At 57.7% G+C, this 57,671-nt stretch carries 45 protein-coding genes and 1 tRNA gene (2 of these 46 running past the window's edge); 26 read left to right on the top strand and 20 right to left on the bottom strand.

All coding sequences use genetic code 11. From position 1 onward, the window contains the following. The 5 genes from Pan97_RS02590 to Pan97_RS02570 form a co-directional block, all read left to right on the top strand. On the top strand, window positions 1–22 hold the end of the coding sequence (locus Pan97_RS02590; protein ID WP_144970483.1) for an NHL repeat-containing protein. It extends 1,331 nt beyond the left edge of the window; the window shows 22 of its 1,353 coding nt (coding positions 1,332–1,353); its start codon lies off the left edge, out of view; it ends in the stop codon at window positions 20–22. A gap of 39 nt (window positions 23–61) precedes the next feature. Continuing rightward, entirely contained in the window at window positions 62–1,723 is a 1,662-nt protein-coding gene (locus Pan97_RS02585; RefSeq protein ID WP_144970481.1) for a CRTAC1 family protein, read from the top strand. A gap of 86 nt (window positions 1,724–1,809) precedes the next feature. Next, entirely contained in the window at window positions 1,810–4,248 is a 2,439-nt protein-coding gene (locus Pan97_RS02580; RefSeq protein WP_144970479.1) for a hypothetical protein, read from the top strand. 17 nt (window positions 4,249–4,265) lie between these two features. Beyond that, the gene (locus Pan97_RS02575; RefSeq protein ID WP_144970477.1) at window positions 4,266–4,823 is read left to right on the top strand and encodes a hypothetical protein; all 558 of its coding nucleotides are present in this window, start codon (window positions 4,266–4,268) and stop codon (window positions 4,821–4,823) included. A gap of 217 nt (window positions 4,824–5,040) precedes the next feature. After that, window positions 5,041–5,310, top strand: coding sequence for a hypothetical protein (locus Pan97_RS02570; RefSeq protein ID WP_144970474.1), 270 nt, complete (start codon window positions 5,041–5,043; stop codon window positions 5,308–5,310). 42 nt (window positions 5,311–5,352) lie between these two features. Here Pan97_RS02570 and Pan97_RS02565 read toward each other — a convergent pair whose 3' ends face one another. Next, window positions 5,353–6,087 (bottom strand): family 16 glycoside hydrolase, encoded by a 735-nt coding sequence (locus tag Pan97_RS02565; RefSeq protein WP_206668917.1) that lies wholly within the window; start codon window positions 6,085–6,087, stop codon window positions 5,353–5,355. 318 nt (window positions 6,088–6,405) lie between these two features. Then, the gene (locus tag Pan97_RS02560; RefSeq protein WP_144970472.1) at window positions 6,406–7,056 is read right to left on the bottom strand and encodes a CDP-alcohol phosphatidyltransferase family protein; all 651 of its coding nucleotides are present in this window, start codon (window positions 7,054–7,056) and stop codon (window positions 6,406–6,408) included. Between the two features lie 523 nt (window positions 7,057–7,579). On the opposite strand from Pan97_RS02560, the gene Pan97_RS02555 reads away from it, so the two are divergent. After that, window positions 7,580–9,541: a hypothetical protein gene (locus tag Pan97_RS02555; protein ID WP_144970470.1), complete on the top strand. Its 1,962-nt coding sequence runs from the start codon at window positions 7,580–7,582 to the stop codon at window positions 9,539–9,541. 166 nt (window positions 9,542–9,707) lie between these two features. Here Pan97_RS02555 and Pan97_RS02550 read toward each other — a convergent pair. From Pan97_RS02550 to Pan97_RS02530, 5 genes are all read right to left on the bottom strand, one after another. Then, window positions 9,708–9,780, bottom strand: a tRNA-Lys gene (locus Pan97_RS02550). A gap of 198 nt (window positions 9,781–9,978) precedes the next feature. Further along, window positions 9,979–11,967 carry a sigma-54-dependent Fis family transcriptional regulator gene (locus tag Pan97_RS02545; RefSeq protein WP_144970468.1) on the bottom strand — a complete coding sequence of 663 codons (1,989 nt, stop codon included), beginning with the start codon at window positions 11,965–11,967 and terminating at the stop codon, window positions 9,979–9,981. A gap of 94 nt (window positions 11,968–12,061) precedes the next feature. Further along, a complete protein-coding gene (locus Pan97_RS02540; RefSeq protein WP_144970467.1) occupies window positions 12,062–13,021 on the bottom strand; it encodes a S1C family serine protease in 960 nt (319 codons plus the stop codon). 85 nt (window positions 13,022–13,106) lie between these two features. Continuing rightward, window positions 13,107–13,811 (bottom strand): hypothetical protein, encoded by a 705-nt coding sequence (locus Pan97_RS02535; protein ID WP_144970465.1) that lies wholly within the window; start codon window positions 13,809–13,811, stop codon window positions 13,107–13,109. Window positions 13,812–13,829: 18 nt separating this feature from the next. Then, complete coding sequence (locus Pan97_RS02530) at window positions 13,830–14,384, bottom strand: RNA polymerase sigma factor (RefSeq protein ID WP_196782261.1); 555 nt, start codon at window positions 14,382–14,384, stop codon at window positions 13,830–13,832. A gap of 378 nt (window positions 14,385–14,762) precedes the next feature. Here Pan97_RS02530 and Pan97_RS02525 point away from each other — a divergent pair, with 378 nt between their 5' ends. Further along, window positions 14,763–15,806 (top strand): aldose epimerase family protein, encoded by a 1,044-nt coding sequence (locus Pan97_RS02525; protein ID WP_196782260.1) that lies wholly within the window; start codon window positions 14,763–14,765, stop codon window positions 15,804–15,806. Between the two features lie 217 nt (window positions 15,807–16,023). Continuing rightward, window positions 16,024–18,462: a serine/threonine protein kinase gene (locus Pan97_RS02520; RefSeq protein WP_144970461.1), complete on the top strand. Its 2,439-nt coding sequence runs from the start codon at window positions 16,024–16,026 to the stop codon at window positions 18,460–18,462. 50 nt (window positions 18,463–18,512) lie between these two features. Here the strand turns inward: Pan97_RS02520 and Pan97_RS02515 are convergent, their stop codons facing one another. Continuing rightward, the gene (locus Pan97_RS02515) at window positions 18,513–18,947 is read right to left on the bottom strand and encodes a SufE family protein (protein WP_196782259.1); all 435 of its coding nucleotides are present in this window, start codon (window positions 18,945–18,947) and stop codon (window positions 18,513–18,515) included. A 214-nt stretch (window positions 18,948–19,161) separates the two neighbouring features. Further along, window positions 19,162–19,743: a thioredoxin family protein gene (locus Pan97_RS02510; RefSeq protein ID WP_144970457.1), complete on the bottom strand. Its 582-nt coding sequence runs from the start codon at window positions 19,741–19,743 to the stop codon at window positions 19,162–19,164. Between the two features lie 1,008 nt (window positions 19,744–20,751). Here Pan97_RS02510 and Pan97_RS02505 point away from each other — a divergent pair. Continuing rightward, complete coding sequence (locus Pan97_RS02505) at window positions 20,752–21,090, top strand: P-II family nitrogen regulator (RefSeq protein WP_105349883.1); 339 nt, start codon at window positions 20,752–20,754, stop codon at window positions 21,088–21,090. Window positions 21,091–21,215: 125 nt separating this feature from the next. On the opposite strand, the gene Pan97_RS02500 is transcribed toward Pan97_RS02505, so the two are convergent. Next, on the bottom strand, window positions 21,216–21,608 hold the full coding sequence (locus Pan97_RS02500; RefSeq protein WP_196782258.1) for a GlsB/YeaQ/YmgE family stress response membrane protein: 393 nt from the start codon (window positions 21,606–21,608) through the stop codon (window positions 21,216–21,218). Window positions 21,609–21,895: 287 nt separating this feature from the next. Between Pan97_RS02500 and Pan97_RS02495 the strand changes: the two genes are divergently transcribed. The 3 genes from Pan97_RS02495 (at window position 21,896) to ilvA (ending at window position 25,285) form a co-directional block, all read left to right on the top strand. After that, complete coding sequence (locus tag Pan97_RS02495) at window positions 21,896–22,504, top strand: hypothetical protein (protein WP_144970455.1); 609 nt, start codon at window positions 21,896–21,898, stop codon at window positions 22,502–22,504. 74 nt (window positions 22,505–22,578) lie between these two features. Continuing rightward, entirely contained in the window at window positions 22,579–23,652 is a 1,074-nt protein-coding gene (locus Pan97_RS02490) for a bifunctional transcriptional activator/DNA repair enzyme AdaA (protein ID WP_144970453.1), read from the top strand. 43 nt (window positions 23,653–23,695) lie between these two features. After that, window positions 23,696–25,285 carry a threonine ammonia-lyase, biosynthetic gene (ilvA, locus tag Pan97_RS02485; protein WP_144970451.1) on the top strand — a complete coding sequence of 530 codons (1,590 nt, stop codon included), beginning with the start codon at window positions 23,696–23,698 and terminating at the stop codon, window positions 25,283–25,285. Here ilvA and Pan97_RS02480 read toward each other — a convergent pair. Then, window positions 25,282–26,064: a c-type cytochrome gene (locus Pan97_RS02480; RefSeq protein ID WP_241676397.1), complete on the bottom strand. Its 783-nt coding sequence runs from the start codon at window positions 26,062–26,064 to the stop codon at window positions 25,282–25,284. The two genes, ilvA and Pan97_RS02480, sit on opposite strands and share 4 nt — an antisense overlap. Before the next feature lie 359 nt (window positions 26,065–26,423). Here Pan97_RS02480 and Pan97_RS02475 point away from each other — a divergent pair, with 359 nt between their 5' ends. Further along, entirely contained in the window at window positions 26,424–27,377 is a 954-nt protein-coding gene (locus Pan97_RS02475; protein ID WP_144970447.1) for a DUF1559 domain-containing protein, read from the top strand. A gap of 2 nt (window positions 27,378–27,379) precedes the next feature. Next, complete coding sequence (locus Pan97_RS02470) at window positions 27,380–27,787, top strand: hypothetical protein (protein ID WP_144970445.1); 408 nt, start codon at window positions 27,380–27,382, stop codon at window positions 27,785–27,787. Between the two features lie 167 nt (window positions 27,788–27,954). Here the strand turns inward: Pan97_RS02470 and Pan97_RS02465 are convergent, their stop codons facing one another. Both Pan97_RS02465 and Pan97_RS02460 read right to left on the bottom strand, forming a co-directional pair. After that, window positions 27,955–28,800, bottom strand: a complete 846-nt coding sequence (locus tag Pan97_RS02465) for a hypothetical protein (protein ID WP_144970443.1) — start codon at window positions 28,798–28,800, stop codon at window positions 27,955–27,957. Window positions 28,801–29,277: 477 nt separating this feature from the next. After that, window positions 29,278–29,781, bottom strand: coding sequence for a hypothetical protein (locus Pan97_RS02460; protein WP_144970441.1), 504 nt, complete (start codon window positions 29,779–29,781; stop codon window positions 29,278–29,280). Window positions 29,782–29,990: 209 nt separating this feature from the next. On the opposite strand from Pan97_RS02460, the gene Pan97_RS02455 reads away from it, so the two are divergent. The 7 genes from Pan97_RS02455 (at window position 29,991) to Pan97_RS02425 (ending at window position 42,848) form a co-directional block, all read left to right on the top strand. After that, on the top strand, window positions 29,991–31,928 hold the full coding sequence (locus Pan97_RS02455; protein ID WP_144970439.1) for a chloride channel protein: 1,938 nt from the start codon (window positions 29,991–29,993) through the stop codon (window positions 31,926–31,928). Window positions 31,929–32,165: 237 nt separating this feature from the next. Continuing rightward, complete coding sequence (locus tag Pan97_RS02450) at window positions 32,166–34,148, top strand: PAS domain-containing hybrid sensor histidine kinase/response regulator (protein ID WP_144970437.1); 1,983 nt, start codon at window positions 32,166–32,168, stop codon at window positions 34,146–34,148. Window positions 34,149–34,228: 80 nt separating this feature from the next. After that, complete coding sequence (locus Pan97_RS02445) at window positions 34,229–34,882, top strand: 3-keto-disaccharide hydrolase (RefSeq protein WP_144970435.1); 654 nt, start codon at window positions 34,229–34,231, stop codon at window positions 34,880–34,882. 81 nt (window positions 34,883–34,963) lie between these two features. After that, window positions 34,964–39,373 carry a DEAD/DEAH box helicase gene (locus Pan97_RS02440; RefSeq protein WP_144970433.1) on the top strand — a complete coding sequence of 1,470 codons (4,410 nt, stop codon included), beginning with the start codon at window positions 34,964–34,966 and terminating at the stop codon, window positions 39,371–39,373. A gap of 101 nt (window positions 39,374–39,474) precedes the next feature. After that, window positions 39,475–40,470, top strand: coding sequence for a 3-keto-disaccharide hydrolase (locus Pan97_RS02435; RefSeq protein ID WP_144970431.1), 996 nt, complete (start codon window positions 39,475–39,477; stop codon window positions 40,468–40,470). A 31-nt stretch (window positions 40,471–40,501) separates the two neighbouring features. Then, window positions 40,502–40,870 (top strand): DUF1801 domain-containing protein, encoded by a 369-nt coding sequence (locus Pan97_RS02430; protein WP_144970429.1) that lies wholly within the window; start codon window positions 40,502–40,504, stop codon window positions 40,868–40,870. Window positions 40,871–40,898: 28 nt separating this feature from the next. Continuing rightward, window positions 40,899–42,848 carry a carboxylesterase family protein gene (locus tag Pan97_RS02425; RefSeq protein WP_144970427.1) on the top strand — a complete coding sequence of 650 codons (1,950 nt, stop codon included), beginning with the start codon at window positions 40,899–40,901 and terminating at the stop codon, window positions 42,846–42,848. Here Pan97_RS02425 and Pan97_RS02420 read toward each other — a convergent pair whose 3' ends face one another. The 4 genes from Pan97_RS02420 to Pan97_RS02405 all read right to left on the bottom strand — a co-directional run bounded on the left by Pan97_RS02420 (window position 42,849) and on the right by Pan97_RS02405 (window position 46,988). Further along, on the bottom strand, window positions 42,849–43,436 hold the full coding sequence (locus Pan97_RS02420; RefSeq protein ID WP_196782257.1) for a phosphonate degradation HD-domain oxygenase: 588 nt from the start codon (window positions 43,434–43,436) through the stop codon (window positions 42,849–42,851). Window positions 43,437–43,566: 130 nt separating this feature from the next. Then, a complete protein-coding gene (locus Pan97_RS02415; protein ID WP_144970423.1) occupies window positions 43,567–44,046 on the bottom strand; it encodes a PilZ domain-containing protein in 480 nt (159 codons plus the stop codon). After that, the gene (locus Pan97_RS02410; protein WP_144970421.1) at window positions 44,016–44,993 is read right to left on the bottom strand and encodes an HD-GYP domain-containing protein; all 978 of its coding nucleotides are present in this window, start codon (window positions 44,991–44,993) and stop codon (window positions 44,016–44,018) included. The genes Pan97_RS02415 and Pan97_RS02410 overlap by 31 nt, the downstream gene beginning before the upstream one ends. Before the next feature lie 270 nt (window positions 44,994–45,263). Further along, on the bottom strand, window positions 45,264–46,988 hold the full coding sequence (locus Pan97_RS02405) for a pentapeptide repeat-containing protein (protein ID WP_144970419.1): 1,725 nt from the start codon (window positions 46,986–46,988) through the stop codon (window positions 45,264–45,266). Window positions 46,989–47,146: 158 nt separating this feature from the next. On the opposite strand from Pan97_RS02405, the gene Pan97_RS02400 reads away from it, so the two are divergent. Next, window positions 47,147–48,943 (top strand): ABC-F family ATP-binding cassette domain-containing protein, encoded by a 1,797-nt coding sequence (locus tag Pan97_RS02400; RefSeq protein WP_144970417.1) that lies wholly within the window; start codon window positions 47,147–47,149, stop codon window positions 48,941–48,943. A gap of 12 nt (window positions 48,944–48,955) precedes the next feature. On the opposite strand, the gene Pan97_RS02395 is transcribed toward Pan97_RS02400, so the two are convergent. The 3 genes from Pan97_RS02395 to Pan97_RS02385 all read right to left on the bottom strand — a co-directional run bounded on the left by Pan97_RS02395 (window position 48,956) and on the right by Pan97_RS02385 (window position 53,380). Beyond that, the gene (locus tag Pan97_RS02395) at window positions 48,956–50,779 is read right to left on the bottom strand and encodes a hypothetical protein (protein ID WP_144970415.1); all 1,824 of its coding nucleotides are present in this window, start codon (window positions 50,777–50,779) and stop codon (window positions 48,956–48,958) included. 291 nt (window positions 50,780–51,070) lie between these two features. After that, window positions 51,071–51,727: an SDR family oxidoreductase gene (locus Pan97_RS02390; RefSeq protein WP_144970413.1), complete on the bottom strand. Its 657-nt coding sequence runs from the start codon at window positions 51,725–51,727 to the stop codon at window positions 51,071–51,073. Window positions 51,728–51,898: 171 nt separating this feature from the next. Continuing rightward, the gene (locus Pan97_RS02385; RefSeq protein WP_144970411.1) at window positions 51,899–53,380 is read right to left on the bottom strand and encodes a Gfo/Idh/MocA family protein; all 1,482 of its coding nucleotides are present in this window, start codon (window positions 53,378–53,380) and stop codon (window positions 51,899–51,901) included. Between the two features lie 315 nt (window positions 53,381–53,695). Here Pan97_RS02385 and Pan97_RS02380 point away from each other — a divergent pair, with 315 nt between their 5' ends. The 4 genes from Pan97_RS02380 to Pan97_RS02365 all read left to right on the top strand — a co-directional run. Beyond that, window positions 53,696–54,370 (top strand): hypothetical protein, encoded by a 675-nt coding sequence (locus tag Pan97_RS02380; RefSeq protein WP_144970410.1) that lies wholly within the window; start codon window positions 53,696–53,698, stop codon window positions 54,368–54,370. Between the two features lie 188 nt (window positions 54,371–54,558). After that, entirely contained in the window at window positions 54,559–56,127 is a 1,569-nt protein-coding gene (locus Pan97_RS02375) for a DUF1549 and DUF1553 domain-containing protein (RefSeq protein WP_165698578.1), read from the top strand. A gap of 11 nt (window positions 56,128–56,138) precedes the next feature. After that, window positions 56,139–57,458, top strand: coding sequence for a DUF1501 domain-containing protein (locus Pan97_RS02370; RefSeq protein ID WP_144970406.1), 1,320 nt, complete (start codon window positions 56,139–56,141; stop codon window positions 57,456–57,458). A 1-nt stretch (window position 57,459) separates the two neighbouring features. Further along, window positions 57,460–57,671 carry the start of an EF-hand domain-containing protein gene (locus Pan97_RS02365; protein WP_144978087.1) on the top strand. 1,543 nt of this gene lie beyond the right edge of the window, so 212 of the gene's 1,755 nt are visible here — the first part of the coding sequence; the start codon lies at window positions 57,460–57,462; the stop codon falls past the right edge of the window.

Raw genomic sequence — 57,671 nt, 5'->3', positions numbered from 1 at the left:
AATCCCTGCATCCGAGCGATAAATATTAACGCTGCGAAAGAGCGCGGCGGGAGTCTTACCGATGAGAATCAACCTACCTTGCGGCATGGCTTCGCTAATGCTGGTCTGCCTGCTGACGTCCTTCACCTTCGCTCAAGACTCGCCGTTCGTCTTCCGCGACGTTGGCAGCGAGAGCGGCGTACTGCCAACGGTCGCCGGCATTCGAGGGCACGCGGCTGCCTGGGGTGATGTCGACAATAACGGCTACCCTGATCTTTTCGTCGGCACGTTTCACGACTCCGGCTCGAAACCGAGCATGCTGCTAAGGAACGATCAGGGCAAGTTCACGCTCGATCCGCAGCAAGTCGTGCAAACCTCCGGCAGCGGCAGTGGCGCGCTGATGGCCGATTTCACCGGCGACGGCAATCTCGATCTGTTCGTCGCCAACTGTGTGAATCGCAAGGATGGAGTCCGGGCCAATCCGAGTCGCCTGTTTCGGGGCGACGGCGGAGGCAAGTTCACCGACGTCTCCGAGCAAAGCGGCACCTGTCCCCTTGGCTATGCCGGAAGAGGCGCCGCATCGCTCGATTACGACGGCGACGGTCTCTTGGATCTGTTGACCTGCGAGCAGTACTATTCATCCAACGTCCAGCGCGGCCCGGTCCTATACCGCAACCTGGGAGACATGCGATTCAAGGATGTCTCGAAACAAGCAGGCCTACCGATTGGCCTGGGTGGGCTAGGCGTCTGCGCAGCCGATGTGAATGGCGACACGATCCCCGATATCTTTCTGACGCACGGCCAGGGGGAACATCGCCTGCTTCTCGGCTCGAAAGAAGGGATCTTCCGCGAAGCACCTGGCGCACGGGAAGTCTTTCGTTGGACGATGGACAATCCGGAAGACGTCCCGGCCGGCGTCGCCATTGCCGATATCAATCGCGACCAACTTCCTGACATCGTCATCGGCCATCACTTCAGTTCCCCTTGGAAGTCTCCGGCACCGATTCGGCTGTACCTGAACCGTGGCGTCACTGATGGCGTGCCCAAGTTCGAAGAGATCACCGCTGCCGCAGGCCTCAAGCCGCTGCACATGAAAGCCCCGCACGTCGAAATCCAAGACTTCGATAACGACGGCTGGCCTGACATCTACGTCAGCATCGTCAAGTTTCAAGACGACCGCCCCTGCCCGATCATCTATCGAAACCTGGGTAAGCCAAGCGGCACACCCCAATTCGAAGTCACCGGCTGGAACGTCAACGACTTCCCCACCCAGGAAGATCTGGCCGTCAAACGAACCGGAGCATTCTTCGACAAACTGATCGCCGATCACCAGATCATCTACATGGCACCCGGTCCCACCGCCGACTTCGACCGCGACGGCAAGCTCGACATGTTCCTGCCCAACTGGTGGATCGAGTCCCCTTCGCTCCTTCTGAAAAACGAAACCCCCGGCGGCAACTGGCTACAGGTCACCGTTCAAGGCAGCGACCAAGTCAATCGCATGGGCGTCGGTACCCGCGTGAACGTCTACCCCGCCGGCAAGCTCGGCCAGCCAGACCATTTAATCGGCTCGCGCGAGATCGCCATCGGCTACGGGTATTGCTCGGGGCAGGAAGCCGTGGTGCACTTCGGCCTAGGTGAAATCGAAAAAGTCGACCTGGAGTTCATCTACCCGCACGATCAGGGACGAACCACGGGAACCGAACTGCCTGTCAATCGACGAGTCGACGTGAAAATGCCTTAAACACTTCTCATCCATTCCCTCACTGGGCATTTTTTGCCGCAAGCCAGCATCACTACTGCAGACGCTTCGACATCGGAATCCTGAACATGAACAACGATCAGCGGTGGCAAGAGCTCAAGCAGCTCAATCACGGTCCACCCAGCGAACTTGCCTTTCGCGCGTTGCTGGCACTGCTCGATACGTGGCCACCGGATGACCAGGCCGAGCCCCTCGCTTATGCCGATAAGTTCCTGAGCCAGTGGCCGGATGCCGTGCGTGCCGCGCCGTGGTCGTTGTGCAAGGCAGCTTCTCGCGGCACCGTGCTACCGACCTGGCAACTCGTCCGGACACTAAGACTCAGCAGCAATCATCTCACCAAGGGAACCGTCGACCTGGCACAACTGGCACACCACGCGAGCCTAGAACACATCACGGAGCTTAATCTGCCGAGATATTCGAGCTTCCACGAACTTTCGTTTCTCTACCATCGCGCGGAACGGTTCCCCAAACTGAAACGTCTTTGCGCGGCAGACAAGTACAACGACGCCGATGTGCGAGCCATCGCGGAATCGCCCCTCTGGCAGACGCTGGAACGGTTCGATACCGAATCAGCGATCGAGTCCTTTGCCCATGGTGAACCGAGTCGCATTGTTCCGCGGCTCGATAGCACTAGCCCTATTTCGCATCTGTCCTTAAGGGCAATCGACCTGATGGCTGCATGGGACGCCAGCGAACTACCGAAGCTTCAGTCGGTATGTGTTTTCATTCGCTCGATTGACGAAGCCAAGGCGCTCGGTGCTCGCCGGGAGTTGTCTCAGCTCCAATCTCTATCGATTGCTTTTCGCTGCGGGTTTTCAGGAAACTCACCGTTCGAACCCTTTCTCGGAACGATCATCGAAGCCGACGAGGCAGCCGCAGACGCATTCTTCAGCCAAGCCCAACTAGACCAGCTGGAAAAACTCACTATCTCCGGTTATTCGATGGGCTATTGGGGACGCGAAGGGTTAGGCGAACTCGGACTGGAGAGATTGATCCAATCGGGCCTGCTCAAGCGGCTGACCCATTTGCGACTCGAGCGTCTTCCACTGGGAGATCGCGGCGTCATGACTCTCGCGCCGGCACTTGGGACGCAGCTCGAGTCACTCGAACTGATCGATATCTACTGCAAAGGGGAAGGTGCCGCGGCGCTGGCGGGCTCGCCTGGTATGGCCTCGCTGCGGAAGCTTGATTTGTCGGGCAATCGAATCGACGCCGACCAGATCGCAAGGCTGGCCACCGTGGACATGCCGTATCTGGAGTCGCTCGATTTGAGCGGACCCGACATCAATCCCTACTACTGGAATGTGGGCGTCCAACCGATCTTGGATACCGGAGCAACGGCCTGGGCCAACAGTAAGAGCGTCCAAAACTTGAAGCGGCTTCGGCTGAGCAATTGCCATCTGACCGATACGTCGCTGGCGGCAATTTTCGATTCGTCGCAGCTACGGCAACTCACCGAACTCGACTTATCGCACAACTCGTTTACCGCAGATGGGTTCTCTCAGCTGGCTAGCTCCCCGATCTGGCAGACGCTCCATCGACTAAGCCTCAACAATTGCCGGCTCGAAAACGACGCGATCGAATCGTTGGCCCGTGTGCCGGAAGCACCGGCTCTGCGGGCGATTCAACTGGCCTACAACAGCATTGGCCCGCGTGGAGCGGCAGCGCTGGCGAGTTGGCGACTTTTGGAAAGCGTCTGGGAACTCGATCTCCACGACAATCTTATCGGAGACGAAGGTCTGATTGCTCTGGCGCAGTCGCACAATCTCACGCGCCTGCTCGAACTGGACCTCGAACAGGACTGCTGGAACAGTCGAACATTCACGTTTAGCGACCAGGCAGCCCAGGCGCTCGCCGATTCCACCTCGCTTGCACGGCTTGAAGCGATCTTCAGCGGTTGCGTCGACGAGTATCACGGTGCAGCCTATTCTCCGGGATTCAGTAAGGACGCTCTCGAGAGATTACGCCGGTCGGAATGGATGCGTCCGTCCCTTAAGGCCTCGCTCAGCGATTACTCGGAGATCGATGAATATTACGAGCAAGGCGAATTTGACGAAAACCGTAAACTGGACGAACATGACTTTCGAGGCCATCCGTTTACGTTGAACGAGCGAGAAGCGGATCATGCCGATGGTCGCATGCGGCAACTCAACGCGCCACGTCAACCCGACCGTCCCATCGACAAACTCGGCTCCCCCAAGATTAGTCCCTTGCCTCAGATCGCGGAGGACGACGAGGAGATCGAAGGGTTGGGTCTTCGTGATCCGATTCCCGTCACAGATCACTTCGCCATGATGAGGCTTTCGCTGGAAGACGAAGACCGTCCCCTTCCCAACGAGGTTGGCAAAGTTCTCTCAGTGATACGCTGGGAAGCATCTTCCGTGCGTCTTCACTGGGCAAATTTGAGTCAGGTGGCGGCAGTTCTCGACAAGCGGAAGACGGGAGCTACGTTCCCTTCGACATATCGTTCCATGTCAGCATCAAGGGAGATCTCGCCGCGCCGCTAAAGTTGATTCGCGAGGCGATGTGGTGGATCGGCGCGCCTGGCGAGCGGTGGACCGTCATGTCCGGCGACACCGAGCGGGAAGACTGGTCTCTCACGATGGCAGATCCGCAGGTAGCCACCCCGACTCGCTTTCTTCAGCTCGCCGCCCCCAAGATCTTTCGCTGGAAAGATGGCCATCGCATCGACCGAGTTGCGTTTACCAAGTCGCAGCGCGAGACGGTTCAAACGATCCTCGACGAAGCCAGTGCGGCGGAAGCGAACCCTGGCTGGCAGATGATCGCCACACCGGATGGAGGAAAAGTCTCGGTCTTCACCAAGTACCTGTCCGAAGCGGATGACTTCGACTCGCTGAACTTCCTAGTCGACGCATTGACGCCGGAAGTTACCCGGCTGGTCTATCAAGTGATGGACAAGTGCGACTTCCTCTTGTTTCCCATGGCGATCGCAACCAATACCGAAGTCGCTCAGAAGCTTGATGCCGACTGGCCAGAGGTCACGCTCGCCACCTCCGACCAGTCGCTTCACGCGATACTGGCCCAGGGACCCCAAAGCTGGTGGCAAAGCCGCGGCGAGTGACCGTTTATCCCTCGCTGAAATTGGAATCCCGAGTAATCCGATGCAGCTTGCATAACAGCAACGCTGGCATCGCCGGCCGATACGGTTTCACGGCGATTTCTCGTTCGCCCTCCCCTCGACCTACCGAATTCCTCTTGCACCGTTTCAGGGACTCCGGGATTATCACCGGGCTCCCGTGAACTGGCGAACCCCATTGTAAGAACAGGGCCACTTATCCATGCAAACTTTACCGGTGCCGTCGCGCCTGATCCTGGCAGCTTGCTCCCTTCTGATCATGCCAGGCTGCTTCAGTTTGAGCCTGGGTAGCAAGACCTGCACAGGCGATCATCCAGAAACCAAAGCACGGATCATGTCGCTCGAACAGCGCGTCAGCGAACTGGAACAGATCATCTCCCCACCAACCCCTGGCCCGACCGCGACTCTTTCCCAACCGGCAGGCGCAATAGACCAACCGCAGGGCCAACAAGGGTTCTACGGCAAGACCTAGACGAAGATCATGCGCGCCGTTGGCAAGCAGGCACCGCGTTAGCTACTTCGCCTTCCAGATCTTCACATCGTCCACCCAGGCTTCTTTTTCAACAGCCAGCGAGATGTGGCGTTTGGTGGGATGGGCGATGCCTTCGGACTTCAGCTGGCCGACCTCCTTGCCATCGATGGAAACCGTCAGCACGTCTCCTTGAACTTGAATCAACAGCGTATACCACTTGTCAGGCGTAAGGTTGAGAGGGGCGGTGAACTTCTTCGCGTCCAGCAACTTCCTCAACTCCGGCGACTTATCGCCTGAAGCAATGCGTTTGCGGTTTTCCAAATTCATACGGCCTGTTTTGGAATCTTGGAGAGTCAGATTGGCCAGCGTCACTCTGACAATGAAAAGATGCCCCGCATGGACCGTCTTCAATTCCTTGTCGGCGAAGTCGACTCCCAGTTGATCTCTTTTACGCAGGTGGAATCGGAGCTGGACTGCTCCATCCTCGAAATCAACCGGATGAAAAACGGCCACGCCATGGTCGGCAGTTGGATACCGCGTAATATGAATCGCTCCGTCCACCAAGTCGACCTGCTGGTTGCCATGGGCACGCCAGGGACTATTGGTCGTCCAGCCTTCGCCCACCTCTTCCTTGCCAGGAACCGATTCGTCTCGCTCGAACTGATCGGAGAACTGTAGCTCACCCAGTGGAGAGGAATCCTTGTCGTTTGCGAAAGCCGCGGCGAAAGAAAACGCGGTGATCAAGAACAACGAGAGAGACAGCAGAGGGCGCAGCATGGTGGGTTACTCGATATCGTGACAGGCAAAGATAACTCGTGAGACCCTTTCAGGTTCGCATGTTTCCCAGCGCAGGAAAAGCATTAAATCCTCCTTCATCACGGGAGAAGTCTCTTTTCCTGCTGGGATCTGGACTGTTTGCTACCCTGTCGCGATCTGTTGTTGTTAGCCGCGTCAAAGCCTGACTCTTGTTACTGCGGAGTGGGACGTCAGCAGTACGGATCCGCGCGGTCCGCAGATTATCAACGCAAAAGAAAACCTCGCAAGTGTTGACACCCACGAGGCTTTGAGGTTCCCCATTGAAATCGAACCAACCATCTACTGATTGGGAGTTGTCTTATTCGATTCTGATGCCGTATCGGGCGTGTTTGACGCGACATTCAATTGCCTCCGGCGGGCATGCCAAATCGAGGGTATGTCCACTTGTTGCTCAGAAATCACAAGCGTAATTAAAAGTGATTCGAGGTTGGCAAGGACAACGCAAAACATCGCCGCGCGAAATGGCCAACTACTCCAATCGGCCACGAGCGACACAATGCCGATACCCACGACCAGCCAGGCTCCCTTCGCCATCCAGGTGTGGTAGCTCGGAAGAGTGCGGAACTTGATCAGTGCGACGAGCCAGCTAATCGCGTAGCTGACGATCGCCGCGGTTGTCCACCACGCCTCGCGGATCGTCGCCTCAGGAAACATCAGCCCCAGGGCAATTAAAAGAGACGTGTAGAACGCTGCGTCTGCGATCGTATCCAGGCGAGCCCCAAGTTCCGACTGCTGGTGAAGAGTACGGGCCACCACTCCGTCAAGCCACTCGGTAAAGACCAGAAACGCAACCCAGGCGGCAACGGCCATCGGGTACTGATGGTAGGCCAGAACGATCATCGCGGGTGAACCGATAATGCGAAGGCTCGTGATCAAGTTGGGAGCCGTCAGCCAGCGGTCCTGGTATCGTCTTGTTGGGCTACTATCCAAGGCACTTCCTCCTAGCCCACTATAACAGGCTTCGAGTAGCCCCAAGTCCGCTTTTCTCTCCCCAAAGCTTGATTCGATCGGATATTAATATCTCGGCGCGGGATGGCGTCGTTGAGGTCGCCAGACCGCTGGCATCGTGGTGAACGTCGACAGACGCACCGAAAAGGAGAAATTCGCAAGTATCCACGACGTACGTCGGGCATTCGGGGAACGCTGGTCAAGAAGGCTACTCCCACAGCAGTTGCGGGAACTGATGCGACATGAATCTATTGAGACGACGCTGAAGTTCTACGTCGGTCAGGATGCTGAGCGCACAGCGGAATTGCTATGGCAAACTAGCAAGAACTCAATACAAGTATAGAGGATCAAATCAAGGAAACACGGCAAGATCATTTCTCGAATGTGGTATAAGCAAAGAAACTACGGGTACACTTCTCCAATAGGGGATATTACGATGTGTCGTGCAACACACCGGCCCCTACCACCTTGGAACTAATTCATCTGTGCGACACGTGAGTGATTTATGGCCTCTGATGGACGTCAGCCTCAAAGAGTTCCTTTCGCGTTTCTTGTTGAGTTGCCGTTTTGGCTTGCGACGCCATCGGGACGGCATACGGCAGAATTCCGTGGCATAACGTTGCCCGTGACATTGCACAACGATCTAACTGCTGTATTTCGGACAACATCGAGTGAACGCGATTGGCAAAATCTTGCCATGATCGTTGCCCACCCTTATTTTATTGGGTGGAACGCACGGCAGGACAGCAAACGGAACTATCACCATCGGCAACTTCGTACCGTATTGGAATTCGGAATACCGCTTCCAATGGATGTGGCCATTGCTCTAAAGGAAGATGGGCCAACGAGGAATCATGCGGTCCAGTTACTAAGATGCTTTGCGGCCGATCTAATCCCACTCGCGAATAGATTAATTCTCACATATCAAGCGGAAGCAGATGACCCGTTTGTATACGCGATATCAGAATGGGACTGCCCACTTTGGATAGCACGAACTCCCGACGGGTTGTATCACGAAGTTGAGCTTCAGCATTACTTGCTACAAGATCAACTGCCTAGACTAGGTGCAACGGGCTCGATGGCCGTCCCAAACTATACGTGCAAACACCTGGAATTTGACGGAAGTGCTCCAGAGATTGCGCCTGAACGAAGGACACTTTCCAACGCATGGGGGTCATACTACAGAGGACAATATGACCAAATGCTCGTAAATTTCGTTACGGCAATTGAGGTTATTCTCGATCGCCGCCTGGAGAAAGAGCTTCACCTAGCGGGCTATGATAGACCAGAAATTGAAAGGCGAATCGGCACGGACAGCTTCCACTCAAAATTGAAGGCCTATCAGTTACTCTCAAAAGAACGTATTCCAGGCCCGATTATTGATCCTCAATCACCTGAGGTGAACCGCGTTCGTCTTGCTGATGAATTAAACAAGATTCGGAATCTGAGAAACAAGCTCTTACATGAGGCGAAGCCACCGGTTGTTCACGAAGGGTACGCATTGAAGATTGCGGAGACTATGTCATGGCTTGCCAGGTGCATTTCAAGAGATCCGCGACTCGACAACACCCTCAATCGACAATACATATTGATGCAGGCGTACAGAATGAAAATGTACTTCCCTACGTTTCCAGAAGTTCCCGACGAAGAACGAGAGGAGTTTGAGAAACAAGAAGAGATTGCACTTAAGTTGAGGGAAAGTAATGTAGGCCCATTTCGTGACCAGATTCTACAGAACATCCTTGCAAAAATGCTGAAAGTCGCATGCGATGAAAATGATTTTGAGTATGCGTCTTTTGCGGCTCTTGCCTGGATGGGATTCGACGTAGAAGAGGCTCCCATAGACCTGCTTGGTGTCGGGCAAGCTCGTGAACGATACGAATTCAGACATAGTGGTAACAAATGGTATGTCTTCATTTTAACGAACTTAGACCCGTCCGCTGTCGGCGAGATCAGTGCAAGGACACGAACATTACGTGAACAAGATTCTTCAAGTAAAGCTCTGGTCCTTTATAAAACACAGGCCGGCAACCGGCCTGGCAAACTCTCCAATATCGTAGCTCGATCAATCGACGATCTTGTGATTCGAGGTATGACCGCGTGCTTCTTGGACTCTCAGACCATAAAAGATCGAGAGTCCTTTTTATCTATAGACACCGATGAAGCCTGGTGCTCCCCGGAGGTCGAAGTCGTGGGACACGTATACCGAGTCTTGACTGATAAATCTGTCGTATGCATTGAAATCACCAAAGGTGCAACAATCGAGAAAGGAGATCTTCTACTCCTTCGATCGAAGAAGGGATATCTAGAAACACACGAAGTTCAAAGCATTGAAATTGGGCGGATGGAATATTCCGTTGCTCTAGGTCCAGCAAAATGCGGTATTTTGACAGACAGGAAGGCTGATCGACGACTTAACAATTCATCCGTACTGAAAGCGAAACCGCTTCGACTTACAAAAGGATGAAGCAATAGGGCTACTTGAAAACATAGAAACCTTATGTGGCGCCGTTGGTGAAGAAGAGAAAACACCCTTGTTTGAAGTGACAATTCCGGTGATAATCCCCGAAGTTCACCGATTTTCAGCGCAAAAGAAAACCTCGCAAGTGCTGACACCTACGAGGTTTAAGAAGTGCTCCCTGTTGGAATCGAACCAACAACCTACTGATTAAGAGTCAGTTGCTCTGCCAATTGAGCTAAGGGAGCTTTGATCTGTTGGAAGGAGACGTTTGCGGGCTTTAGGTTCGCTTGGTCTTCTTGGTTTCGCCATGCCGGCCAAGGGGGCCGTGGGCGAAACGCATACTTTACCGCTTTTCTCGGCTGGGGTGAAGGGGACGCTTGAAGAAAATCGCGGGGGCTGGCATCGCGGCGGCGAAAACTGGGGGAATTGGCAGCGATCGCTCGTTATTCTTTTTCGTCTAACAGCCCTAGCTGCTTCATTTTGCGGTGCAGGTTCGAGCGGTGGACTCCCATGTTTTTGGCGGCTTGAGCCATGTTGCCGCCGGTTCGTTCAAGGTGATAGCTGATGAAGTCGGCCTGGAAGCGGTCGGTCGCGGCGGCCAGGTCCAACTGGGCGGAAACCTGGTGAACCTGCGGGCCGGTGCTGGTTTCCAGCGGCAGCAGTTCCGAGGTGATGATTTCGCGATCGCAGAGAAACGCGATGCGTTCCATCGTGTTTCGCAGTTCGCGGATGTTGCCGGGCCAAGGGTGTGCCAACAGGCGATCTTTGGCGTCGGTCGACAGCATGGGGATCTCGCGGTGAGCCTTGCGGGAAAACTGCTCGAGAAACTGCTGGGCGAGAATCAAAATGTCGTTTCCGCGGTCTCGCAGCGGAGGCAGGTTCACCGAGACGACATCCAACCGGTAGAACAGGTCTTGGCGAAACTTCTTCTCGTTGACCAGCTTGGGCAGATCCTGGTTGGTGGCCGCGATCACGCGGACGTCGATCTCGATATCGGTCTGGCCGCCCAGCCGCGTGACGACGTGGTTTTCGAGTACCCGCAGCAGCTTGGCCTGGCCTGGCAGGCTCATATCGCCGATCTCGTCGAGGAACAGCGTTCCGCCGGAGGCCAGTTCGAACTTGCCGGCCTTCGTTTCGTGAGCTCCGGTGAACGCTCCTTTCTCGTGACCAAACAGTTCGCTCTCCAGTAGCGTGTCCGGCAGCGCCGCGCAGTTCACGGCGACCAGCGGTTGGTTGCGGCGATCGCTTTGATAATGAATCAAGCGGCTGACCACTTCCTTGCCGCTGCCGTTCTCCCCCAACACCAGCACCGGCAGTTTGGTGGCGGCGATGCGGTCGATGTTCTTGCGCAGCTGCATCATCGCCGGCGACTCGCCGATCAGCTGGATCTCGGCGGCCTGGGCCTGGGCGATACGGTCGCGGCTTTCGACCAGCTGGGCAATCTGCTGCGAGCTTTCCAACACGGCGGCCGCGTGTACGGCGACTTCCATGAGCCCTTGTTCGTCTTTGGTGGTGAAGTTGCCGTCGAGCTTGTTGATCAGCTCGAACGCGCCGAACACTTTTCCTTTGCGATCCAACAGCGGCACGCACAACAAGCTGCGGGTATGGAACTCGAGCTTCTTGTCGATGTCGCGATTGACTTCGTGCCCCAGCATATCGTCGACGCGCCGCGGCTGCCCGGTTTGCACGACCGCCCCGACGACTCCTTTATCGTCCGGCACGACCAGCTTGCCCCCTTCTACGCCCAGTGCCGGCCGGCCGATCAGTTGGTGCTTGGGCTTGTCCCACAAAAAGATACTGGCCCGCTCGGCACCGAAGAACTCGGTCGACGACTCGGCCATTTCGTTGAGCAGCGAAACCAGATCGTCGCTCTGCTGCCAGCGCTGCACCATGGTGAGCATGGCCTTCAGCCGCCGCGATCGATCGTTCTTGTTCTGATTCTCAATAAAGCGTTTGACGGCGAAGCGGGTTACCTGGGCGATCGCCTGGAGCGAGCGCGTCGGCAAACCTTGCACGCCTGCGAGAACCAGCAGGCGATGCGGTTCGTTTTCCAACGCGATAGAGAAAGCGGCTGGATCGCCGGGAGTGATGTCGGCCTGCATCCATGCTTGCGTCTGATTGGACGAGACAGGGGCCGCCTTACCGGCCGAGGCGACCTGCTTCCAGTCGCCGGTCGATTGCTGCCGCAGAAGCTGCGCCGCGGAACTTGGGAACGACTTGGCTAGTGCCTGGCAGATGCCGTCGAACAACTGCGTCAGATCCTGAGCCGTGTCGAGCTGTCGCCAGAGCTGCGTCAGCATGGTGGCCAGTCGGGGGTTCTCTTGGATGGCCTCGCCGAGCAGTTGAAACGGATCGTGATCGGTAGGGTTCATAACTAGCAGCGGCAGCTCGACGAATGAGAACGTAGTACGGACTTCGCCTTCGTTATACAAAAAAAGCCGCCAGTCCACGATTGTGGGCCGGCGGCTCCGTCGTCTCCTGGCTAAAAAGGCAGGGCCAGGATCATCAGCAGTTCTACGTGCGGAACTAAACTTCGTTCTCGGCAGGCTTCTCAGCGGCAGGTGGGGCGACTTGAATGCGTTCCATCCGCTCGTGCATCTTGCGGATCATCTCGTGCATCTGCTTCATTTCTTCCTGCATCCGCTGCTGGAAGTCGGCGTTGCCAGGCAGTCCTTGCGGGCCCATGTCCTTCAACATTTCCTGTAGTTCGATGAATGGAACATCTTGACCACCAATGATGATGTTGCCGGTGTTGCCGAACGTCAGGTACTTCTTGGCAACTGGCTGCAGATCTTCGGGTAGTTGATCGATTTGATCTTCGGTCACGCTCCACTTCTGGCCGTCACGTTCGATGTGCAGCGTGGTGGGGGCATCGCCCTTCTTTTCAACTCGGATCATCATGTTCTGCGGCATGTCTTTATCGAGGGCCTGCAGACGCACTTGAGGGGGCACCATTTGACCCGGGCCAAAGAAACGCAGACGGGCACCTGGGTGAGCTGGTTGCATTTCGATTCCAGGAACGGCGCCGAACTGCGGACTGGCTGACCACATGTTCTCAGGGGCTTCTTCCGGCTGCACGGTCACCGACTCGATCTCTAAGCCGCGGAGAACACGCACGGTCATCGCCTTGCCATCGCTATCGCGAACGACGTCCACCATCTGTTCTGGCGAAGTGATCGTCACGTCATTCACCTTCAAAACGTGATCGCCTGCTTTCAGGCCGGCCTTTTCGGCAGGGCTCTCGGGGGCGACTCCCGCGACCATCGCGCCGCCATCCTTCAGACGTTCGACGTGCTTCTTCAAGATCTCAGGCGTCGGTGCCAATTGAACGCCAAGCCAATACTTTTTGGCGGCTGGTTCTTCCTGCTTGGCTTCGACCTTCGTTTCTTCCTTGGCCGCTTCGTCGGCGGTGACGACCTGCATCATCGGAATGGCGACGACGCCGGTCGCCAGTATGGCGGCCATGAACCAATGTCTGACCTTCATGCTTTCACTCCTTTTACTGTGTGGGGATCAAGTGTGATAGAGTTCGGGAATAACGTGTGCTGGTGCCCATGGGGCTGTCAGTGATTTAGTGGTACGGCAGATCCGGCTTTTCGTAGACGATCACGTCTTGCACCGGAACCACGACGCGGTCGCCGTTTTCCAGCGAAACCGGGATCAAGCGGTTCTGGGTTTGAAACGGTTGCCCGGAATCTTTCAGCTTCTGGAGCTGCTCGGGGCTCATGCCCCAAGAGGTATCCCACTTGGCGTTGGGATCGTATTGTTTGTTCGGATCGATGGCGATCGGCATGCCGCCTCCTTGCTGGCCGTCCCATTGGTTGACGTACACGAACTGCGGCTTCTGCACGGTGTGTACCGGTGCATCAGGCGGCAACTGCGGATCGGTCACGTTAGTCGCCAGGCCAGGGACAGGTCCGTCGACCGTGGTACTATCGATCCCGGAGACGTACCATCCCAGGCCAAACGCAACCATTACCGAAGCCGCCATCGCCGCCAATGTTTCCATACGACGAAACGAGGCATTGCCCGAAGTGGACGACTTCTCTGCCGCTGGTGCCAACTCAGTCTGGGGGCATGACGGAGTGGTCTGCATCACCAACGGCAGAGATTGCCCCAGCGCCTGTGACTCGAGGAACGCATGGGCACATCGTCGCCAACCATTTGGCATTTGATCTAACTGGGAAAGAACCTCGCGATATTCTTCCGGCGAAAGCTCTCCATCGACCAGGCGATCGAGCTGACGGTCGTCAATATTGTTCGATGAATCGTTCATGGCATGTTTCACTTAAGTTCAGGTCGCCGTCGAGAAGATCTCGCGGGCCACCAATCGCTCTCGTAATCGTTGACGAGCACGATGAAGTCTGGCTTCCACGGCGCTGGTGCTTACGCCCAGTCGCTCGCTGATTTCGCGATAGCTCCACTGCTCGGTGTACTTGAGCAAGAGGATCTCGGCATCGCGTCTTGGTAGTTCGTTCAAGGCCTGACGAACGAGTTCGTTGCGTTCTTCGGCCAACAGCCAATCCAACGGGTTGGATTCGGCATTTGTTTTGGGTGGCAAGTTCTGCTCGACGGCATCGTGCAGCTTGCGAATCCGTCCTTGCTTGCGGCGATACAAGAGCGCCTTACGAATGGCTATCTTGTAGAGCCACGGTCCCACAGCGCTGGGGTCCCTTATCTGCTGCCAATTTTCCAGCGCTGCGGTAACCGTTTCCTGCATCACATCGTCCACCTCCACCGGGCTGCGAAGCCGTGCGTACAGCGCAGTTCTCAGCCATCGCTCATGCTGCTGCAGCAGTTGTGCGGGCTCGGGCTTCACGTTGTCTCCTGGCAGCTCGATGGGGTTCATCCTGTATTCAGAGGGTTAGTTACCGGCCAGCGGAAAACCTTGCGGCGCGACTCGAATATTTTCGCAAAAAATCTCAGATGCCTGTGCAAGTAAACTCAAACTCTTGTTCTACGCACGAAAATGTGGGTTGGTTTGCTTCGTAAATTACGGAGAACGCTAGACTTCCGGAATTTTCAGCTTGATAATGTTTCTCAATGCACGTCCCTTTTTCTTTTCCTGGTGCGGCCCCTTCGGCCGTCAGTCTACTAGCCCCAATCGCTTGGAGTTCCGATGATGAAACGCTGCTTAGCCCCTGCCGCACTATGCCTTGCGGCGATTGTAATGAGTGCTTCTGGCCTGACGGCCGCAGAGCCTGCAGCAAAAGGAAATGACACCCCCATGAATGTGACCGCGAGCGAGTTCGGCCAACTGCCCGATGGAACCGTGATTGCCAAGTACACGGTCGACAACGGCAACGGCATCGTGATGGAACTGATCAACTACGGCGCGATCATGACCAGCCTTTCCACGCCTGATAAAGACGGCAAGTCGACCAACATCAACGTTGGTTTCGACAACCTGGAAAGCTACCTGGGCGGCACGCCTTACTTCGGTGCGACCGTGGGGCGCTATGCCAATCGTATCGCCAAGGGGAAGTTCACCCTCGGCGGCAAACAGTACACCCTGGCCACCAACAACGGCCCCAATACGCTGCACGGCGGTGAAAAGGGATTCGATAAGGTCGTCTGGGACTCCAAGAAAATCGAAACCGAAGACGCCGTCGGCGTGCAGTTCGATTACTCCAGCAAGGATGGCGAAGAAGGCTATCCCGGTAACTTGAAGGTCACCGTGAAGTACACCCTGACCCCAGATAACAAGCTGGTGATGGATTACACGGCGACGACCGACGCCGAAACCGTGCTGAACCTGACCAACCACAACTACTGGAACCTGGCCGGTGCCACCAGTGGCAAGAACTACGATCACCAACTGAAGTTGGAAGCCGACAAGTACCTGCCGGTGGACGAAACGCTGATTCCTACCGGCGACATGGCGTCGGTCAAGGGAACCCCGATGGACTTCACCCAGTTCAAGGCGATCGGCAAAGACATCCAACAGACCGGCGGCGATCCAATCGGCTACGACCACTGCTACGTGCTCAACGATCAATCGGGCAATCTGTCGCTAGCCGCCACCGTCAAAGAACCGACCTCCGGCCGTGTGATGCAAGTTTGGACCACCCAACCCGGTATCCAGTTCTACAGTGGCAACTTCCTGGATGGCAGCAAAGGAAACGCCGGGCTCAACCAGCACGAAGCGTTCTGTCTGGAAACGCAGCACTACCCCGACACCCCGAACCAGCCCAGCTTCCCTACGGCAACGCTAAAGCCAGGCGAAACGTACCATGAGACGACTGTCCACAAGTTCTCCGTCGAGAAATAGTCAATAAACGACAATTCGTGAATAACGAGAAGCGGCCTCATTCGTGGGGTCGCTTTTTCTATGGGTATGGCCCATCCTGGCAGAGCACCCATCTGGCAACCCATGCACAAATTGTGTCGCCGACTTCGTTTTTTTCGCTCGGGCTTGTTCCTTAACCCCTGCTTGCTTGTAACATATTGGCAGCCATCACACCTGCCAACCGTTACGCGATGGACGTATGAATCAGCCGGATAACGAAGTCGTTTTGAAAATAGCCGCCGAAGCTCGGCGACGCCAAGGTGCCGCTCGGGAGGCGTTTCTCGATGATACGTGCGGCACGGATCAGGTCCTTCGCAAGTTGGTTGAAGAAAAGATCCGCCCCAAGCCGGCCGGCACCCTGGTTCCCGCTCAAGTCGATCTCGACGCGACGTTCGCCGCCCCACCGGCGTCGAAGCATTCGCTTCACCCACGACAGGGACTGACTACTCGCTATCTTCCAGGCACCAGTTTGCTGGTCCAGGTTTGGGCATCCCGGTTGTATCGCACCATCGCCATCGTCAGCTTCGTCGTGCTGATCATCCTGCTGGGCATCGGGGCTCGATACTTGGTCTGGAACGAACTCAGCAAAGTCCGCCAGCAAGAGTTCACCGCTTTGCTGGCCGCCGACGTCCAGGCCCTGACCTCTTGGATCGAAACGCGTAAGGAACATGTTTCGGTCGTGGCCAAAGATCAAGACGTTCGTGAAGCGATCCTCAGCCTGGTCCAAGAAAAGCGAACGCTTGGAGACGACTACTCCGCCAGCGCCGTGCAGGAAGAACTCGCGTTCTTTCGCCAACGATTTCCAAAGTTCACGCGGTCAGAAGACGAAGCGAAACGTTTTATCGAAGAAAACGAGCCCATCGCATTCGACGGGCATGGCGATCCCCTGGCCGTTCCGCCAGGTTTGCTCCCGGACGAAGGGATATACTTCGTCGCCAACGCGGCCGGCGTGATCCTTGCCTCAACGGAAGAGAACGCGATCAACCAGACCCTCGCAGGCACCCGCCGACTGCAAGTCTTTTCCGATGTGTTTCAGAACAAAGCGGGATTCATTCCCCCCATGCGTCCCGATCACGAAATGACCATTCCCGGCACCCGACCAAGTGTCGCATTCACGTGGGTCTATCAGCCTATCTACGACGACTCCAATCTTCCGTCGGCGCTGCTCTGCTTCGGCTATTATTCCGTGGGCAACTTCACCAAGTCGCTCATCAATGCCCGGACCGGCCAGACCGGCGAAGCGTATGCGTTTGATGCCAATGGTCTGATGCTGACCGAAAGCCGCTTTACCAAAGACCTGTGGCGGATGGGGATCTTGCCCGAAGGGGAACCGTCGCGGGCCAATCTGATGCTTCGGCCACCGTTCGCCATGCAGCATCCCAATCCTGAGAATCACCACCGCTTCACGCGTCTGATTGCCGAAGCGCTTGCCGATCATAAATCGGGCCCCAAGTCGGCCGTGATGATGGAGCCGTACCTCAACTACCGAGGGCATTACGTCGTGGGGGCCTGGCAGTGGATCGACGAATACAACTTTGGCGTCGCCTACGAAACCGAATCGCAAGAAGCGTTCCGCCCTTTCACGTATATTTCCTTTTCCCAGTATGCCCTCTTGTTTCTGATCGCCGGATTCGCGGGTCTCGCTTATTACGCCGCATCCTCTCTGGTGCAAATGCGCCGCACGATCGGCGAGAACATGATCGTCGGTGCTTATGAACTCATCCGAAAAATCGGCGAAGGAGGCATGGGCCAGGTTTACCTCGCACGGCACCAGATGCTCAAACGCCCCACGGCCGTCAAGCTGATGCGACCCGAGCAAACCGATCCCGCGCTGATCAAACGATTCGAACGTGAAGTTCAGCTTTCGAGCCGCTTGAAGCATCCCAACACGGTCGAGATCTACGACTACGGCAAGACGCCGGACGACATCTTCTACTACGCGATGGAGTATCTCGACGGCATCACCATTGAAGTCCTCGTGCGTCAGTATGGCTGGCAGCCGATCTCCCGCACGCTCTGGGTCATGCGGCAAGTGGCCGCGTCGCTGCGCGAAGCCCACGAGAGTGGTCTGATCCATCGCGACATCAAACCGCTCAACATCATGCTCTGCCGCGTCGGCGGCGAGTACGACGTGGCCAAGGTGTTGGACTTTGGCCTGGTGAAAAACCTTTCGGCCGATCCCGGCGCGACCATCGTGACCAACACGACTGAGATCAGCGGAACCCCCATGTACATTCCGCCTGAGCGAGTCAAAAACCCCACCCAGGCCGATCCGCGCGTCGATATTTACGCCCTGGGAGCGACCGCGTTCTTCATGCTTACCGGGCAGACGATCTTCAACGCGGCCAGTGCCGTCGATGTGTTGGTGCAGATCGTTACGCAGTCGATTCCTTCGGTGAAAGACGCATCCGACCGCGTCATTCCCGATGCCCTGCAAGACCTTATCTCACGCTGCCTGGCCAAAGACCCCAAGGACCGTCCTCAAACGGCTGACGAGGTCTTGAAGGAAATCGAAAAGTTGATGGACGACTTCCCCTGGACCCAGCAAGATGCCGCCGACTGGTGGAACAATAACATCCCCGTCGACGAGTTGATTGAACTGGCAATCCTGGAACCAGAACAACGACCCAACGCTTAGTCGCATGCCTTCGAGAAGTGCCTTACTTGGCACCCGGCAATTTCCTATCCCTAGCGAACGCTTACCGCGATCTCGTGAATCTTTCGCACCATCGAATGCAAGCCATTCGAGCGAGCCGGCACCAGGTGCTTTTCGAGTTTGAGCGTATCGAACAGCCCGCGCAGGTCGAAGTCGAGAATCTCTTGCGGGCTCTTGCCCGACAGCAGCATTACCAATATGCCAACCAACCCTTTGACGATGTGGGCATCGCTATCAGCTCGGAAGACGATCTTCTTGGCCTGCGCTTCTCCCTCGACGACTTCCGGGACCAACCACACCTGGCTTTGGCATCCCTGGACCTTGAATTCATCGCGGCGAAGTTCTTCCGGCAGATCAGGCAGTTCGCGTCCCAATTCGATGATCAACTTCAGCCGCTCTTCTTTCGTTTCGGCGAACTCGAAGTCGTCAATCAGTTCTTCCGCGGTGAGTGTGGGCGGTTCGTTCAACGTGAATCTCTTCATTTTCAATCGAATAAATCGTCTGCGGATACTACTTCTATTCTAGAGCGGTTCCCATTCATCTGTAGCGTCTTTGGCTGGCTGCGGCTGTGCGGGACTTCGTTGACCTGCATCGGCGAATCTAGAGGATTCGCCTGCTTCGGTCGCCTTGTCCAGCTTGCCTCGCCGACGCCCAGGACGCTACACCTAACTTGGAAACGCTCTAGTCGCCGTGCTTCTCGCGAAGACGGGTCGATGTGCGGCAAATCCATTGATGACGTTCAAACTGATCGATCCATTCGGCCAGCACGCTCGTCGTCAGGGCATCCATTTCTCCGGCCGGATGCAGCGAAATGCCGGTGCTGCACGCGGCTCCGCCCAATTTCTCGACCATCTGGCGATACTTGGCCAAGGTACGGTCGCCATACATGCCAGTCACTTGATCATCTTCGTTCAAAAAGACGACGACCGGAACACGATTTCCGCCGCACACTTTGATCGCTTCTTTCAAATCATCCGGGGCGTCATCCCGATCGATGTAGCGAACATGGATGTTGGGAGACGCCTGATCCACTAACTGCAGCATCGGACACTGATCAACACAATCACCGCACCAGGCGCCACTGAGGCAAAGGACGTGCATCTCGCGCGTGAAGCTGGCCAGCAACGTCTTTTGGTCTTCGCTGAGGGACAACGTCCGAAGCTTCGCACTCCAGCGTTCTTTCTGGTTCTCGTTGGCATACTTCGCCAGAAAGTCTTCGTAGGAAAGGCCGGAATTGAACAGAGTGGGCCAGTCTAAGGGCATAGTCTTCTTTGGTTGAAAAATGGTTCGCAGTGGAAACGACTTGTGGGTGGCCAAAAAATGGCCAAGTTTTCAGTGTTCAGTTTTCAGCAGGAGAAGAGACGACCATCTGCTTCTTGCTGAAAACTGAACACTGAAAACTTCAAACTGAAGGCAACGCCGCCACAGCCATGGCTACCCGCACAACCGCGTCCCAGGCGATGCCTTTCAAGGCAGCAACTGCGTGCATTTTAGGCAGCAAGTCCGTGGCTGATTAGGGGCGGTCAAAAAAACTACAGGTGGTTTTCTGCCCGAAACTCGGGAAATGAGTCTATTTCGGCGCGTTTTCTCGGCGTGTGATTCAATTGGCACACCGAATGCATCTTAGGTAGGGCGAAAGCGAATCAGAAAGAGATTCGGAACCGGTCGCGAAGGATCGTGTACCTCGGACTTCTCGCTTCTGAAAGCAATAAGATGCTTGCCCCGTGCTTCTGTGACAAGGAGTGCGACAGAGCTGGGGACAAGCTCAACTGCTTGGCTTTCCAACCGAACAAGACAATCAAGATCATCTCCAAGTGATCTGACCCGAACAGTGTGGAAGCATGATGGGGTGTTGTTCGCGTGCAGTGGGGCTGCCGCGAACGGTAGTCGAGGTTGAGGAGGTTTTGCCTCCTTAACCTCGGCTATTTTTATGCGCTAAAGCATATTCTAAAGAACTTTTTCCTGTCACCATCTTAGGCAGGTTTTCCTGTTCACTGCTGATTTGTCACGCAGAGGATCGTTGCCAGACATCTATTTAGGGAAAAGTTCGTTGACTTAAACCACTAGCTCACTGATATTTAGGAAATGCTGCCACGCACAGACAGCTGAATTGGCATAACGGTTGCAAACAAGCGGGAGCAATGGACAACTAGGTCACCCGCTCATCATGCACTCGCTCTCCGCCTTGTTTGGTGCATGGCTCCACTAAAAAGAGCATCCCGTTGCGACCTGTCCTTACAACGTCACGTCAGTTTGTTGGAGTATGCATTAATGAAGAAGATTGAAGCCGTCGTCCGCCACCACAAGTTGGACGAAATCAAAGAAGCCCTGGTTACTAAAGGGTTTGGTGGTATGACCGCAACGGAAGTCCAGGGATTTGGACGTCAAAAGGGACAGACGGAGACCTATCGCGGTGCGGAATACTCGATCGATTTCGTACCCAAAATCAAAATCGAAATCGTCTGCACGGACGAACAGTGCCAGGAAATCGTAGATACCATTATCCAAAAGGCCCAGTCCGGCCAGATCGGTGACGGTAAGATCTTTATCTCCGAACTCACCGACGCCGTTCGTATTCGTACCGCCGAAACCGGATCGTCCGCGATTTAGTAACCGATTTCAAACCTGTCGAATCGGCACCGCGCACAGCCCTTCGACCACCCAGTCAATCTCTCTCTCGAAAAGCCGGCCCCCCTGGGTCGGCTTTTTTTCTCGGGAGAAGAGCACGCATGGTTCTAATAATGGTCGGCAGTCGAGCGACTGGAGCGGCGACGATGCGAGTACAGCCGCATCCGCCGCGGGGCGGTCGGTTGGCTTTCGTCGATCACGTGCCCCGAAAGAAGGCGGTAAAAGAACAAAATGATGAACGCTCCGCCGGTCGCCACAGCAAATCCCAGAGGACTCAGCGGCGAGACCTTGTAGCCTTCAAAAAAGAGGGACAGCATTCCGCAGCCGATCACCGATCCGCCAATCCCCATCGCTAGGGTAGCAATCGGTCCGCCAGGATCTCGGCCCGGCATGATCGCTTTGGCAAATAGCCCGGTCAACGTGCCGAAACCAACCCAAGTCAGAAACAGATTGGCCCACGCTTCGAAGTGTTCGGATACCTGTAATGCCTCTTCACCCATAACCGCCTACTTTCACCATGCTAGCAACTGGGGAGGAATTTCCCTGCGAGAAGTCGACCTAAGAATAGGTGTCGTCAGCTGCGGCCCAAAAATTTGCCGATTATGCCGATCGATCGGGAAAAGGCCCCTTTCCCCTGGCGCCAAGAAGTGGCAATCGCAAGAAAACGGCTATAATAGTAGTGAAAGCGTGCGGCCGAACGGATCGTCAAACGCCGCGCCTTTCCTGATCCCGGACGGATCAGCCCCCTAATCTTGCGATCGCACGGTTTCCTTCGCGGAGGTGTCTTATGCGAACTCTTATCCCGTTGTTCGCCATGTCGCTGTGTGCGGCAGTTGCTGTTGGATGCACGAAGTTCAAAGCCCCAGAACTGACTGCCAATGCCCCTGGTACGCTGGCCTCGGATGCTCGCTCGAACCAGATTGTCTCGCTGCAACTGGGTCAACAACCCGGAGCTTTTCAAGTCGAAGACGTCACCGGTCCGGCAGCCGGCGAGTTCCTCTGTTATCGCTGCAAGTACAGCGGCAAGCCGACCGTCGTGATCTTCGCGCGAGAAGTGAACGACTCGGTAACCAGCCTGGTACAGCAGATCGATCGCAAGGTTGCCGAGAACGCCGACAAGAAGCTTTCGGCATTCATGGTGGTCGTGGGCGAAAACACCGACGAGGTCAAACCGACGCTGCAGCGTGTTCAGGTTTCGCAGCACATTGAAAACACGCCGCTAACCGTATTTAACGAAAAGGAAGGGCCTGCCGGCTACGGCCTTGATCCCAAAGCGCGGATCCAGGTCATGATGTGGAACGACGACGGGCTGAAGGTTAACAAGCCGTTGGCTCCTCATCTCTCCAAAGAAGAGATCTCCGAGGTAGTGAACCAGACCAGCGAGATCCTGAACTAAAGCTCGTTTCTCATTCCGAATTGTTTGTTCCGTTTCCGGTCGCCAGGCTCGCGTCGCGTTTCTACAGTAAGGACATGAACGCTACGATCATCCTGCCCGACCCGGAAACCATGTACCAGGCCATCGTCGACCGCGATGCCGAGATGGAAGGTCTCTTCCTTTTCGCGGTCAAGACGACCGGCATCTTCTGCCGCCCTGGCTGCAAAGCGAAACCTCCCAAGCGCGAGAACGTCGAGTTCTTCGCCACCGCAGACGATGCGCTCGCCGCTGGCTATCGCGCGTGCAAACGCTGCCGCCCGCAGGAGCTATCCGGCAGTGTGCCCCCGTGGCTCACGCAGCTGGTCGATGCCCTCGAGGCCGAGCCGACGCGCCGCTGGTCCAATGCCGACCTGATCGATATGGGTCTGTCACCCATCCGCGTCCGACACTGGTTTCAAGAGCATTACCAGATGACCTTTCACGCGTACCTGCGTACTCGGCGGATTGGCCTGGCGGTCGACATGCTGAACGCCGGCCAGGACGTCACTTCAGTCGCATTGGATAGCGGCTACCAGTCGCTCAGCGGATTTCGCGACAGCCTCCGAAAATGGACCGGCCAGTCCCCCACCAGCATCCAGCAGGGCGAACCGATCCTGGTCGAGCGTTTGCTCACGCCGCTGGGCCCGATGCTGGCCGCCGCGAGCGACGCCGGGCTGTGCCTGTTGGAGTTTGCCGATCGCAAGATGCTGCCCAAACAGTTCGAGCGGATCAACAAGCGTTTTCAACAACCGATCCTGCCTGGCACGCACCCGGTGCTGAGCGAAGCGGCCCAGCAGATCGATCAGTACTTCCGCGGCGAGCGAAGCGAGTTCACCCTCCCCCTTCGCCTGGACGGCACCTCCTTTCAAGAGACCGTTTGGCAAAAGCTGCTGGAAATCCCTTATGGCCAGACCCGCTCGTACGGCGAGTTAGCCAAGCAGCTCGGCAAGCCCAACGCCTCCCGAGCCGTCGGCCGCACCAACGGCGACAACCGCCTGGCGATCGTCGTGCCGTGCCATCGCGTCGTCCGTAGCGACGGCCACCTGTGCGGCTACGCCGGCGGCTTGTGGCGTAAAAAGTGGCTGCTGGAACACGAACGAAAGGCCCGGCAAACGCAGTTGCCGCTGTGAGGTGCCCTAGACCACGCGCTGTTCTTCGCGTCCAATGGACGACATGAACCAAACGCCTAAATCGAAGCCAGCTGCGAGTTCTTCCGCTAAACGTGGTCTTGTCGGAGATGGGACCCATCTCGGGCTCATGGACTACCTCCGCAAGATCCTCAACGCCCAGGTCTACGACGTCGCTCACGAGTCGGCACTCGAACGGGCCACCAAGCTTTCCGAGCGACTGAAAAACAACGTCTACCTGAAACGCGAAGACAGCCAGAAGGTGTTCAGTTTCAAGCTGCGTGGGGCCTACAACAAAATGGCTCAGCTCACCCCGCAGCAGCTGGAGCGCGGCGTGATCTGCGCTTCGGCTGGCAACCACGCCCAAGGGGTGGCGCTGGCGGCTTCGCATCTCGGCTGCACGGCGACGATCGTCATGCCCAAGACCACGCCCGAGCTGAAAATCGAAGCGGTGAAGGCCCTCGGGGGCAATGTCGTCTTGCATGGGGAAAGCTTCACCGACGCCTACCAGCACGCCGGCCAGCTGAGCAGCACCAACGAGATGACCTTCGTCCATCCCTTTGACGACCCCGACGTGATCGCCGGCCAAGGGACCATCGCGATGGAGATCCTGCGGCAACATCAAAAACCGATTCATGCCATCTTCGTCGCGATCGGTGGTGGCGGCATGATCTCAGGCGTGGCCGCCTACATCAAAGCGGTTCGGCCGGAGATCAAAGTCATCGGCGTGCAGACGAACGACTCCGACGCCATGGTCCGCAGCGTCAAGCAAGGCAAGCGGGTGCAGCTCCAGGACGTCGGCCTCTTCTCTGATGGCACCGCCGTCAAACAGGTCGGCGAAGAGACCTTCCGCATCACCCGAGCGTTGGTCGACGACTTCGTCGTGGTCGATACCGACGCCGTGTGCGCCGCGATCAAGGATGTGTTTGAAGACACACGCAGCATTCTGGAACCCGCCGGAGCGCTCAGCGTCGCCGGTCTCAAGCAATATGCCGCGAAGCACAATCTGCTGGGCGACGCGCTCATCGCCGTCACGTGCGGGGCTAACATGAACTTCGACCGCCTACGCTTCGTGGCCGAACGTGCCGAAGTGGGTGAAAACCGGGAAGCCCTCTTCGCGGTCACGATTCCGGAACGCAAAGGGAGCTTCAAACGGCTGTGCGAACTGATCGGCCCGCGCGCGGTGACCGAGTTCAACTACCGCATCTCCGACTCGAACGTCGCGCACGTCTTTGTCGGCCTGGCAGTCAACAACCGAGACGAGGCCAAGCGAATCGCGGACGAACTTCGCTCGAGCAGCTTCGACACGCTCGACCTGACCGACGACGAACTGGCCAAGCTGCACGTCCGGCACCTGGTGGGGGGCCACAGCAAAATGGCAGCCGACGAGCACCTTTATCGCTTCGTCTTCCCCGAGCGGCCAGGGGCTTTGATGAAGTTCCTTTCCGCCATGCCCAGTGATTGGAACATCAGTTTGTTTCACTATCGCAATCAAGGCGCCGACTACGGACGCATTCTCGTGGGCCTGCAAATTCCCAGTGATGCGACCACTGAGTTTCAAGACTTCATCGAGAGCATCGCGTACCCGTACGTCGAAGAGACCGAGAACCCGGCCTATCGGTTGTTTCTCGCCTAGGGCTGGGCTGGCTCAAAGTTGTATTCCCCGAGCCGCTCGGCCTTGGGCAGGTGCTCTTCGAGCTTGAACCGGGGGCGCTGTTGACGGTTGATATACGCGGCGATGTCAGCCGCTTCTTGCTTGGTCAGCGAAGGGTCATCCAGCGGCATGCCAACCTTCAACCACGATGCCAACTTGGGAACGCGGCTGAGCCCGGCACCGTCGTTGTACGATTGCGGACCCCACACCGGCGGCCCGTCGGCAGTGCCCTGGCCGTCTTGTCCGTGACAATCGAGGCAGTACGTCTTGTAGCCCTCTTTGCCTTGCACGGGGTTGGCTTTGCTCCAATCGAATTCCAGTTCCGGCACATGCCGCGGACCGAGCGGCTTCTTCTCGTTCATTTGGATCTTGCTGCCCGTCGATAGCCAGGTGATGTACGTCGTGATCGCGACCGAGACCTGGCTGCCGTTGGGTGGGCGGATGCCGTTTTGACTTCGCATGAAGCAATTGAGCACGCGGTCTTCGAGCGTGATCACCCGGTTCTCGCGCGGCGACCAGGCTGGGTACGCCGCGGCCGTTTGCAGAAAGCTGCCGGCATCGGGGTGAGTGCCCCCGTCCAAGTGGCACGAAGTACAGTTCAATTGATTTCCGACGAATGGTTTGCTGAGCGGGTGATCTTTCGTTTCGTAAACGAGCTGCTCGCCCAGCCGCACCACCTCGCCGAGCGGACCGGCCGGGTACGCATTAGGAACGGTGGGTTCCTCTTCGGCTAACAGCCAGGCGCTGGTGGCTGTCACCATGCACACGCACAACAGGAATCGATGGATCGACATGATCTCTTTCTAACTAAAAAAAAGGCAGGCGCTTCGGGCGGGGCAGTTCATCCTTGCGACTGCTTAGCGGTCGATCTGTGAAATAGTTCACAACCGCCGCGAATCGGCTCCATAACGACCGGTAGTTCTTTCTGCGGCCCGGTCTTCCCAATTTCACCAAATCAACAGAACAGACAGTTAACTTCGCTTAATCGTGGATTAAGGGCAGCGAAATCGTGCATATTGAAGCTGCCGATCGATTTCGTTCTTGAATACTAGGCATTGGAAGGATAAAAAGCCGATATACCTCCATATTTCCCTTATCTTCTCTTCTCGCAGGTTATGCCATGAATACGGCCCGTCGTTCGGCCTTCACGTTGGTGGAGTTGCTGGTTGTGATTGCCATCATTGGGGTTCTGATCGCCCTGCTTCTGCCAGCCGTTCAACAAGCCCGGGAAGCGGCTCGGCGGATGACGTGTACCAACAAGCTCAAGCAGATCGGAATTGCCCTTCACAATCATCACGATACGTACGGCCAGTTTCCCTCTGGGGTTCGGTATACGCCGGAGCCTGACTTCACCAGCGGCAGTTGGTGTTCTTCCAGTGGCACCACCGGCACGCGTGAACCGTGGACGGTCAAGATCTTGCCGTTTCTGGAACAAAACAATCTGTACGGTCAATTCGATCTCAACAGTAGTTTCACCGCCACCAGCAACGTGCCGGGGGCGTCGGTGAATCATAACCTGTTCAAGCTGAGCAACGCGGCGTACCAATGCCCTTCAGACCCGGCCAGTCGCGATGACTGGAACTCGATCAGTTACTACGGCGTTCAAGGGGGTGGTCCGGCTGCCGACGAATCTTGCTCGACCTCTTCGGGACAGCGGGTGTTCTATCGCAACGGGGTACTGCACTTGAACTCCGATACTGGCTTCCAGGATCTGACCGACGGCTCGACCAACATTTTCATGGTGGGTGAAACGCGTTACTGCCTGACCCCCAGCGGCCGACCCGACGGCTACCACAGCGGGTGGGCATCGGCCACGAAGCTTGACTCTTGGGGAACGCCGCTGGTGCTGGCCGCGACCCGCGAACAGATCAACTCGGACCCGCGCGACGGGATCAAGAACGACACGCTCAACATCATGACCAAGCTGTTTGGCAGTTATCATCCTGGCGGTTGCATGTTCCTGATGGGGGACGCTTCGGTTCACTTCATTCCGGAAACGATCGATCTGGCCACCTATCAATCTTTGGGCAAAATCGACGACGGACTGCCCACCGGTGGATTGGGAAGTTTGTGATCATGCGTGTGAGACTACCTTCCATTGCCATCGCCGCGAGCTTGCTTCTGTATTGGACGGCCGCAGGCTGTAACTACGGCGACTCGACCGTTCACCTGACCGGCCACGTGACGTACGACGGCAAGCCGGTCCCGCGCGGCACGATCACCTTTTCGCCCGACACCAAGCAAGGAAACGCCGGCCACGGCAGCAAGGCGATCATCCAGGACGGCACCTACACGACCCGGGAAAGCTTTGGCCTGGTAGGCGGACCGCATGTGGTGCGCATCGAAGGGTTCAACGGCATCGCGCACGGAGACAACCTCGACGGCCAAATTCTCTTCAAACCGCATGAGGAAAGCTACGATCTGCCGATGGAGTCAGGCGAGTACGATTTCGAAGTACCCAAGACCACGAAGAGATCACGCTAAACGCAACCACCAGCGCGCGCATTCCAGTCCCCTCTCCCCCGAGGGGAGAGGGCCAGGGTGAGGGGTTATCCCCGCCGGCCTGAAAGCGCATGCGAGATCAAAGTTCGCGATAGGCTCGGAACGAATACTACGCAGTTTCTTACGCCACCCCCTTGGGGCTATCACAATCAAGGCGGCCCGCGTTCGTTAGCCGTTTCGACTCGTTGTGTTTGGTTGTTGGACGCCATGCTCGCGTGGACACGCTTTTCAATCGCACGAAGCACGCGTTCGCGTCGTGTGGGTGTGATGATCTGCTTGGTTTCGGCTCGGGAGATTACTTGGGGCTGCGTTTCGCTTTCGGATTGTTCTTCGCTCGATGCCTGTTCGACGGGTGCGTTGAGTTCTTCTTCTAACGCGTCGATCTCGGCCTGTTTCGCGGTGATCTCCTCGATCAACTGCAGGTTAAGCTTCTTCATGCGGTAGAACATCCACGCGTACAATCGGGCGGCTTCGTACGTGAGGGGTTCGCGCAGCGGTTGCCGCAGTCGGTACCGTTTTCGTTCCTCGTAACGCGTCACGGCGTCGCGTTCGCGGGGCTCGCGGTATTCGCCTGAGTCACTTCGCGAACGTTTGGGCGTTAAGCCATTGGGCACCAGGGGAGGATCGATTTCGGGGAACTCGTACGCGTTGATTTCCGGATCGATTTCGACCACGATGCTGTCGGCCCGGTAGTGCGGTCGATCGGGGTCGAACGCTTCAACAGGCGGCTCGTCGTGGGAAACGTCCTTTGCCATCGCAGCCTGAAACGCGGCTTCTTCCTGGGCCTCCTGCCGACGAATGATTTCGTTGAGCGTGGCCGATTGTGGGCGAGGCGTTCGTTTCGGAGGGGCCATCTTCGGCGGCCAGAATTTTTTGGGCTGCGACTCGTTGGCCGGCTCTTCCTGCAAGACCATCAACACTTCTCCGCAGCAGGGGCAGAGAAGCCGATTCCCCTCGCGCACGGCAACCTGCGGAGCGTGCGCTGATGCGTTCACTCCGTGTTTTTCAGGTTGTGACGTGTGGGAATGGGACATGATGTTTGATGCGTGTTGAAGGTTTAAGGGATTCGAGTTCTTCCGAGCCCCAACGGGGCGGCAGATAATAGCCAGGGGCGTGAGCCCCTGGTCCTGGATGCACGACGAATGGTGAGCCCCAACGGGGCGACAGAATCATGAACGACACATAGGTTCTGTCGCCCTTTCAGGGCTTGGTTTTTTTTGGTCACCTACCAGGGGCTGACGCCCCTGGCTATTATCTATCGCCCCGTTGGGGCTGAGACGGCAGGCCCACATGAATGTGGGTTTGGCACCCGGAAAGCGTGATGCTTCGTCGGGTGTACGTGCAATTTAGAGGACTAGCGCTTCAGTGAGATAGTGCGCGCGGGAAAATTTTTTGACCACGGAAGGGAAGAGAGATATGGGGTGCCAGGGCTGAGGCTGTCCGCAGTGCCGAGCAACTGCGGACGTGTGGTCTTACCACAGCTTCATGCGCAGGACGGTCAGGATTTCGCTACGATCGAAGTCAAACAGCGCCGGCGTCGAGCGTTCTTCCCGCTTTTCGGGGCTGACGCGCTGGAGCATGGTCACGATTTGCGCCACCGGGTAGACGATCGCGATCTCTTCCAGTGGGATCGCGATCAGGGGGATCGGCTTGCCCAGGAATTCGCGGGTGGGCAGATCATTTTCTTCGTCGGAATCGTATGCCCCAACAATCTCGAGCAAAAACTCGCGGAAGTCTTCCGCGGCCGGGCGCGTGCGATGGACCTCGGCTTTGAGGTCCATGAGCTGAGCGTTCAAGACGACCAGCGTCTGGCCGAGGTCTTCGTTCAAGTTGCCGTTGTAGTGGCCGAAACAGGCATAGCCCGTTTTCAAAAGCAACGCGACCGGGGCGTACTCGACCGGTTCCTTCGAGGCTCCAATAATTTTTCGCAGGTCTTCGGCGTTCACAGCTGGCCTTTCCGAAAGGAGGGTGTCCATTGGGCGTAATCCCAAGTTATGCCGGAGGTTTGCTGGCATTTCGTGCAGAGAAGTTGAATTTGCCGTGAAGTGGCTGGCAGCTTGGGAAAAGAAGAGTACGTTGGTGCACCCTTTAACCTGACTGGCATCCCTGATAACCTTATTCTCTTTCCTTGCCAATTTGGTTCCCTCCGGTGGTCGGGTCCGGGGGTTTATTCTTAGCGAGTGCTATGCCTTGGTCTCGGGTACGTGGGTGGTTGCAGCCGGTTCAGGACTGGCTTGCCCTGCATTTGAAGCGTGGGACGATCCCTGCGCAGCCGTTGACCATTACTTTGGCCGGAATCGTCGGCATTCTGGCCGGTTATAGTTCGATTTTCCTTTCGATGATGATTCATTGGATCGAAGATTGGACGCTTCGCCCCGCCATGCAGTTGGCTCACTATCATTGGGTGGGCCTGATTGCGCTCGTTCTTTGCCCCGTGGTCGGGCTCGTGATCGTCTCGTGGTATACCCGCAAGTATTACCCGGAAGCGGTCGGTCACGGCGTTCCGGAAGTGGTCAAAGCGATTGCCCGGAAGGATGGCGTCATCCGTCCACCGGTGGCGATCGTGAAGCTTTTGGCCAGCGGGCTGTGTATCGGGACTGGCAGTTCGATTGGCCGGGAAGGTCCCGTCGTGCAGATTGGCGCGGCGTTTGGAAGTACGGCCGCCCAGATCTTTCAGCTTTCGGCCCGGAACATCAAAGTGCTGGCCGCCGCGGGAGCCGCGGCCGGTATCTCGGCGACGTTTCATGCCCCGATTGCCGGGGTGATTTTTGCCAGCGAGATCATTCTGGCGAACTTCGCGGTCGAAAGCCTCTCGGCGATCGTGATTGCCTCCGTGCTGGCCAACGTCGTACAGCAGAACCAAGGAGCCCACGGCTTCGCCCCGGAGTTCCCGCATATCGCCCACAAGTTCGATGGGGCCTACCACGAACTGCCGTCGTACATCTTCCTGGGGATCGTTTGCGGACTGATGGCAGTCGGCTTTACCAAACTGCTGTATTGGTTTGAAGACGAATCGGAATACTGGATTCCCAAGCACTGGGTCCGCTCGATCGCGTGCGGCTTACTGTTGGGCGTGGTCGGAACGACTTACTACGTGCTGTATCCCGTGGCGCCCGAGCAATCGGTGGCGGCTCGGCAAGATATCGAACGTAGCGAGCCGATTCCCGTGTTGTACGGCACCGGCTACGCGGCGATCAGTCATACGCTGCACTTAGAGAACGCCCAGAAGCTGACCGATGCCGACATCAACGAAAGCGATTCGCATTACGAGAACGTCCGGCTGTCGCGCGCGGCGATGTGGAAGCACCTGATCTGGCTGTTGCCGCTGGTATTGGTGAAACCTTTCTTGACCAGTGCCTGCCTGGCCGGGGGTGGGTCTGGCGGTATCTTTGCGCCCAGTTTGTTTATCGGCTCGACCACCGGCGCGGTGATTGGGCTTTTACTCAACCTGTTTGCCCCCGAGTGGTGCGACCATCCAGGGGCGTATGCGCTGGTCGGGATGGGCGCGGTCGTGGCCGGGACCACGCACGGAACGCTCAGCGCGATCGTCGTGGTGTATGAACTGACCGACGACTACCGCATTATTCTGCCGATCATGGCGGCCGCCGGCATATCCAGCTTGATTGCCCGCTGGGTCGATCCAGAAAGCATCTACGAAAAGAAGCTTTCGCGCCGCGGCGAATCGATCGCCCGCAGCCACGATCTGCACCATATCGAGAACATCGCCGTGCGGGACGTGATGGTGCGCAAGTTCCCCACCGTGAAGCACACCGACAACGTGATGCAGATCATCAAGATCGCGCGCGAGAATCCTCATATCGAGAGCATTCCGGTGATGAACGAAGATGGCACGCTGCACGGAATCATTCGCCCCGAAGACCTGCACCGGGTGCTGGATACGGACGTCTCGCCGTACCTGGTCAACGCGCACGATATTGCCATGGTCTCGCCGATCGCCGTTTCTCCGGACGAGAACCTTCTGGAGGCTCTGCGTGACTTCGGCACGCGCGACGTTGGCACGCTGCCGGTCGAGATTCAAACCGCCGGCAAGCGGGTTTTGATCGGGCTGTTGATTCGGGCCGACGTGATGGCCCGCTATCGCGAAGAACTGCTGAAGAACTAATCTGGCTACTTTCTGCCTTATTACCAAACGTAATAACGGGCTTGTCCTGGAGGCCGCGTAATCGGTACGACCGGCATCATCCCATCCGCGTGTTGCCGTAATGGGATGCTAGATGAAGTCACTTCACTATTCATGGCGTAGGGTTGATAAGTTCTTCGGGGGGCCAATGCCCCTCGCAAGAAAGTTTACCCAACCAGGCATTGATTCACGGCCGGTAAAGGTCGTGGGGGCAGATCGATGATGGAATACGAAAAGATCCATATTGCAATTGTTGCCGACGCGCACGAGTCCGCCAGGATTCTTCCGCGCCTGCATGACTGTGGCGTCCAGCCACAAGACATTCTCTGCGTCAAGCCAAGCCGTTGGCCCGAGTTGATTCATGAGCCGATCGGGCTTTGTTTGTGGGCGATTCCTCCCGAAAGCGATGCGCATCGGCACTTGCCTGATCGAGACCGATCTCCGGCGATCCTGGGGCAATGTCTGAACGTCACGATCGAGTCCGGCCCCGGCCGTTCTCACTCACCGTACGTCATCACCTGGGAAGAACTCGATGCGCTGCAAGTCGAGTTGAAGCTCAAGCACCTGATCGAAGAAGCGCAGATCCGCGAAGACCTGCGACAACATCAGCGATGGTACCATCTGGCGGTCGCCGAAGGGAATGTCGGACTTTGGTGGTGGGACCGGCGGCTCGACTTCGTCTATCTTTCGCGGCACTTTCAGCACATGCTGGGGCTCGCGTCGGACCAATTGCCGCGGAACACCGACCAATGGCTCAGCCGCGTGCATGCCGACGACCGATTCCCATTGACCGAGGCGATTGAGAATCAATTCACCTGGGACAGCAAACGGTTTGAACTCGAATGCCGCGTACGACACGTCGACGGTCGCTTTCGCTGGTACACGTTCAGCGGGCAACTTCAAACTAGCGGTCCCTTCCGCGGTAGAATCTTAGGGGCCGCCACCGACATCACCGAGAAGAAGCAAATCGAAATCGCCTTGGCCAAGGCCAACCAACTGGCCAATACGGCCGTGCATGCCAAGAACGAATTTCTGACCAACATGAGCCACAATCTGCGCACGCCGATCACCGCGATCCTCGGCCACGTCGAGCTTTTGGGCAACCGTTCTGCGGATGAAGAAGTGGCCGGTTCGCTGGAATCGATTAACCGTAACGGCCATCAATTGATGCATCTGCTGGACGACATCCTGGAACTCTCGTGCATCGAATCGGCGTTGCCTTCGGCCAGCACCAGGAAAACGTCGATCGACGCGGTCTTGGGAGATCTGCACCATGTTTATCAAGCGCAAGCGATTGGGCGCGGTCTCGCCTTTCACGTTCGCATCCAACCAGGCGTTCCGTCCGAGTTTATCACCGATGCCGTGCGAACGCGCCAGATCCTCTCGCGTCTGATCGACAACGCCTTCAAGTTTACGCGCGAGGGGGAAATCACCGTTGAAGCCAGTTTCCATGGCTTTCCCACACCGACGCTGCAACTGATCGTGCGGGACACCGGCGTTGGCATTCCGCATAGCCGCTTGAAGTCGATCTTCGAGCCCTTCAACCAGGCCGACAATTCCCCTTCGCGCAGCCATGCCGGCTCGGGGCTGGGGCTGTCGATCTGTCAGCGTCTAGTAACGACCCTGCAAGGTTCCCTCGAGGTGGAAAGCGAGGTTGGCCACGGGACTTCCTGCCTGCTTCGTATTCCTCTGGAAGTCACTTCCCAGTCGCTTAAGGATCATCCTCCTACGACCAGTTCTGCAAATAGCACGCAAGATATCCGACTCGATGGATTCCGCGTGCTGCTTGTCGAAGACGGTCCGGACAATCAGAAGGTCCTCAGCGCGTTTCTACGCAAAGCAGGCGCCACGGTGACCGTGGCCAACAATGGCCTGGAAGCGGTCGAGTGGATCAGCGCGAACCGGCGCGATACCGGCAGCAGCGGACACGATAGCGATCCGCGTGTCGACGTGATTTTGATGGACATGCAGATGCCGGTCATGGACGGCTATGAGGCCACCAGGGTCCTGCGCGAGAATGGATTTTTCAAACCCATTCTGGCCGTCACCGCGCATGCCCTGCAAGGAGATCGCGGGCGATGCCTGGCGGCTGGCTGCGACGACTACATCGCCAAACCGGTCAAGCGTGGCCCATTTATCGAGTTCGTCAAACGATACGGGGAGCAAGCCCGGCAATTCGCGACAACCTCGCTCGAGGTGTAATTCAACCGTTGCGTTGGGGCGTGGTGCGTGCGAAGATTGAGTCATCTTGATTCCTTGTTCGCCTGCCAGAGGTTCGCTCGATGCTTCGTACTTCCCTGCTATTGGTTTGTTTCGTTCTCTTGGCCCTCCCGGCGCTGGCAGAAGAAAAGGAAGCCGCGAAACCGCAGGAGAAGGAGTCGAAGATCCAGAAGCTCTTCGACGGAAAAACCCTCAAAGGGTGGAAGATCAACGACGAAGGCTTCTACGAAGACCATGGGAAGGTCTCGGTCAAGGATGGCGAAATCTTGCTCGGCAAAGGGGACCCGGCCACCGGCATTGTGCTCGACGGCAACCCGCCGAAGATGAACTACGAGATTCGCCTGGAAGCCAAGCGAGTCGAAGGGGGAGACTTCTTCTGCGGACTGACCTTCCCGGTCGGCGACGCCCATCAAACGCTGATCATCGGCGGCTGGGGGGGCGGCGTGACCGGCATCACCAGCATCGACGGCATGTCGGCGGTCGAGAACGAAACGACCGGCTACACCGAGTTCGAGAACAACAAGTGGTACAAGATCCGCGTAAGCGTGAAGCCGAAGCACGTCCAGGTTTGGCTCGATAACGAAGAGATTATCCACTACAACCCGGAAGGGCGTCGACTCGATATCTGGATCGAGCAAGATACGACCAAGCCCCTGGGCATCGGCACCTGGAACACCGGGGCCGCCCTGCGAAACCTAGAGCTGGAAACGCTTTAGCTTTACTGACAGGGCTGGTTGCGTCTTTCTTTCGCAACTTTTACCTATGCACATCCGTACAGTTCGATATAATGCTTCAGCATGTCGCTCGAGCTATTTCATCCTGTCGTTCAGGCCTGGTTCACCAAGCGGTTTGGCAAGCCCACCGAGGCCCAAAACGCTGGCTGGCCGTCGATTGCCAAAGGCCAGTGTACGCTGATCGCGGCCCCGACCGGCTCGGGTAAGACGCTCGCCGCATTCATGGTCTGCCTGGACCAGCTATTTCGTCGTTGGCTATCGGGGAAGCTACTCGATACGACCTACGTCGTTTATGTTTCTCCGCTGAAAGCGCTCAGCAACGACATCCATCGCAATCTCGACGTTCCGCTCGCAGAGATCTGCGACATGGCCGAGAGCATGGGCATGCTTCCGCCCCAGATCCGTACGGCCGTGCGAACCGGCGATACCCCTTCGTCGCAGCGTCAAGCGATGACGCGGCGTCCCCCTCACATTCTGGTGACCACGCCGGAATCGCTCTACCTGATGCTGACCGCCGAGCGCAGCCGCAAGACGCTGCGGCATGTCGATACGGTCATCGTCGACGAAATCCACGCGCTGGCGCGCGACAAGCGCGGCTCGCACCTGACGATCACCCTGGAGCGACTCGAAGCCCTGTGCATCGAACCTCCGACCCGTATTGGCTTGTCGGCCACGCAGAAGCCCATCGAAGAGATTGCCTGCTTCCTGGTCGGTGCCCAGCGCGTCGACGAGAACGACGTGCCTGACTGTGCGATCGTCGACGGGGGCCATCGGCGGCAGCTCGACCTGGAAGTGAGCGTCCCCCCTTCTCCGCTGGAAGCCGTCTGCTCCAACGAGCAGTGGGGCGAAGTGTACGACGAACTGGTGAAACTCATCCAGTCGCATCACAGCACGCTCGTCTTCGTCAACACGCGCCGCATGGCCGAACGGGTCGCTCATCGCCTGACGGAAGTCCTTGGCGACGAGGTGATCACCAGCCATCACGGCAGCCTGGCCAAAGAGATCCGCCACTCGGCCGAACAGCGGCTGAAAGACGGCAAACTGAAAGCGATCGTCGCGACCGCTTCGCTCGAGATGGGGATCGACATCGGCTATATCGACCTGGTCGTGCAGATCGGTTCGGCTCGTAGTATCGCCAACTTCCTGCAGCGCGTCGGGCGTTCTGGCCACTCGCTGCATGGCACCCCCAAGGGACGCCTGTTTCCGCTGACGCGCGACGAGCTGATCGAGTGTCTGGCTTTGATGCGAAGCGTCGAGAAAGGGGAACTCGATCGGATCGAAATCCCGGTCGCCCCGCTCGATATCCTCGCCCAGCAGGTCGTCGCGGAAGTTTCGGCCGAAGAGCAGGACGAAGCCGAACTGTACGAGCGATTCAAACGTGCCTGGCCTTACCGCGACCTTTCGTACCCGAAGTACCAGGACGTCCTGGAGATGGTGAACGAGGGAGTGACCCGTTCGATCAAGACCGGGGCGCATATCCATCGCGACCGCATCAACGGCAAGCTGCGGCCCCGCCGCGGTGCCCGGATCAGCGCGACGACCTCTGGCGGGGCGATCCCCGACATGCCGATCTACCGCGTGGTGACCGATCCGGAAAAGCAAGTCGTCGGAACCGTCGACGAGCACTTCGCCGTCGACAGTAAAGCTGGTGACGTCTTCCTGCTAGGTAACACCTCGTGGCGCGTGCTGGCCATTCGCGGCAGCGACGTCATCGTGCAGGATGCCCAAGGCCAGCCGCCGAGCGTTCCCTTCTGGTTCGGCGAAGCCCCAGGCCGGACGATCGAGCTTTCCAAGGAAGTCGCCGACCTGCGTGAGGAGATCGCCGAGAAGATCGTCGCCGCGGCGGATGACCCAACGCGCGAACGTTTCAAGATTCAATCGCAAGATGGCGGCCTGCTGGAGTCGTCATTCGATCAGATCGACGTCGAGACCGTGAAGTGGGTTCAGGCCGAGTGCCACGCCACGCCATGGGCCGCTCTGCAAGCGGTTCGCTACGTCGCCGCTCAGCATGCGGCGATGGGCTTGGTGCCGACGCAAACGAAAATCGTCTTCGAACGCTTCTTCGACGAAGCAGGCAGCATGCAGTTGGTTGTGCACGCACCGCTGGGGACCCGCATCAACCGGGCCTGGGGACTGGCGTTTCGCAAACGGTTCTGCCGGTCGTTCGACTTTGAACTGCAAGCCAGCGCTGACGATGACGGACTGGTCCTTTCGCTGGGACCGCAGCACAGCTTTCCGTTGGAAGACATGTTCAAGATGTTGAACTCCAACAACGGTCAGGCACTGCTCGAACAAGCACTCCTGGCGTTTCCCATGTTCGGCATTCGCTGGCGCTGGAACGCGACCCGCGCGCTGGCGATCCTGCGATTCATGGGAGGCAAGAAGGTCCCGCCCCACATGGTACGTTTCCGTTCCGACGACCTGTTGGCGGCCGCGTTCCCCGATCAGGTCGGGTGCCTGGAAAACCACAACGAAGACATCAAGTACCCCGATCACCCGCTGGTGCAGCAGACGCTGCACGACTGTTTGACCGAAGGGATGGACGTCGAACGCTGGAAGGATCTTCTGCGGGCGGTCGAAGCAGGCGAGGTCCAGTTCATTGCCCGGCAGACGCGCGAGCCATCGCCGTTTGCCCACGAGCGCATCAACGCGAATCCGTATTCGTTCCTCGATCCGGCCGGGCTCGAAGACCGCCGGACGCGTGCCGTCACCACCCGCCGCACGCTGGCCCCTGGCGAGATGAAAGAACTGGGGCAGCTTTCTCCCGAGGCGATCGCCACGGTCCGCCGCGAGGCCTGGCCGACCGCGCGCGACCCGGACGAACTACATGACGTGTTGAGTTCGATGGTCGCTTTGCCGGAGTCGCAAGGCCAGGAGTGGCATAGTCTTTTCGATCGCCTGGTCAGTCAAGGCCGCGCGACGCGTTACGTCCGCGAGGGTCACGAGCCACTGTGGACGGCGACCGAGACCCTTTCGATCGTCGAAGCGGCGCTGCCTGGCGGAACGGCTGAACCCCGTGTGAGCGTACCGGAAGGGGTCGGCAAGCAGTTGGAATCGCATCAGGCCTGGGTCGAACTGGTGCGTAGTGCGGCTCCTTGCCTGGGTCCGTTCTCGACGGAAGAGCTGGCCCAGACCTGGGGGCTAAAGACCTCGAGCGTGCATGCGGCGTGTGAAGCGGTCGAGGCGGAAGGGATCATCCTGCGGGGTCAATATTCGACCGAAGGCTCTTCCCATGAAGGGGATCTACAGTGGTGCGATCGGCGGCTGCTGGCTCGCATTCATCGCTTGACGGTCAACGGCCTGCGCCAGCAGATTCAGCCGGTCGAGCGTGACGTGTACCTGCGTTTTCTCGTGCGGCACCAACTGCTGCAGCGGGAAACGAAGTCGTCCGGCGCACGCGGCCTGAATGCGGTGATGAACCTCTTGCAAGGCTTCGAAGCTTCGGCCGGAAGCTGGGAACGGAGCTTGCTCGCGGCGCGCATGGACGATTACGACCCGGACTGGCTCGACGATCAGCTGACTTCCGGCGAACTGGTTTGGGGACGTCTGCGACCACCGCAGGGGGACGCCGAAGAAGGTCCCAGCATGGCGTCGCTGCGCCGCAGCGTGCCGATGGCGATCGTGCAGCGCGAAAACCTGGGCTGGCTCATACCCGACGTGCGGCAATCGGCCGAAGCGCTGGCGCGCGGCAACGCGCAAGATGTGCTCGAAGCATTGACCTCGCGCGGGGCCCTGTTTCATCAAGACCTCAAAGTGCTCACGAAGCTATTGCCGACTCACCTGGACGAAGCCCTGCGCGAGTTGGCGGCCTTGGGGCTGATCACCTGCGACAGCTTCAGCGCCGTGCGGAAGATCGTCGACGAATCAGGCACCAAGAAGTCGCGCACGCGGCGCAAGGCCAGCGCCACCTCGCGGGCCGGGCGGTGGTCGCTGTTCCCGGGCATCGTCGAGGAAGTCACCGCCGAAGATTACCTGCACCGCTGGTGCTTGCAGCTGATCGCACGGTACGGGGTGATCTTCCGCGACCTGCTGCACCGTGAAACGGCAGCCCCCTCGTGGGCTCAGCTCGTTCCGATGCTGCGGCGGATGGAACGTCGGGGCGAACTTCGCGGGGGACGCTTCGTGAAGAATGCCGGCGGCGAGCAGTACGGCACCGAGCAGGCCATCTACGCGCTGCGAAAGCTGCGCGATGCCAAGCAAGAGGATCCCTGGGTCGCGGTCAGCGGCACCGACCCCTTGAACCTGGCCGGCGTGCTGACCGAAGGGCATAAGGTGCCCGCGATTCATACCAATGCTCTCATCTGGCAGAACGGCCAGGTCGTGGCGACAAAGCGGGGAGGCGAGATTGAGTTTTTGCGTCCCGTCGATCCCAACGACCAGATGGAAATGACCCGAGCGCTGCACGCAGGCCGACGATTACCGCCACAAACGATCCCGATCGGCTTTCCCCGTCGCCGTTCGACCGCCAGCTAGCCCCGGATTGAGGCAGGTTGCATCTGGCCGTGCGGCGAACCACAATGGAATGTCCCTCTCCTTGTTTTTTCCACCCCCTGATCAACTGCTGGGAGTTCATCATGCAGCGTCCCCTCGCCCACCTCATTTTGACCGCCATGTTGGCCGTCGCCGCTCCGCTGGCCCTGTTCGCCGCGGACGACACCAAAACGTACACCACACAGGAAGAAGCCCCAGCTTCGTACAAGCTTCAAGGCGAATACGTCGGCAAAGTCGAGACCGACGGCGCGGAAGTGAAGTACGGCGTTCAGGTCATCGCCCTGGGCAACGATAAGTTCCAGGCGGTCACCTACCCAGGCGGTTTGCCCGGCGAGGGTTACTCCGGCGGCAACTACGACGAACTGCTGAAGGTCGAAGGAACCGCCAGCGGCAACAAGGTCGAGTTCAAAGGGGACAACTTCGTCGCCACGCTCCACGACGGCAAGATCGAAGTCATTGGCGAAGGGGGTGCCGAAATCGGCACGCTGGAAAAGGTCGTTCGCAAGAGCCCCACCCTGGGCGCGAAGGCTCCTGAAGGTGCGCTCGTTCTATTCGACGGCACCAGCGCCGATGCCTGGAATAACGGCAAGATCGTTCAAGAAGACCTGCTGCTGGCCGACTGCGAATCGAAAGAGAAGTTCGGCGATCACACGCTGCACCTCGAATTCCGTACGCCTTTCAAGCCAGACGCTCGCGGTCAGGCTCGCGGCAACAGCGGTCTATACATTCAAAGCCGCTACGAATGCCAGGTCCTCGATTCGTTTGGCCTGACCGGCGCCGACAACGAATGCGGAGGCATCTACAAGGTCTCGAAGCCCAAGGTGAACATGTGCTTCCCGCCACTCACCTGGCAGACCTACGACGTCGACTTCACCGCGGCCAAGTACGACGCCGACGGCAAGAAGACCGAAAACGCACGCGTCACGATCAAGCACAACGGCGTCGTCATCCACGACGACCTGGAACTGCCCAGCAACACCCCAGGCCGTCACCAGGAAGGACCAGGGCCGGATGCGATTTACCTGCAAGGTCACGGCAACCCGGTTGTTTATCGCAACATCTGGGTCGTGAAGAAGTAAACGTTTTCGCAACGTGAAAGTGACACGAGACATGGGAAACCGTCGGCCCAGTGGAGTCTTCTCTCCCAAGGATCTTCTGGCCGACTTTCCCCTCTCGGTTCGCGATACGGCCCAGTCGCTACGCAAGCTGGTAAAAGAGGCCGTACCGGACGTTCGCGAGAAAGCGTATCCCGGCTGGCGAATCATTGGATACCGCCAGTCGTTTTACTTTGCATTTATCCAACCCAAGGCCGACCATGTCCGACTTGGGTTCCAGTGGGGAACTCGCTTGCCGGACGAGGAAGGCCTGCTTGAGGGAGAGGAACTTTCGCACATCCGATACGTGCCGTTTGAATCTGCCCTGGATATCCCCGTCGATTCGATTACCCGCCTTGTTCAATACGCCAGCTGCCACAAGTAAACTCTCGTTCCTTGCGAGCCAACCTGCCATGAATCGCACTTTGTTTTGCCTCTTTTTCATCGGTCTGTTCACGGCTTCGGCCTTGGCCCAAGATGCCATCAAACCGATCGCCCGCCGTTTGCCGGCCAAGAGCGACTACACGTTGCCGGAGCCAACCAAGAAGAACCTGGAAGCTCGGATCGCCGAGGTCGAGAAGTTCTCGACCGAGGTGAAAGAGAACCCGCTGTTTGCCGACGTCGACGTCTATCGCAAGGCGGTCGAGTTCGCCATCGAGCATGGCGAGTTCTATGGCGAAGGAGACGTCAAGAAGGCCCAAGCCTGCCTGACGATGGCTCGCAATCGAGCCGAGAGCCTCGCCAAAAACAACGCTCCCTGGAAGGAACAAAAAGGGCTGGTCGTTCGCGGGTACACCAGCAGCATCGACGGTAGTTCACAGCCATACGGCCTGGTGATTCCGGAAGGCCTGGACCTTTCCCAGCCGCAGCCGCTTTACGTCTGGCTGCATGGCCGCGGCGACAAGGCCACCGACCTGCATTTCATTCACGAACGCTCGACCAAGGCTGGCCAGATCACGCCGGACGACGCCATCGTCCTGCATCCGTTCGGCCGTCAGTGCATCGGCTTCAAGTCGGCCGGCGAAGTCGACGTGCTCGACGCGATTGCCGCCGTGAAGAAAGAGTACAACATCGACGACAAGCGGATCGTCCTGATGGGCTTCTCGATGGGTGGCGCAGGCTGCTGGCACATCGGTGCTCACTATGCCGAGAACTTCGTTGCGATGAGCCCGGGAGCTGGCTTCGCGGAAACGGCCCGCTATCAGAACTTGAAGAAGGAAGACTACCCGCCCAAGTACGAGCAAATCTTGTGGCAGGTTTACGACGTTCCCAGCTACACAACGAACCTTTTTAATCTTCCGGTCGTTGCGTACAGCGGCGAAAACGACAAACAAATCCAAGCCGCCCGGGTGATGGAAGAAGCCTTTGAGAAAGAAGGCCAAACGCTCACTCACCTGATCGGCCCGAAGATGGGGCACAAGTACGCCCCGGAAACGCTGGAGCAAATCCTGGCGATGATCAAAGCGGCTCGGGAGGAAGGGCAAGCGGAATACCCGCTGAACGTCACCATCCAGACGCCGACCCTACGTTACGGCAAGATGCACTGGGTCGAGCTGCTGGAACTGACGCGGCACTGGGAAGACAGCCGAGTCGGTGCCCTGTGGAAGGCGGACAACGAACTCTTCGTCGTCACACGGAACGTCGCCAAGATGAAGATCGATCTCGACAAGGCAAAGCCGTTCAACTTGGAGATCGACGGGCAGAAGCTCGCCGTGAACGAAGGAGACAAGCCCGCCAAGTCGATCATCCTGGCCAAAAGCGGCAACCAGTGGGAAGTCACCGATCAGGCGGCATCGACCGACAAGCTGCATAAGATCCCAGGCCTGCAAGGACCGATCGACGATGCGTTGATGACGCCGTTTCTGGTCGTGCTTCCTTCCGGCAAGTCGTCCAACGCCAACGTGCAGCGCTGGGTCGACTTCGAATCGAAGCACCTGGCCAATCGCTGGCAGGCCTTGTTTCGCGGCAAGCTGCGGACCAAGCTCGATAAGGAGGTGACGGATGCCGATATCCAGAAGTACAACTTGATCTGCTGGGGTACGCCGGAGAGCAATTCGATCCTCAAGAAGACGATTGGCCAGTTGCCGCTGGCATGGGACGAAAAGGAAATCTCGCTCGGCAGTCACCAGGTCGACGCGGCCAATCACGTCCCACTGATGATCTACCCGAATCCGTTAAACCCCAAGAAGTACCTGGTGATCAACAGTGGCCCGACGTTCCGCGAGGATCACGATCGTACCAACAGCCTGCAAAACCCCAAGCTGCCGGACTGGGCTTTCATTGACATTCGCCAAGATCCCGACGGTTCGTCCCCCGGCAAAGTGGTTGCCGCCGACTTCTTCGACGAAGCCTGGCAGCCGTAATCAAGCATTGGCCGCCAGCGCGCGGCGAAGATGCGGCTCGAATGCTTCCAGCGGGGGCGTCGTCTTATCCGGATCCTTGGCCGTGTCGTCCCAGATCCGAAGTTCGATCGCCGCGTGGTAGTGCGGATTGCTCTCGAACTGGGTGACTTCCGCCGGGTTCATGGGCCCGCCTTGGAGTCGTAAGCTGACCTGTGAAGGCTCGCTCAACGTTTCCTGATATCCCGGCCGGGCAGCGCACAAGTAGCGTTTGGCATCGACATGCATCCGCACCGGCTCGTAGGTTGCCGGGCCGAAGTGCGTCTTGAGGAAGTGAAAGCCGACGTTCTCATGATGGTCGTCGATCCCCTGATCGGGCGCGTCGTCAGGCAAATCGTGCAGCAGATGGCCGATGTCGTGCAGCAGCGAGGCCGCGATCAACTGGGACGTGGCATTGCTTTCCAGGGCCAGCGTCGCCGCTTGCAGCGCGTGCTGCAATTGGGTGACCGCCTCGTGTCCGTAGCCGGAGTCGCCCCGGTCACGAAAGAGTTCGATAATCTCAGCCACCACGTCCTGGGAATCGTCTTGCTTCCAACGGCCTGGCAGATTCACGTTGCTCTTCCTTCTCGTGCAATAAGACCGACGGTGAGTCTTATGCATACCCGCATTGTGACTGCAGGTCAACAATAGTGTGGACCATATCAGCAAGGTCGAGTAGGTGGCGAGATCCTCAGCCAGGAGATCAATTCAAAAAGTCTTCGCCCTGATGGCCGCGATCGTGCTCGGGATTCTCGACGTCTTGCGGGCTTTCGGCGTTTGGATCTTCGTCCGTGAACGATGCGCCGATTTCGAAGCAAAGCTCATTCAGGCGGCGGCAGCGGATGACGGTGCATGTCAGTTGCTGAGCGGAAGTCCAAAGAGTGACCTGTTCGCCAGGATAGAGTTCGGTATCGTGCAGAAAACGGATGCCGGTCGAGGAAATGTCGACCGAGTAACCTACGACGTATTGATGGTTCCGAGGTACCGACGGCAACGACGCGAACGATTCAATCAGCAGTTTACCTGGACAGTACAAGCGCACGGAACGTCGCATGTCGAGTGCCTGCGCAGGGAGCACCCCGCGGCGGTTTTCCAGGTCCGCAAATTGATCAGGCAATTGAATCCGACAGCGCAGCCGGTCCAACAGCAACTTCATTTTTTGCGAATAGACTGTTTCCAGCATTGATACATTTCCTGATCCAAGCCATCCGATAGGTGCTGATCCATCATGGATAACGCTTCGGTCAACGAATAACGACCGCGATACGGGCGATTACTGATAAGCGACTCAAATACATTGACCACGCTGCACAGGCGTGCCCACGGGTGAATTTCGTCGCCGACGGCACCGACCGGATAGCCTTTGCCGCTGGTACGCTCGTGATGCTGATAGACGACCATCAACTGAGCAAAGGAGATATCGGTTCGCTTGCCCAATCGGCGGAAGCCGAGAGCCGGGTGCTTTTGTGCGATGCGTTGTTCGCGGCGTTGGAGTCGGTCGTTCTTAGTCAGAATGCGTTCGCTTACCGACAGCTTGCCGATGTCGTGCAGAATACCGGCGACAGCCACCGCTGGCAGCTGGTCGTTACCGACCAGTCGCAGATCGCGTGCCAGGGCCACCATCATGTAAGCGACATTCAGCGAGTGAGTGACCGTTTGGTAGTCGTGATGCAAAAGCGAAATCAAATCGCCAGCGGTCATGTCGTCGCGGCAAAGCAGCCGGACGGCCATCGCGGAAATACTGCCGGCGCTCCGTATGACGTCGTCGGTATCGTTCGACTCGAACGCCGACGCGAGCAGCCCTTCCACCACCAGGTTCAGTCGTCCGAACCGATCTCGCAGCGAAAGGGTTTCATCTCGAATCATGAAGTCGAGCTTGCGGCGAATGAACCGCTGCATCTGACCGTGATCGATGTCGGTAGCGTAAAGCCAATTGATGTTGGTCTCGTTCAGCCGCTGAAGGTCTTCCGGCAGCATCGGCAGATTCGCCGCGCGATATAACCGCAGTCGACCGGTCTCTGCATCTTTGCGGTAAAGATCTACGGCAGGCACCTCTTCCGCAGTCAACAACGCCACCGGTATCGGCGTGTAGCCGAGGCATTGCGTCGCGATGGTTGAAGAGGAGGCCATGATTCGGGACTGATCCTTAGGCGTCGTATCGGAGAAAAGACACGTTGCGTTTGGTAGTTCGATACTCCTCAAGACTAGGTCACAACGGCACAAAGTCTGAGCTCTGGGCGTCGATTACCCGAGGGCTTGCGGGAAACCCACCTCCAGGCCGGGCTTAACCTGCCGGATCGTAACGGTCGTATCGGTTAAGTGACCATCCGATGACCACAACGTCGGTTGAGATAGCCGTCGCGACAACGATGGCTTCTGCACGTTTGACGCACGAGAAACTTATCCGCCGAGCGTTAGCTGGTTGCCGAGAATTAGCTCGATGGCAACGCGGCAAAGCATGAACAACACGATCACCAGAATGCCCCACGTCATGGATTGATTCATACGATCCATCCGAGTGAGGCCGAGCGTATCGATCCACGAGGGGGGTGGAGTGCGTTTGAAGATGTTGGGGGTCACCTTCCACAGCGGCCGGATGGCCTGCATACCTTCAAGCCACCAACTGGGCAGCCGCAGCCAGCGAAAGGGGCGCACGGTCAACTGCTGCTGACCGTTCTGAGCATTAACCTCGACGAAATGGCCTTGCAGCCACTTCATCAAAGCGTACGGCCATCCGCAGGGCTCTTCGCCGATGGGACTGTAAGGTCCCATGTATTCTTCCAGCTTGGGCGTCCGGCGAAACATGACGTTGGCCGCGTGCAGCTTGTGAACGCTCCGAGTCAAAGCAATCCGCTGCAACAAGCAAACAATGATCGCGACGACGGTGACCGTGAAGAGGATCCCGTCGACACCCCCCAGCGCCAGATAGACCCAGGTAGAAGGGCTATTCAGGTTGCTGACCAACGGTGCGTAGTAGTTGTCGTGTCGAAACCGCAGGAACTCATCGATTTCGTAGTCGGTATGCGGGACCTTGAAGAAGTTTTCCGAGATCTCTTCGACGCGCTTCGGGACCGGTCGTTCGATCAGCTGCTTGGGCGGTTTGAAATAGCTGCCCAGGAAATACGGGATGAACAAGATACTGAAAACGAGCGATATAACCGCCAGCTTCTTCCAGGTGTAGTGCTGCAGCAACTTAGTCCAGGGATCTCCGGCCTTGGCGTCGAATTCTCCGCCGCTGACGAACGTTTGATCCAGCAGCAGGCCCTGCGTTCCGCGTAAATTGCAATTGCCCAGGTTCGCTTGTCGCAAAATGGCCGCGGTGAAATCGGCCCCTTCGCAGTCCGCTCCGTGAGCCGTCGCGCCGTACAGATTGGCGCGCTGGAATTCCGCTTTCTTGAGACTCGCGTTCTGCAGGTTCGCATAATTGAGGTCGGCCTCGCTCAACCTGGCTCGGTCGAGACAAGTCTCCTCGAAGATGACATCGGCCAGGTTGGCTCGACGAAAACTGGCTCCGGCGGCATCGGCCTTGGTAAAATTGGCACCAGTCAGCTTGGCTCGCTCGAACGACGCTTCGTGACACTGGGCCTCGTTGACGTTGGCCGAGGTGAGAACCGCTCCCTCCAGGTTCGCGTTGTCCAACGTGACCGATCGCAGGTTCGCATGGTCGAGATTGGAATCTTGCAGCTGGATGCCGGTCATGTCGGCTTCCGCAAAGTCGCAGAACGACAGATTCGTTTCCTGGAGGACCGCTCCGGCCAGGCGAGCACCGCGGAAATCGCTGGCCGCGATGGTCGCGTCCCGCAGCACGGCCCCCTCCAGGTGGATGCCCCGCAGATCGACGCTTCTCAGCGTAACTCCTTCGAGGTGAACCACCTTATCCTGGGGCTGTGTCCCTTCCAAAGAGTCGTGCCGCCAGCGGTTCCAGGCCTTAAAGCGGTTGGGGTCGGTCTTCGGCTTACGCAGCGCCGTTTCGAAATGAACCAGGTGCACCCAATCCCCGGTGAAATTGGGATGCTTCCCCCGCAGATCGGCCAACGTCGCAGGCGTCAGCTTGCCTTCGTTGTAAGCCGTCTTGGACGCGGAAGCGGATTCCGCAACAATTACCGTTGGTTGCGACTTGTTCATCAGAGCGATGGCTAATAACGGGCTTTAAGCCCCCACTAAGGTGTTGATATCTTGGGATTCACCAGGATACGGCCATCGCGCAAGATTCGGTAGTCGCACTGTATGAAGATCATGTTACGACTTGCTTGAAACCCACTTTAAAACGATAAACTGCAACCGTGCCCCCCGTTATTAATATCCAGAACGCGACGAAGCGATTCGGTCACAAAGTGCTTCTCGATGGCGCCAGCGCTGCCATCACCGACGACCACAAGGTAGGCCTGGTGGGGCGTAACGGTGCGGGAAAGTCGACTCTTTGCCGAGCCATCCTCGGGGACGAAGAACTCGAAAAAGGGGAAGTAGTTCTGCATCCCAAGACGCGGCTGGGATACCTCCGCCAGCACGATCCCTTTCTGGAAGGGGAAACGGTTGTTGGGTTTCTGATGCGCGACAGCGATCAGCCTGACTGGAAGTGTGGCGAAGTGGCTGCTCGCTTCGAAATCAAAGGGGCCATGCTCGATGCCCCGGTGCATAACCTATCCGGCGGATGGCAAACGCGCGTCAAATTGACGGCCCTGCTGCTGCACGATCCGACGTTCTTGATTCTGGACGAACCGACGAACTTTCTCGACATTCGTACCCAGATGCTGCTCGAGCGGTTCCTCAAAAGCTACAAAGGCGGCTACCTGATCGTGTCGCACGACCGGGGCTTCCTGAAGCAAACCTGTAATGAAACGCTGGAGCTGTCTCGCGGCAAACTGACCCTCTATCCGGGCAGCATCGAAGACTACATCGAGTACCGCGACGAGCGCAAACTGCACGACGAGCGAGTCAACGCCGCCACCAAGGCCAAGGCCAAGCAGTTGCAGCGTTTTATCGACAAGAACCGGGCCGGTGCCAACACGGCCGCCCAGGCCAAAAACAAGCAAAAGCAGCTGAACCGGCTGGAATACATCGAGATCGAAGAGGACGAAGCGAGTGCCTACATTCGCGTGCCGCAGGTCGACGTCAAAAAGGGAACGGCGGTCCGCTGCGAAGGGCTGACGATTGGCTATCCCGATCGCGACGTCGCCGATGGAATCACGCTCGACATCGAACATGGCGCCCGAGCGGCGGTCGTGGGTGACAACGGCCAAGGTAAAACGACCTTTCTGCGGACGTTGGTCGGCTCGCTGGCCCCCAAGTCAGGCGAAGTAAAATGGGGACACAACACCGACATCGGAATCTACGCCCAGCACGTTTACTCGACGCTGCCGGCCAACGACACCGTCGAAGACTATTTACTGGGTGTCCGCGATCCGTCGATCAACCACCAACAGGTACTTGCCGTCGCCGGTAGTTTTCTCTTCCGCGGCGACGACGTGCAGAAGAAGGTCAAAGTCCTCAGCGGTGGTGAACGTGCCCGACTTTGCCTGGCTGGTCTGCTGCTGGGCAAGTACAACATTTTGATTCTCGACGAACCCGGCAACCACTTAGACGTGGAAACGGTCGACTCGCTGTGCGAAGCTTTGGACGACTATAACGGCACGGTGATCTTCACCAGCCACGATCGTTACTTCGTTCGTCGCATCGCCACGCAGATCATCGAAGTGAGCGGCGGCAAGGTGACCCACATCCCCAGCGACTACGAGCATTACCTCTATCGATTGAGCCAGGAAATCGAGCAGGAAGATGGCAACCAGGTCGCCGCGACCATCTCGGGCGAAGGGCGCGACGCCGACCTGGCCAAGGAAGAACGCAAGCAGCGAAACAAAGAGGCCCGAGCAGCTCGCAAGGAAGTCAACAAGCTGGAAACCAAGATCGCCAAGCTCGACGACGAACGAAAGGCCCTTAACCGGAAGTTGATGGAAATTACCGACCCGGTCGAAGCCCAGAAGATCCACGAGAAGTTCACCGCCGTCGCCGACGAAATCGCGGAACTCGAAGGAAAATGGCTCAAGTACCAGGAACAGTTGGAAGACTTTGAGGAAGGTTAGTCCCGCTGAGACTTACCAGTGAATCGGCCAGTAGGTGATCACCAGGTCCTCCTCGTGATCATCAAGCGTTACCTGCATTCGCCCCCACTGGTCGGCTTCAATGGGCAGCGTCTTTGCGCCCTGGGTGGCTGCGTAGCCGGGGCGCATCAAGAAGTTGACGATGATCTTGTTTTGCTCTGGGCGAAGGCCTTCGAGTTCTACTCGCATCCAAGAGCCGTTGACCTCCATCGGTAGCGGTTGCACGGGAACTCCCTGCGGAAACGCCAGCGCGGCGGCATCGGGAAGCTCGTAGATCACCTGGTGCGGTTCGCGATGTCGCTCGATCAAATAAGGCTGCAGCGATTCAAAAATGGGCACCTGCGTCTGGACGGCCGACCACGCGAACGCATGAGCCTGGGGATTGGCTCGGACGATCTCGAATGACTGATGCACGATGATCCAGCGACACCCGTACGCTTGCAAGGCCTCCCGTGGGTGCGCCTGGATGTGCTCTCGCTGCCGAATCTGTTCGCTGAGTTCATAGGTGAGCCCGTCCGAGTAACTCGAGATCGAGTTCTTCCCGTAATACAAGGCAAAATTGTTCGTCATCGATTGGGCATACTTCTCACCTAGAAGCCGCGACGAGGCAAAGCTGTAGATTCGGTCGCTGCCAAGCAGTTGGTCACTAGCCGCAGAAAGTGGCGCATACGGCATATCGCTCGCGTGATCTGCCCCCCGGTTCCAGGTGAAAGCCACCAGCAGAATGAGATTCAGCACGGCCGAAAGCCGGAGCACTCGGGTCCAATCGACATAGATGGCTCCACGTACCAACATGAAGAACGTTGCGAAGAGGACGAACTTGAATGGATGCTGAAACTTCTCGAAGACCGGCGAGTCGGCCATGATGAACCAGATGCCCCCCGGCTTCCCCAGCGATGACAGGATCGCCACGATCCCCAGCACACACCACGCATCCCATCTTCGCAACGCGATCGACAAGAGCGCGGTACCAAACAGGAAACTACCGGTGTAAGCGGCGTATCCGCCCGAGGTCCAAAGCAGGTAGTTTAGAAAGCAGTCCTGCATGCTGGCAAAGGACGAGCCGTCTCGATCGACGTTGGCTACCAGTTGGTATTGGGCGACCAGCAAAGGGGAAGCGATGACCAGTGCCACCAGGCTGGCCAGGGCCAACGCAATCCACTTCTGCATCCAGACTTTACTGCTGACAACCTTGATCAGGAACATCAAGCCGCAAAAGAACATCGTGTAGACCCACAACTGGGCATTGCCGGCATGAAAGTAGACTCCACACAGCACTCCCCACCAGATAATCCGACGGAGCGTTGCCGGTCGAGCGACAAGGTCGTGGGTTGCCCAGGCAATCAGCGGCAAGAACACGAGTGTCGGGTAGGTGTAGTACCACGCTCTTCCCATGAAGATGACGTACGCACCCAAAACAAAAGACGCAGCAGTACATGCGGCGATCACCCCTTCCACTTTCAAACGCCGAAGCAGACCGTACGTCACCACATACCCAGCCACGATATGTAGGATGGCGTAGACTTCCATGAAATACTGCTGCGATCCACACAAGATCGCAAGCCAGTACGCCAGATAAATGCCGGGGTATGAGATCGAATAGGTCCCGGCCGCAAACACCGGCATCCCCATCGACTGATGCGGGTTCATCGCGGGAAAATCCCCTGCTTCGACCTGATGAATCGAGTCGAGAATGACCGGCAGAAATTGGTGAAAATTGTCATCCTCACCGAAGAAATAAGGGGACCAAACCTCCAGACCCAGCAACAGCCCCAAGACCAGCGGCAGTCCTACCAGCAGCGGAAGATGCCTTCCCACGGCCGAAACGAGCCATCCCAAGCCCAGATGCAACAACGTCCATGTCGGCGTCGAGGTAATGAGTTCCTATTCCTTATGGTCCACGTCTGGCTGAAAACCAAAGATGCTTGCAAGCTCGATATAAGGATACTATCCTGCGAGGCAAATCTCTGGCAAGTATTGCTCCATTGGGCCTACGTGGCGTGAAGGGGTATGAATGAAGCATCCGTCACCAGCAGGCCTTACAAGGACGGGCTCTGACGAGCGAATCAGATTGACATCGATTTGAAGTAGGATTCGTCTTCGAGGCGATTAGCTGCGTACCAGCGCAGCTACCGCCTCTTTCACCGGCACCTCGCCATCGGTCAATTCAATGATCTCGCGGCGAATCTCCGGTCGCTCGATCAAGGCTGCCAGAAAAGCGGCCACATTTCCCCGGGCCACCGTTCCATAAGGGATGGCGAGTCCAGCTTTAACCTTGCCGTTCCCTTCTTCAGTCACGAGCGTCGCCGGGCGTAAGATAACCCAATCCAGGTCGGTCGCGGCCAAGGCGTTGTCGGCCATGCGCTTGGTGCGGATGTAGTGCTCGAAGCCTTCCTTCCGCTCGGCATCTCGCCTGGCGTCGGGAAATGCTGACACCAGATACACACGCTTGATCCCATTGGCCTGGGCGGCATCCATCATCTTAATGACGCCCCCTCCATCGATTGCCGTGGTACGTTCAGGCCCGCTTCCGGCAGCGCCGGCGGAGAAGACGACCACGTCACAGTCCTTCGTCGCCGCCGTGAGGTCCTCGACCGTCATGTCGATGATGTCGCCGAGATGTGCCTGGGCTCCGGAGGCCTTAAGGGTTTCGGCTTGCTCAGGCTTTCGATGCAAACCAGTCACCGTGTGCCCTGCTTGAATCAGTTTAGTCACCAGGCGCGACCCGACACCGCCGGTTGAACCGATGATGAAAACGTGGCTCATGCTTTCTCCTTCTGCTCTCAAGCTTGATGCAAATTCCAGTGCCTCTATCGAGTGTTTCTACGCGATGCTTTCCATGGTAAAGCGCATAACAGCACGTTAATACCCGCGCATGAAAAACGGCACCTCGTGGGAGGTGCCGTTTCTGATTCCTATTTGGCGATACTTTAGCTATCAGGCAGCGGGATCTTTACCGTCGATCCAGGGGCCTTCCAGGCGCTGGTGATCGGGATCGTTGATCGTCGAGCCCTTGTCGCCCGCTTTCCAGCCCGGCACGTGCTCTGGCTTGCCGCGCTCTTTGGAAACCTGTTCCCACTTCTTCGACCACGATCCATCCGCCTCGCTGATGGTCATCGTTTCGTCGTCGAAGCGATAGATCTTCCCTTCGCGGTAGCTGCGAGCCCCCAGGTTCACCAGCACGATCGCGGCCGCACCCAAATCTGGCGGGTTGTTGCACGACTGCGGCGTATTGTTTTCGATCGCGGCAATCCAGTTCTCGAAGTGCGCCTTGGTTTGATCCTTTGGTGCTTCTTTTTCGGTCTTGATGATCTGCCGTTCGTACGGCAAGTCATTCGGGCTGATGTGCGTTACCTGGGGACGTTCCGGTACGAAGGTGAACTCGGAAGCATTCGGGTTCTCGAATACGATCGAACCGTAGTGACCACGGATCAACTGCTGCACCGGCGTTTCGGAAGCAGCCATCGTCGCGGTGACCAGGCCTTGGCAACCTTCGTTGAACTCGGCAACCACGGTCGCCACGTCCGGCACCTGGCGGCCGTCGTATTCCAGATACAAACCACCGCTGCCGGTAATGCGTGCTGGGTAACGCAGCCCGGTGGCCTTCATCATTTGCGTGGTGCGGTGCACGAACAAGTCGGTGAACATACCGCTGCCGAACTCCCAGAAGCGCCGCCACTGGGCGAACACGGCTCGGTCGAACGGCTGGTCTTCGGCCAGACCTTCTTCGACGCCGAGGAAGCGCTTCCAGTCGATCGTTTTGGGGGTCATGTCTTTGGATAACTTGTAGTACCGCCACTGACCGATATCGGAGTTGCGGAAGTATTCGGTCTGATACATGAGCACTTTGCCGAGCAGACCTTCGTCGATCTTCTCGCGTGCGGCATCCCAAACCGGCAGGCTCGTTCCCTGCACGCCGACTTGCATCACCTTGCCGGTATCTTTCCAGACGCTGACCAATTCGATGGCGTCTTCGACCTGTTTGACCATGGGCTTTTCGCAGTAGACATGCATGTCGCCTTTCATCGCCTCGATGGCTTGAATGGCGTGCCAATGGTCTGGCGTACCGATGCTGACGGCATCGAGGTTTTCCTTGGCGTACATCTCACGGAAGTCGACGTAGCGGGCAACCTTGCCGCCGTTTTCCTTTTCGATGTAATCGGCGGCGCGATTGCGGTTGTTGTCGTAGACGTCGCAGACGGCAACCAGTTCGATGTTGGCCCCTTCGCTTGCGATCTTGGAAAGGCTTTTCACGTGGGCACCAAAACCGCGTCCACCCACACCCACGAAACCAATTCGCAGTTTGGAATTGGCATCGGCGGCTGGTGACTTTTGGGCATGCATTGCCAGCGATGTGGCGGCAACGCCGGCGGCGGTGGACCTAAGAAAGGTTCGACGCGTAGCATCGGTAGGACTCATGAGCGATGGTCTCCATCTTCGTTGGGCAGGAATAAGAGTGGATTCTGGCGAGGCAGGTCGCACCTACTATAAAACCAAGCCAGCCACGTAAACGCAATATCCTATTTGCGCAAGCTTATCTCGCTTCAAGGCAACTTCGCTTCGTAATGCCGTCTGCATTCGTCCATCACGATTCAGTTAGTTTTCGCCAAGATTCCGGTGAAATTGTCGAATACCCACCTGAGTTCAGAGATGAATCACACTTTGCAAGGGATAGAATGCGCGTGTGCGGCGTTTCTCGTCATTGCAGCATTTTGTTAAGCGGAGGTAGAAACCATGTCACGTCTTATTGCGCCGATCATGTTAATTACGCTCGTCTTTTGCGTCGCCACGTCGCCTGCCTGGGCGCAAGACGCGGAAGCTCCGGTATCGGTTGAAGAAGCCGCAACCGTCGAAGCAGGCACGCCGGATGCGGAAGCAGCCGCCGCAACCGATGACAAAGAAGAGCTGGCAAAGCCGGAAGAGGTGAATGAACCAGCCGGCGAGTTGCCGGAACAATTGAAAGGTATCGCCAAAGAAGTCGATGACTCGGCAACGGCCAAAGATACCAGCGCCGGGATCCTGACGCCGATTTATATGGTTGCCGAGGCGCTTGAGTTCCCGGCGTTTCACTGGCTGGCGTTCGCGCTGATGCTCTCAGGCGTCATCGGCTTCGCTTTACAACTGGTGATCGGTAAGCTGGTCGTCTTTGCCCATCTGGGCTTCAGCCTTCGCGAGATCCTCTCGGACGTGCTTAGCTTCGTCATCAGCTTGATTGGCTTGGTGCTGACGACCCAGGCCGCTGCCCAAAACTCGACCTTTACCCAAAGTCCGTTCGCGGTGTTGTCCGCTAGCTTGCTCGGCTTGCTCCTGGGGATCATGCTTTACTTCTGGGGTCAGGCGCAGGAAGTCGAGGCTGTCAAAGGTCGTACGGCCACAGCCGCCGAAGCCAAAGCTCGTGAAAAGAAGTAGGCCTGGCAAAAACCGTGGGTGCCGATCCTCTTACATCGGCACCCTTTTCCAGCGGTATATTATTCCATGTAAATCACTGCATTTTCCTTACTTCGCGTGAGGGAACCTGATAGAATTCTCATAGGATGAGGTATTACTTACCTCCCGGTCGACCTAATCCCTCTCTCATCTGTTTTCGAGGCGGAACCATGCTTCGCATCACGCATGTGTCCGCGAGCTGCGTTCTGTTGTCGCTGCTTGCGTGGACTACAGCTATTGAAGCGCAAGAAACGTTTGCGGATGCGCCCAATGAAACGGCCAAGATGCAAGCGATGGCCGCACGGATCGATGCCCTCGTGCAAGCCCGGCTCGACCGCGAAAAAGCCAGCGCCGCTCCGCTGGCCACCGATGGCGAATTCATCCGCCGTGCTTACCTCGACCTGGTTGGCAACATCCCAACCGTCGCCCAAACGCGAGCCTATCTGGACAACGATGCTCCGGACAAACGAGAGCAACTGATCGCTCAGCTGCTGAAGTCTCCGGCGTATCCAACGCACCTGGCCAACACGTGGCGAGCGCTGGTGCTCGAGCCATCGGACGACCCGCAACGACTGCAGAACGAGCAAGGCCTTCAGCGTTGGCTGCGAGGCAAGTTCAGCGAGAACGTACGGTACGACCGCCTGGTGGAAGAGTTTCTGACCGCCACCCAAGGGAGCGATGGTCCTGGCTATTTTTATGCGTCGCAAGACTTGAAGCCGGAGATGCTGGCTTCCGAAACGTCACGCATCTTCCTGGGGCTGCAGCTGGAATGTGCCCAGTGTCACGACCATCCCTTCGATCGCTGGAAGCAGCACGACTTCTGGGGACTGGCGGCCTTCTTCGCGCAACTGGAACGGCCAGCCAACGATAACATCGTCGGTCTCGGCCGATTCGACATCGTCGATCGCAACATGGGGGAGGTGACCATTCCGGAAACGGACGAGGTCGTCCCGCCGGCGTTTCCCGGCAGCAGCGCAAACTATGCCTCGTTCGGTGGAACGCGGCGTCAGCAGTTAGCCATCTGGATGGTCTCGCGCGACAACCCCTACATGCCCAGGCGCGCGGTGAACTGGGCCTGGGCGCACATGATGGGACGCGGTATCGTGCATCCGGCGGATGACATGTCTCCGCAAAATCTTCCCAGCCATCCTGAACTTCTGAATGAGCTGACCGACTATTTCATTCGCAGCGGCTTCGACTTGCGACTGCTTCTGCAAACGATCGCCATCACCGACACGTATGCCCGCAGTAGCGAGGCCGTTTCCGACTCGGAAGCACCACCGGAGCTTTTTGCCCGCATGGCGGTCAAGTCGCTCACGCCGGAACAGCTTTACGATGCCTTCTTAAAGGTTGGCCTGCTGAAGAACGATGTTCCTCTCATGCAGCAAGATGGGCTGCGCAATCAATTCGTCGCCCGCCTGCGAACGGCGAGTAAGGATCGCACGTTCTTCGATACCGGCATGCCGCAGGCGCTGGCGGTGATGAATGGCCCACCCGTTTCGACGGCGACTTCGCCAGAAACGAGTGGGCTGCTCAAGGCTTTGTCCGCTCCTTTCCTCACGGACGAGCAGCGCCTGAACGTGTTGTTTCTGGCGGCCTATAGTCGCCCACCCAATCCCGATGAATTGAAGCGATACCAGGAGTTCCTGCAGCAAGCCGAACCAGACCAGCAATCGGCGGCCCTGGGGGACGTGCTGTGGGTGCTGGCCAATAGTGCTGAATTCATGTTGAACCATTAAAGGGACATCCGATGAACATCTTGCCCCAATCGCGACGACGATTCCTGCAAACGACCGCAGGCCTCTTGGGTGCTGCCAGTTGTTCGTGGCTTCCCCAATTGGCAGCGGCCGCTGGCGCGGATCCCAATCGCAAGCGAAGCTGCATCGTGCTGTGGATGGCCGGCGGTCCCACCCAGACCGATACCTTCGACATGAAGCCGGGGCATGCCAATGGGGGCGAGTTCAAGGAAACGGAAACCAATGTGCCGGGGCTTCGCTTCAGCGAGCACTTTGCTGGACTCGCCAAGCAGGCCGACAAGCTGGCCATCATGCGTGGAATGAGTACCCGGGAAGGTGATCACCTGCGTGGCACTTACCTGATGCACACCGGGCAGCGTCCAGGCGGGCCGCTGAACTATCCGTCGATCGGCGCGTCCCTATCGAAGGCCCTGGAGCACAACCAGTCGACCCTACCCAGCTACGTCGCCGTCAATCCGAGTGGTCTACTTAATGGCAGCGCGCTGAGCCCTGGCTTCTTGGGGCCACGCTATGCGGCGGCAACCGTTGGCGCGCGCGGCACACCACCCGGGGAAGGTTCCGAAGCGATGGCCGACCTGGGGGTCGACTTCCTATCGCTTCCACCAGGGATCGATACGAAGCGTCAAGACGCGCGGCTGGCGTTGTGGAAAGATCAGCAGAACCAATTCCTTGCCCGGCATCCTTCCGGCGCCGCCGAAGCGCAAGCGACGATCTTTCAGTCGGCCGTCAAGATGATGCACCCCGATGCGGCCTCGGCGTTTGATCTTTCGCAAGAGACGACCCAGGTACGCGAGTCGTACGGCCGAGGTACCTTTGGCCAAGGCTGCCTGATTGCCCGGCGGCTGGTCGAACGTGATGTTCCTTTCGTGGAAGTGACGCTCGGGGGCAACGGACTGGGCTGGGATACCCACCAAGGCAACTTCCCGGCCGTCGAACGGCTCTCTAAAGAACTCGACCAAGGGTGGAGCACCCTCATGCGGGAACTCGAGGAGCGCGGCCTTTTGGAAACGACCACCATCTGCTGGATGGGTGAATTCGGTAGGACCCCCAGCATCAACAACTCGGCGGGACGTGATCACTTTCCCGATGCATGGACGTGCGTTCTCGCCGGGGGAGGCATCGCCGGCGGTCAGGCCTACGGCAAAACCGACGAAGCCGGCCAGGAAGTCACCGAAGGGAAGACGGAGGTGCAAGACCTGCTGGCGACTCTTTGCCGGGCCGTCGGTGTTGATCCGGCGACCGAGCACTTCTCACCCCAGGCACGTCCTATCAAGATTTCGGAAGGACACTCCATCGATCAGGTTTTGGCGTAACATGCGTGCGTTTGTTTCGACCTTCGTTCTGGCTTCCCTCGTGATAGGCATCGGCGGATGCAACCAGCGCGTCGCCCAGACGCCCCCACCGAAGCCCGCTCCGCCAGTGGTCGCCAAGACGATCGTCGACCCGCTTGATTTGATCTCGCTAGAAGATATGGCCGAACCCCAGGCAGGGCTCCCCTTCAAGCTGGAACCGTACGTCACGCCGCA

Source organism: Bremerella volcania (assembly GCF_007748115.1).
In the GTDB taxonomy this organism is placed as follows: domain Bacteria; phylum Planctomycetota; class Planctomycetia; order Pirellulales; family Pirellulaceae; genus Bremerella; species Bremerella volcania.
This window is presented reverse-complemented; position numbering and strand designations above follow the sequence as displayed.

Bases quoted from the DNA above. Each gene is read 5' to 3' on its own strand.
- Pan97_RS02585 (WP_144970481.1), top strand. From the start codon at position 62: ATGAGAATCAACCTACCTTGCGGCATGGCTTCGCTAATGCTGGTCTGC.
- Pan97_RS02580 (WP_144970479.1), top strand. From the start codon at position 1,810: ATGAACAACGATCAGCGGTGGCAAGAGCTCAAGCAGCTCAATCACGGT.
- Pan97_RS02575 (WP_144970477.1), top strand. From the start codon at position 4,266: ATGTGGTGGATCGGCGCGCCTGGCGAGCGGTGGACCGTCATGTCCGGC.
- Pan97_RS02570 (WP_144970474.1), top strand. From the start codon at position 5,041: ATGCAAACTTTACCGGTGCCGTCGCGCCTGATCCTGGCAGCTTGCTCC.
- Pan97_RS02565 (WP_206668917.1), bottom strand. From the start codon at position 6,087: ATGCTGCGCCCTCTGCTGTCTCTCTCGTTGTTCTTGATCACCGCGTTT.
- Pan97_RS02555 (WP_144970470.1), top strand. From the start codon at position 7,580: ATGGCCTCTGATGGACGTCAGCCTCAAAGAGTTCCTTTCGCGTTTCTT.
- Pan97_RS02540 (WP_144970467.1), bottom strand. From the start codon at position 13,021: ATGAAGGTCAGACATTGGTTCATGGCCGCCATACTGGCGACCGGCGTC.
- Pan97_RS02535 (WP_144970465.1), bottom strand. From the start codon at position 13,811: ATGAACGATTCATCGAACAATATTGACGACCGTCAGCTCGATCGCCTG.
- Pan97_RS02530 (WP_196782261.1), bottom strand. From the start codon at position 14,384: ATGAACCCCATCGAGCTGCCAGGAGACAACGTGAAGCCCGAGCCCGCA.
- Pan97_RS02525 (WP_196782260.1), top strand. From the start codon at position 14,763: ATGAATGTGACCGCGAGCGAGTTCGGCCAACTGCCCGATGGAACCGTG.
- Pan97_RS02520 (WP_144970461.1), top strand. From the start codon at position 16,024: ATGAATCAGCCGGATAACGAAGTCGTTTTGAAAATAGCCGCCGAAGCT.
- Pan97_RS02510 (WP_144970457.1), bottom strand. From the start codon at position 19,743: ATGCCCTTAGACTGGCCCACTCTGTTCAATTCCGGCCTTTCCTACGAA.
- Pan97_RS02505 (WP_105349883.1), top strand. From the start codon at position 20,752: ATGAAGAAGATTGAAGCCGTCGTCCGCCACCACAAGTTGGACGAAATC.
- Pan97_RS02500 (WP_196782258.1), bottom strand. From the start codon at position 21,608: ATGGGTGAAGAGGCATTACAGGTATCCGAACACTTCGAAGCGTGGGCC.
- Pan97_RS02495 (WP_144970455.1), top strand. From the start codon at position 21,896: ATGCGAACTCTTATCCCGTTGTTCGCCATGTCGCTGTGTGCGGCAGTT.
- Pan97_RS02490 (WP_144970453.1), top strand. From the start codon at position 22,579: ATGAACGCTACGATCATCCTGCCCGACCCGGAAACCATGTACCAGGCC.
- ilvA (WP_144970451.1), top strand. From the start codon at position 23,696: ATGAACCAAACGCCTAAATCGAAGCCAGCTGCGAGTTCTTCCGCTAAA.
- Pan97_RS02480 (WP_241676397.1), bottom strand. From the start codon at position 26,064: ATGGTGACAGCCACCAGCGCCTGGCTGTTAGCCGAAGAGGAACCCACC.
- Pan97_RS02475 (WP_144970447.1), top strand. From the start codon at position 26,424: ATGAATACGGCCCGTCGTTCGGCCTTCACGTTGGTGGAGTTGCTGGTT.
- Pan97_RS02470 (WP_144970445.1), top strand. From the start codon at position 27,380: ATGCGTGTGAGACTACCTTCCATTGCCATCGCCGCGAGCTTGCTTCTG.
- Pan97_RS02460 (WP_144970441.1), bottom strand. From the start codon at position 29,781: ATGGACACCCTCCTTTCGGAAAGGCCAGCTGTGAACGCCGAAGACCTG.
- Pan97_RS02455 (WP_144970439.1), top strand. From the start codon at position 29,991: ATGCCTTGGTCTCGGGTACGTGGGTGGTTGCAGCCGGTTCAGGACTGG.
- Pan97_RS02450 (WP_144970437.1), top strand. From the start codon at position 32,166: ATGATGGAATACGAAAAGATCCATATTGCAATTGTTGCCGACGCGCAC.
- Pan97_RS02445 (WP_144970435.1), top strand. From the start codon at position 34,229: ATGCTTCGTACTTCCCTGCTATTGGTTTGTTTCGTTCTCTTGGCCCTC.
- Pan97_RS02440 (WP_144970433.1), top strand. From the start codon at position 34,964: ATGTCGCTCGAGCTATTTCATCCTGTCGTTCAGGCCTGGTTCACCAAG.
- Pan97_RS02435 (WP_144970431.1), top strand. From the start codon at position 39,475: ATGCAGCGTCCCCTCGCCCACCTCATTTTGACCGCCATGTTGGCCGTC.
- Pan97_RS02430 (WP_144970429.1), top strand. From the start codon at position 40,502: ATGGGAAACCGTCGGCCCAGTGGAGTCTTCTCTCCCAAGGATCTTCTG.
- Pan97_RS02425 (WP_144970427.1), top strand. From the start codon at position 40,899: ATGAATCGCACTTTGTTTTGCCTCTTTTTCATCGGTCTGTTCACGGCT.
- Pan97_RS02415 (WP_144970423.1), bottom strand. From the start codon at position 44,046: ATGCTGGAAACAGTCTATTCGCAAAAAATGAAGTTGCTGTTGGACCGG.
- Pan97_RS02410 (WP_144970421.1), bottom strand. From the start codon at position 44,993: ATGGCCTCCTCTTCAACCATCGCGACGCAATGCCTCGGCTACACGCCG.
- Pan97_RS02405 (WP_144970419.1), bottom strand. From the start codon at position 46,988: ATGAACAAGTCGCAACCAACGGTAATTGTTGCGGAATCCGCTTCCGCG.
- Pan97_RS02390 (WP_144970413.1), bottom strand. From the start codon at position 51,727: ATGAGCCACGTTTTCATCATCGGTTCAACCGGCGGTGTCGGGTCGCGC.
- Pan97_RS02385 (WP_144970411.1), bottom strand. From the start codon at position 53,380: ATGAGTCCTACCGATGCTACGCGTCGAACCTTTCTTAGGTCCACCGCC.
- Pan97_RS02380 (WP_144970410.1), top strand. From the start codon at position 53,696: ATGTCACGTCTTATTGCGCCGATCATGTTAATTACGCTCGTCTTTTGC.
- Pan97_RS02375 (WP_165698578.1), top strand. From the start codon at position 54,559: ATGCTTCGCATCACGCATGTGTCCGCGAGCTGCGTTCTGTTGTCGCTG.
- Pan97_RS02370 (WP_144970406.1), top strand. From the start codon at position 56,139: ATGAACATCTTGCCCCAATCGCGACGACGATTCCTGCAAACGACCGCA.